Genomic DNA, 57,671 nt, shown 5'->3' with positions numbered 1-57,671 from the left:
ATGAGCAGGTCAGTCTGGATGAATCCCGGTCTTTCTCCGAATGGTTGAATGTTTTGCGTCATCAACCGGTTGTAAAAGGAGAGCAGTATCAGGAAGAAGAAATGCCGGAAGAGAAGAAAGATAAAAAAATGGCATTAATCGACAGTTTTTTGCAGCAAGGTGACAGGCGACGGATAAAAATTTCGGAGGAGGAGCAAAAGAAAGAAAATCCAAAGGATTTTTCATTGAGAAGTCTTCAGGAAAGCAATGATTTAATGACGGAAACACTGGCAAATATCTATATTCGTCAGAAACATTTTTTGAAGGCAATTGACATATTCAAGCAATTGAGTTTGAAATATCCCGAAAAAAACATTTACTTTGCACGTCGAATCAAAGAGTTGGAAGAAGAAATTAATAATCAGTAATAAGTTAAAGATATGTATGCATTTGTATCGGTTTTGGTGATTCTGGCCAGTATTCTGTTGATCTTAATTGTTTTGGTACAGAATTCCAAAGGAGGCGGTTTGGCCTCAAATTTTCAAGCCTCCAATCAGGTAATGGGCGTTCGTAAAACAACCGATTTTCTGGAAAAGGCTACCTGGACGCTGGCTATAGCGCTGCTCTTTTTTACTTTTGTTTCGGTAATGGTATTACCCAGAGAGCAGTTGGGGCGCCAATCTGTAATAGATGAGCAGATGCAAAATTTTGTTCCGCCTACTCCAACAGGAACACCTGCTTTTCCTATTCCTGATGAGGACGCTGATAATGTTCAGGATTTTGACCTGGATATTGAAGAATAAGTATCTAATAATAGAAAGAAAGTGTCAGAGTGTCAGTTTTACTGACACTCTTTTTTTTGCTGTCAGACTCCCCTTTTTTATACATCTAAGATTGTGTAACGTGTAGAAAATTAGTGTTTAAGCCCTTGTTTTTATGATGATAGCAGATGGGCAAAGTTTCTGGGAGTGTTAAAAGATATAAAACCCATAAGTGCAATAATGACAGTGAAACCGGCTCGTGAGAGCCGGTTTTTGCTTTGGCATGTTTTGTGAAACAAGAGATGCCGTAAATACAATAAAAATGTTTAACGATTAAATATTATTAGAAATGTCAACTTTAAAAGGAAAAATTCTGGCCGGTAAGGTTTTAGTAAAACCTCAGGCAGCTGAAGAAAAAACTTCAAGTGGTATTATCATTCCCGACTCTGCAAAGGAGAAGCCGTTAAAAGGTGAAGTGGTGCTTGTGGGCGCTGCAAAAAAAGACGAAGCGATGGAAGTTAAAGCGGGTGATCAGGTATTGTACGGAAAGTATGCAGGTACTGAGTTAAACATCGATGGCGAAGACTTTCTTTTGATTTCGCAAAGTGACATTTTATACATTGCTTAAGTTAAATCAAATAACATTAAAGACGAATAAAAATGGCTAAAGAAATTAAATTTGATATAGAAGCCCGTGAACTCCTAAAAACAGGCGTTGACGCATTGGCGAATGCAGTAAAAGTGACATTGGGACCCAAAGGTCGTAACGTTGTAATCGACAAAAAATTTGGCTCACCAATGATTACCAAAGATGGTGTAACGGTTGCCAAAGAGATCGATTTGGATGACATCTATGCCAACATGGGTGCTCAAATGGTAAAAGAGGTAGCTTCTAAAACAGGTGACGATGCCGGAGACGGAACCACCACTGCTACTGTATTGGCTCAATCTATTATTAACGTTGGTCTTAAAAACGTTACTGCCGGTGCCAATCCAATGGAGCTTAAAAGAGGAATTGATATCGCAGTTGAAAAAGTGGTTGAGAGCATTAGAGCTCAGGCACACGAAATTGGCGACGACAATAGCAAAATTGAGCAGGTAGCCAGAATTTCTGCCAATAATGAAGAGAAAATAGGCCGCCTGATTGCTGAAGCAATGGAAAAAGTTGGACGCGAAGGTGTTATTACTGTTGAGGAAGCCAAGGGAACCGAAACAACCGTTGAGGTGGTTGAAGGTATGCAATTCGATCGTGGTTATATTTCTCCATATTTTGTTACCAATACTGAGAAAATGGAAGCAGAATTAGAGAATCCATATATTCTGATTCACGACAAAAAAATTAGTACGATGAAGGACATGTTGCCTGTACTTGAGCAAACTGCTCAGTCTGGTCGTCCTTTGTTAATTATTGCTGAAGATGTTGATGGAGAAGCATTGGCTACTTTGGTAGTTAACCGTTTGAGAGGATCATTAAAGGTGGCAGCTGTTAAAGCTCCAGGATTTGGCGACCGTCGCAAAGAGATGTTGCAGGATCTTGCAGTGCTTACTGGTGGAACCGTTATATCAGAAGAGGTTGGATTGAAGCTAGAGAATACCACTCTTGAAATGTTGGGTACCGCTGAAAAAATTACCATCGATAAAGAAAACACAACCATTGTAAATGGTAGTGGTGATAAAGATGCCATTGACGCCCGTGCTTCACAAATCAAAGCTCAGATTGCTAACACTACTTCTGACTATGATCGTGAGAAACTACAGGAGCGTTTGGCGAAAATCGCAGGTGGAGTTGCCGTTCTTTACATTGGTGCTGCCTCTGAGGTTGAAATGAAAGAGAAAAAAGACCGCGTGGATGATGCATTAAGCGCAACCCGCGCTGCTGTGGAAGAAGGAATTGTTCCTGGTGGTGGAGTTGCTTATATCCGTGCCATTGCTTCTTTGGAAAACCTTAAAGGTGAAACCGAAGATGAAACAACTGGTATCGAAATTATTAAACGTGCCATCGAAGAGCCATTGCGTCAGATCGTTTTCAACGCTGGAAAAGAGGGTGCAGTAGTAGTACAAAAAGTTCGCGAAGGAAAAGATGATTTCGGATACAATGCCCGAGTGGACGAGTATCAGAACTTCTATAAAACAGGAGTTATTGATCCTGCTAAAGTAACACGTGTAGCTTTGGAAAATGCGGCTTCAATTGCAGGTATGTTCCTGACTACCGAGTGTGTTTTGGTAGAGAAGAAAGAAGACAACCCAGCACCTGCAATGCCAGGTGGTATGGGAGGTGGAATGCCAGGAATGATGTAATAAACCGCATCATACATTTCTCCAATATATATTCAAGGGACTGTCCGTTAGACAGTCCCTTTTTTGGTTCATCAGTTTTATTGAAATTTCGTTGGAAATCAATATATTTGCAGCACTTTAAATTTTTATAAAATTTAAAGGGGGAGGTTTGATAATCAAGTTATTTGATACGAGGAAGAAACCATTTTTTACAGATGAAGAACATTCGAAATTTTTGCATAATAGCCCATATTGATCATGGGAAGAGTACTTTGGCAGATCGTCTGCTCGAATTTACAAAGACTGTTTCAGGGAAGGATTTGCTAGAGCAAACCCTTGACAGCATGGATTTGGAAAGGGAGCGTGGTATTACCATAAAAAGTAAGGCCATACAAATGAAGTACGAGCATAACAATGAAAACTATACATTTAATTTAATCGATACTCCGGGGCACGTTGACTTTGCTTATGAAGTTTCCCGTGCTATCGCTGCATGCGAAGGAGCTTTGCTTATTGTTGATGCAACTCAGGGTATTCAGGCTCAAACCATCAGTAATTTATACCAGGCGGTTGATCATGATTTGACCATTATTCCCATTCTGAATAAAATGGATATGCCCAACGCCATGCCAGAGGAGGTGGAAGATCAGATTATTGACCTCATTGGCTGCGACAGAAGCGAAATCATTCATGCAAGCGGTAAAACAGGGATGGGGATTGAGAATATACTCGAAACCATTGTGCATGCAGTACCGGCTCCTAAAGGTGAACCTGAGGCTCCTTTACAGGGACTGATTTTTGATTCGGTTTTTAATTCCTTCAGAGGAATCATTGCTTATTTCAAGGTGGTAAATGGTTCAATCAAAAAGGGAGATCTCGTAAAATTTGTTAATACAGGAAAAGAATATTATGCCGATGAGGTTGGAATTTTAGGTTTAGACCTGGTTCCTCGCGGCGAGTTAAAAACTGGTGATGTTGGGTACATCATATCCGGAATAAAAACCAGTAAAGAGGTAAAAGTGGGTGATACCATCACCCACGTAAAACGTCCATGTGATAAAGCCATCGCCGGATTTGAAGAGGTGAAACCCATGGTGTTTGCCGGAGTTTATCCCATCGATACCGAAGATTATGAAGACTTGCGTGCTTCCATTGAAAAGCTTCAGTTAAACGATGCCTCATTGACCTTTCAACCCGAATCATCTGCTGCTTTGGGCTTCGGATTTCGTTGTGGTTTCCTGGGCTTGCTCCACATGGAAATTGTTCAGGAACGATTGGACAGGGAGTTTAACATGGATGTGATAACCACGGTACCAAACGTTCCATACCTGGCCTATACCAAAAAAGGTGAAAAGATCGAGGTACATAACCCATCCGGACTTCCGGATCCCGGACTCATAGAATATGTGGAAGAGCCTTACATTAGTGCGCAAATCATTAGCCACTCCGATTATATTGGAAACCTAATGAGTCTTTGTCTTGGAAAAAGAGGGGAGTTGGTTAAGCAACACTACCTCACCACCGACCGCGTGGAGCTGGTTTTTGACATGCCATTGGCCGAAATTGTATTTGATTTTTACGATAAGCTAAAAAGTATATCCAAGGGGTACGCATCCTTTGATTATCATACAACAGGTTTTCGATTATCGAAACTGGTAAAACTGGATATTCTGCTTAACGGTGAAAACGTGGATGCCCTTTCGGCTCTTACGCATTTCGACAATGCCTATGGAATGGGTAAACGGATGTGTGAGAAATTGAAGGAGCTCATTCCTCGCCAACAATTTGATGTGGCAATACAAGCCGCGATTGGTTCTAAAATTATTTCAAGAGAAACAGTGAAGGCTTTGCGTAAAGACGTTACAGCAAAGTGTTACGGAGGTGATATCTCCCGTAAACGTAAACTTCTGGAGAAACAGAAAAAAGGGAAAAAACGTATGAAGCAGGTGGGTAACGTGGAAGTTCCGCAAAAAGCGTTTCTGGCTGTTTTAAAACTTGATTAAAGGATTTTTGGTGCATCGTGTGGTTCGTTTTAGCCACAGAGATCTCAGAGGATAGTTCAAAGGGCTCAAAGATTTTCTTTGCGCCCTTTTTTGTGTAAACTGCCGTGCGTTTAATTCCACAACTCCAGTGGCAATTTTATTAGCTGCATTTAATTCTTGTATGCCTTATATGGTTTAAAAAGAAAATCTTCGTGTCTTCTTTTTGCACTTTGTGGTTAAAAATACTACGTAATACGAATTGCACATTTGCGGCTTTGGTGCTTCCCAGCTATCCACATATGCCACCTCCTGCGTCTATAATATTTTTCTCGTTTTATTCTTCCCTTATAAGCCGTGTTTGGTAAAAAAACTTATGTGCCTTATGTGGTTAAAAAGTATACCAGTATTGAACTTTTTTGTGTTCGCTATGTTTAATTATTAAACAGACTAAATAAAAACAAGATTGTTTAATCAATAAAAAAAATAGAATTATGGCTTTCGAATTACCAAAACTCGACTACGATTACAAATCATTGGAACCGCACATTGATGCAGCTACAATGGAGATACACCATAGCAAGCACCATGCTGCGTACGTAAACAACCTGAATGCGGCCATCGACGGAACAGCAGAAGCCGGAAAAACTTTGGAAGAGCTATTTAAAGGCATATCCAAGTTGAGCCCCGCCGTTAGAAACAATGGCGGAGGACATTACAATCACTCTCTATTCTGGAAAGTGATCGGTGCCAATGGAGGTGGACAGCCTGCAGGCGACTTGTTGGCTGCCATTGAAAAAGATTTTGGCTCATTTGACAAGTTCAAAGAGGAGTTCTCAAAGGCTGGTGCAACCCGCTTTGGATCAGGTTGGGCCTGGCTTGTGAAGGATGCTTCCGGTAAACTGGTTGTCACTTCATCCCCAAATCAGGATAACCCTTTAATGGATGTTGCCGAAGTAAAAGGTACGCCCATTTTAGGAATGGATGTATGGGAACATGCTTATTATCTTAAATATCAAAACCGTCGTCCCGACTATATCCAGGCATTCTGGAACGTGGTGAACTGGGACGAGGTGGCAAGCCGTTTCAAAGGCTGATACAAGTAGAATTAAGACATTAGAAACAAGAGACTCTCTGGAAAGGAAATTAGTTCATGTGTTGTAGATGTGTGGACTTGAGATGACTACCGAATCATGGCTGATGGTGTAGGCAGAACTAATAACTCCCTTTTCAGGGAGTTTTTTGTGCACAATAGCATATGTCGATTTCTTGTCCGATTTCTTTGAATTCTCCGGTTTTTGGTTAAATTTGTTACAAAACGTAACAAATAACCAAAAACTATCAGCCATGACATTTAAATTGCCCGAATTGCCTTACACGCTTGATGCTTTAGAACCTGTCATCTCAAAAAAGACATTGGAATTTCACTATGGTAAGCATCATCAAACTTACGTTGACAAACTAAACGGCCTGATTAAAGGTACTGAATTTGAAAATGCAGACATTGAAACCATCGTAAAGTCATCACAAGGAGGGATTTTTAACAATGCTGCACAAGTTTGGAATCACACATTTTATTTTTCGTCGTTTTCACCTAAAGGTGGAGGAGAACCTTCCGGAGAATTGGCGAGTGCCCTTAATAGTGCTTTTGGATCTTTCGAGCACTTCAAAGTAAAATTTGCCGATGCGGCAGCAACACTATTTGGTAGTGGTTGGGCCTGGCTTGTTAAAAACAAGGAAGGGAAACTTGAAATTGTGCAGGAGAGCAATGCCGGAAATCCTATGTGTAAAGGATTAACTCCTCTTTTGACATGCGATGTATGGGAACATGCCTATTATCTCGATTATCAGAATAAACGACCGGAATACATTGAGAAATTATGGGATTTAATAGATTGGAAAGTGATCGAAAGTCGCTTTTAATTTTCAAAAATGTATCAACAGGTTAAACTCCTAAATCATTTATGTTATGAGTAATTTAAAAGATCTTGTTTTACGAAGCCGCAGTTGTCGCCGGTTTTTTGAGAATGAGCCTGTATCCAGAGAGGTTTTGATGGAGTTGATTGATTTGGCGCGATTATCGCCATCTGCACGCAATGCTCAAACAATTAAATATATTATATCCAACACACCGGAAAAAAATCAACTAATTTTTCCACATTTAGCCTGGGCAGGATATCTTAAGGATTGGGATGGCCCCGAAAAGGGTGAACGTCCACCCGCTTACCTGATGATGTTGAGTGATACCCGGATTTCTGACAACTATTTTTGCGATGAAGGTATTGCAGCGCAGTCCATTCTATTGGGGGCAACAGAAAAAGGGCTTGCAGGCTGTATTGTAGGTTCTATTGAGCGTTTAAAACTTCAAAAGGATTTAAAAATACCAAAGCATTTTAAAATAATTCAGGTTGTCGCTTTGGGTAAACCGAAGGAGAAGGTTGTAATTGAAACATCTAAAGATGGCGATATTAAATATTATCGAGATGAAAATGGAATTCATTATGTCCCCAAAAGGCCGTTGGATGAACTCATATTAGAGTTGTGATTAAGAACATTGCAATATTTTCAGATAAAAAATCCGCAATATTGCGGATTTTTTAATTTTAATTGGTTGCTAAATTAATTATTTGTCTTTTTAATGTGAAGATTGTTAGTGTAATATCTGTTGTGTGTTTTTTCTGGCCTGCATGAATAAAAATATAGCATTTTGTTGTGATCAAAACGCTTTAATGTTTGTTTAAAGATATATGCTGGTTTGTAAAACAAATTAATTGAATATTTTTGCACCTTGATATCACTTAGTGATGGTTTTTCAGAAGGCACATCTTAAAGCACTGCCACTTAGGATATTTTGACAGTAGGGATGTAAACATTTTAAAAAGGAATGTCATGGAATTTACTTTGAATGGAGATAATGGATATATCAAGAAGGAGTCGTATGACGATGAGACCACGCAACGATTATCTGAAGTATATAAGGAGTCGTTAGAACTATTGGGAGAAGATACTTCTCGTGAAGGGTTGGAGAAAACTCCACTACGGGTAGCAAAGGCCATGCAGTTTTTAACTCAGGGTTATAATATGTCGCCGGAAGATATTATTCGCTCGGCAATGTTTCGTGAAGATTATCAACAGATGGTGGTTGTAAAGGATATAGAGCTTTACTCTTTATGTGAGCATCACCTTCTTCCTTTTTTTGGAAAAGCTCATGTTGCATACATCCCGCGTCATCATATCACCGGTTTGAGTAAAGTGGCCCGGGTAGTAGAAGCCTTTGCCCGCAGGTTGCAGGTGCAGGAACGGCTTACCACTCAAATAAAGGAGTGCATTGATAGCACGCTTAACCCCCTTGGAGTTGCAGTGGTGATTGAAGCGCAGCACATGTGTATGCAGATGCGTGGTGTACAAAAACAACACTCAGTAACTACCACCAGTGATTTTACCGGAGCATTTTTGAAAAATATGGCAACCAGGGGAGAATTTTTCAATATAATTGGTTCAAAATTGCATTAATCATGCAGAAGAGGGTCGTAATAAAGGCTTAATGTATCCACCATCATGGTAGTGAAAATACCAAAAGCTCCATTGCTAATATTTCCAGGAGTATTGGCAGGAGGCCCTCCAAATAAAGGGCTACTTATAGTATTTTCCCTCTGTAGTGCTACTATAAAGTTATAGAATTCTTCTGTAATGGAGTTCATAGCCAAGATTATCTTATCTCCTTCGTTCATTATGTTTCTTGCAGGATCGGCGCTGATTGATTGCACCCACAATCCATTAACATATTTTCCACGAAAGAATGTGTTATTTGTAACTGTCCAGTCTTTGGGCCTTGAGGTAAATAAATAGTCGTTTTTTTTCAGTCTAAACATATAGTAATTGCTAAGGTTTGGAGAATCTTGAAACCATGCTAGGACTTGCCAAACATCAAGAATTTCATGAAGTTGCATCTGTATGGAGTCTAAACTAATATTATTGGGCATGGTGCTGGAAGCAGTGTAATACTCAGGATGGTCTCCTTTTTCTGCATTAGTAGTAATATGAAGCGTATATGTTGTTCCCGGCTGCAGATTCAGGTTATATGGTTCAGTAAAGTAATATCCAGGATGCTCAATGGATTCCCTTAATTCAATCATTAAATCCTTATAGCCAATTGAAACTTGGGCCCCAGTTACGGGCTCAGGCTCATTTTCGTTGAAATAGGCCATTGATTTTGATAGGAATACAATCTGTAACTCGTCCTCATTTGTAATGATTGCATCAACCACCAAACGTTCAGGAGCAGTTTTGAGTTCCAGATCTATAACTTCGGTACAACCCCACAGGAATGATATGAACAGTGTGATAAAAATGATGTTGATATGTTGCATGTTACTAGAATTTAATGGTATAGGCAATGGATGGGATTATTGAGAACAGATAGGTCATTTCAGCATATCTATAACCTGGTTTCACATATTCATCGCCTGTAAAGTTAATGAGCCAGGCATTTTTTCTGCCGTAAAGGTTATATACTGAAAAGTTCCATTCACTTTGCCATGGTCTGTCTGGTTGCTTTCTGTTTCGTAAAGTAACCGATATATCCATCCGATGATAATCAGGCATCCGTTCAGCATTTCTGTCAGAGTAAATGGGCACCACCCCGCTCTGAAAACTATATCGCCCAACTGGCATGGTTACAGGAGCACCAGTAAAGTAAACCCAGTTTCCTGATATGTTAAGTCTTTCATTTAGGTTATACATCAAAACAATTGAAAAATCATGAGTGCGGTCATATGGTGATAAATACCAATTTCCACTATTTATCCACTGGCTATACCTCTCCGCCCTGGAAAATGTATATGATAACCATCCTGAAACTTGAGTTCCTGAATACCGACTCATCCACTCAATTCCACGAGAGCGTGCTTTCCCCGGTCGCACTTCGGCTTCAAGGGCTTCGTTAACAAGCAAATCAGGATGATCCTTAAAGTCAATAGCATTTTTGTTGTGTTTTATATAAACCTCCAACGAATGATTCCATATCCCCGACAAATTTGAATAAAAAAATCCGGTAGAGAACTGATGTCCTATTTGGGGTTTAATATTGGGAGAACTTGTGAACCATACATCCAGAGGAGTGGATGATGAGGAGTTGGTTGCAAGATGAAGGTATTGGCGGCTGTTTGTGTAGCTCCCTTTTAGTGTTAAATTTGGAGATATTAAATACGAAATTCCTAACCGGGGCTCCAGACCTGAATATGAGTTAAATATTTTTCCACCTGTGTGTATTAGTGTATCTAAAACTCTAAACTCGTCATCCAAACTAAAGGTTTGCCCACCTCCGATGTTTTGAAATAATGAATATCTTAAACCATACCTTAGGGATATATAATCGCTGATTTGATGCGAATGACTGATGTATAAGGCATTTTCTAATGAATTTGAGTCAGGAACCCGAAGATCGGTAATAAATGCCTCCTCATTGGGACTGGTAATAATGGCTGGTTTAATATTCCGAAAGGTTGATTGTATTCCAAAACTCCACTGACTTTCAGAAGATGCGTAATAAGTGAAATCGTATTTTAAACTATAATCATTTAATTTAGATTTCCATGTAATCCTCTGGAATTCATCGCCCGAACTTCCCAGGAAGTAGTCATACCTACTGGTTATTAACGAGAGGTTTCCAAACAAGCGAGGGTTAAATACTCTGCTCCATCGGAGTGAGGCAGCTTTGTTCCCAAAATTCATTTTCGCAAGATCATTTGAAAAAACATCTCTTCCGAGGTATGTGCTCAAAAAGATGCGGTTGTTGTCATCGGCAATATAGTTGAGTTTAAGGTTCAGATCATAGAAGTATAGGCTGTTGTCTTTGATCTCTTCATCGTTGGCAAGGGGTAGAAACATGTCAAGGTATGTTCTCCTCGCACTTGTAAGAAATGATGCTTTATTTTCAATGACAGGGCCTTCCAGCATCAATCTGCTTGAAATGATACCAATGCCGGCGATGCCGGCCATTTGGTTCATGTTCCCGTCTCTGCTTCGAACATCTACCAGTGAGGCTATTCTCCCTCCTGCATAGGCAGGAAGATCCCCCTTATAAGTGGTTACTTCTTTTATTGCATCATTATTAAATATGGAGAAAAATCCCAGAAGGTGTCCCGCGTTATAAACAGTCGCTTCATCAAGTAATATCAGATTTTGATCCGGATCGCCGCCCCGCACAGATAAGGAAGTTGAACCTTCGCTTGTTGCTGATATGCCAGGCAATAGCTGGAGAGTTTTCAATGGATCTGACTCACCAAAAATAACGGGGGTTGAGTTGATGGTTAAAGCATCCAGAGTTTCAGTTCCCATAATAGGATTTCGTCTTAGGTCATCACGGGTTGATGAAAGTATTTCAATTTCTCCAATCTGCTCAGTACGCGGTGTCAAGGCCGGATTGATTCTTATATCCCTGATTATATCGATCTCCTTTTCCAGAGATTCGTAACCCACAAACGCAATTTGAATGTTGTGATTTCCAGCAGGAACTGATAACGAAAAGTATCCGTATGCATTGGTTGAAGTGCCTGTAGAGATCTCTTTTATAAGGATGGTTGCGCCGGGAAGGACTTCACCTGTTAAAACATCTTTTACATAACCGCTGATTACAGGATGCCTGGCATCATGTTGTGCATTTATGCACAACATGTTGGCTAACAGAATTATTATGAAACGAAACTTCAGCATTAAGGTGGTTCTTGTTTTAACCCGGCTGTTGTTGATAAAAATCCACACAATGAATAAACATCTGATGATGGTTATTTATTATCAAATATCAGTAAATTCAAAGTTTAGCGCAAATTATACTTAGAAAACCAAAGGGTTTTTCCTATTTGCACGATATTTGTTAAATGTGCATTAAACTTATACATTTGCTTTAGTTAGATGTTTTGATATTTTTATTTATTCACTTAATAAAATTCACAATGAAACGAATATTGATATTTTTGCCTGCAGTGTTTTTATTATTCACTGTGGCCGAAGCACAAAGCCGTTTTGAGTTGGGATTAAAGGCAGGATATAATTCAACCTCTTTTAATACCGGGAAGGTTGATCGATTAGGCGATTACACCTTTCAGGATGCCAAGGATGATTTCAGGAGTGGTTTTATGATTGGTGCTTATTCAAGAATAGGTTTGTTTGGCAATTTGTCTCTCCAGCCCGAGTTGTATTACGCTCGGAAAAGTGGCTCAACTGAATTTATTGGCGCATCTAATGGTGTTTTTAACGAGAAAGTAACGTACTACAGTTGGGATTTACCCATACTTGCTCACTTAAGAGTTCTTGATTTAAAAGTAGCCAATGTATATGGAGTCGTTGGTCCTGTGGCCTCTTTTCAGGCAAGTGAACGATCTTCAGTTTCAGGAGATCTTGCTTCTGTGTGGTCTGGAGATCGTTTGAATGATGTCAACTGGAATTTTCAGGCCGGTTTGGGTGCTCAGGTTTGGAAATTTAGTCTCGATGCACGTTATGAGTGGGGATTGAATGATGTATCCCGCAGTGAACTGGACCGAAAGAGTCGGACATTGATGTTCACGTTGGGATACAGACTTTTTGGATTTTGACAATAACTTATTTGGGGTAAAGCATTGCTGCTTTACCCTCTTTTCCATCAATATTGAGAACAAGCGGTGAGCTTGTTCTCACATGTCGAATATGTGATGTCTCTTTTACTGCTTTTTGCTCATTTAGCCATTCCAGATTCATTTTTCCTTGCCCCAAATGAGTGTTTAAATATATATAGGCAACGCGCAATGAAGTAAGGTTTTGAAAGAAGTGCGTACCCTGGCTGGGTTCAACATGGTAATTCTCCAATCCCATTTCTACAATGGCTCTTGCCCCGCATATTTGTGGCCATTTTACAGGAACACCAAGCCACGGATCCTGTGATCCCCAACGACCTGGGCCAACAAGGAGGTAGGGTCGATTGCTTTTTTGAAGCAGATCATTTATAGACTCAATTTCACTGGCAATGGCAGAATTGTTGGCCGGCTTAAAAACTTCAGGTTTAATATATACAATGTCTCTTATTTCATTTATGGTACCATTGCCAAGCGCTGATTCACTATATAAAAATGTATTTTCCGAATCTTCAACTGTAATGGCGGGACCCAGCGAGGTTCTGCTGTCAACAATAGGTCTGATTTGAAGCAGGTAGAAAACCGACGGCATATCGTCAGGTGTTTGTAAATCTACGGCAAACTCAATTTCAACAGGTTGGTTCATCTCTTTTTGACCTGTTTCAAGAATTTCCTTTACAATTTGAGCTAAAGGGAACACGTCATATTTAAGTATGTTGGCAAATGTAACAAGAGGGTATCCTTCGCCCATGGTGCCATCCCGCACCACATAATTCTGCATGTCCAGCAAAGAACCAATCCAGCGCATTGAGCCATCTTTAAGGGCGGCACTCAGATCATGTTTGCGTATGTTGATACCATCGTCAACAACAGGAGAGAATGTGCTTGCATCCAGATCCAGGGCATAGAAGGTTTTTTGAGTTTCCCGAATGGTCATGTCCGGAGAGGAAAGCTGGATGACTTTTTGTGGATACTTTGGCGAAAATCGCAAAGAAGTACCTCCGTCAACAATATGTTTTCCCAAACCAAGTGCTACATTCACAATTCCTTCTTCGGATTTTTCCGGTGGGATGGGATAGAAATTGACTGATCTGGCAACACCTGAGAAAGTAGGGTAGAACCTGTTTTCATGCTCCTGTCCAACGATCTCCTGAAGCACAATTCCCATGCGCTCTTCATCTATGAGATTTAGCGTACTGGCCATGTATGCCTTGCTCGACTTAAAATAAACCGATGCATAAACACATTTAATGGCATCACCAATTTGTTTTGCCATTTCCTCACAATCCTGATTGTGAGCAATCATGTATGTTGAGTATATACCTGCAAATGGTTGGTGATGGCTGTCCTCCAAAATGCTTGATGAACGAACTGCTATGGGCTTTCGCACCACCTGTGCAAGTTTAAGCAGGCTTTTCTCTACTCCAGCGGGCAGCTTGGCAGCCACAAATTCTTTTAATATATCTTCATCAGGCACTTCCGATAACCCGATAGGGTAGAGATTGTTGTTTTCCATAAAGGCTTCAAAAATATCTACTCCCAACACTACAGTCCTGGGTATTGAAATGAGGACATCTTCAAAACTTTTAAAAACCGGGTATTTTTTAATCAGTGTACTCAAAAAGGCAAGCCCTCTGGCTTTACCTCCCAAAGAACCTTCACCAATGCGTGCAAAATTGACGTATTCATCAAACCTATCGCTGTCGAAAGAGGCAATGATGCCTCTTCCTTTATACATTCTGAAATGCGCAATGATATGAAACAGGTCATTTTTGATTTGATCAATATCTGAGTCATCATTAACTTTAAGATCTTTAACTACATCGGCAATGGAAAAAAGTGCACGGGCAGTCAGCCATTTAGAAACATGATCCCTTTTGAAGTGGTAGTGAAGGGATTCGTTCGGAATGCTTAACAATTTATCCTGCAACTCACGCAAATCACTGACCCTGTTAACTTCTTCACCGGTAGCAGGGTTGATAAATATAAAATCACCAAATGCCAGATAATTGTTAAGGAAATCTTTAAGCTCCTGTAAAAGAAACTTTGAGTGCTTATGAATGAACCCGACTTTAACCTCCTTTGCCGTTTGTGTGATGCTTTGATCAGACGACTGAAGCAGAAACGGCATGTATGGATTCTCTTTTTTTACAAGTTTTGCCAATGCAACTCCTGCCTCTGAATCTTTCACTCCATCGTGTTTAAAAGATACATCGGAGATGATGCCGAGCATATTTTTGTTATACTTTTTATAAATAGAGGCGGCTTCTTCAAAAGTTCGTGCCAGAAGGATTTTTGGGCGTCCTCGCATTCTCATCATCTTTTGATGGGCGTTTAGCCCTTCTGTCATAAATTTGCGTGATTGCTTAAAGAGGATTTTGTATATCAGCGGCAGATAACTTGAGTAAAATCGCACGGAATCCTCTACCAGCAGAATGGTTTGCACTCCTATTTCGGGTACGTCATAAGGCGCATTCATATTATCCTCAATCAGCTTTATAATAGCTAAGAGCAGATCAGTGTTTCCCAACCAGCAGAAAACGTAATCGATGGCACTGGTGTCTTCTTTGCTGAGGTACAAAGACACCTCCCTTGAAAAGGGTGTAAGAACAACAATTGGGATGTTTGAATAGCTGTCTTTGATCTTTTTTGAGAGAGAAAATGGATCCATACCACCAACACTCAACATGGTAATAACAAGATCAATCTTTGTCGTTTGAAGTGTCTCAAAAGCTTCCTCTGCTGAAGCTACATGTATGAATTGGGGCGGATGCCTTAAACTAAGGGATACATATTCATTGAAAATCTGTTCGTCAATCCGGCCATCTTCCTCAAGCATAAAAGCATCGTAAGAACTGCATATGAGCAAAACTCGATGGATGCGTTTTTGCATTAACTGGTCGAAGGCGGTGTCTTCAAACTGGTTCTGAACGTTATAGTATTTTTGTTCTATGCTCATGATTTTGATTTGATTGGAGATGATTGTGAAAAGGGGATTCTGTTCAGGGTTCAGAGTTTTAATATAGATGATTTTTTGATTTAAAACAAGAACGGTCAATCCGCTATGCGAATTGACCGTTCTTGTTTATTAATATAGTGTGCCTATTTAAAATCTATGATTTTAAAAATTATAGGCCAGATCATCACCTTGTCTTGCGGAGTAATTAATCCTCAAGGCTTGTGCTCTTCTTAATGCTTGTTTAATGTCGGTAATGATACCCATTGGACAATCATAGTCAGCTTTAATGGAAACAGTCATAAGAGGTCTTTCGTGTTCTCTCATGGCTTCTCTTTCCTGCGCAATAAATGATTGTATATCCTCAGGAGTTGCAAACTGATCATTTAACTGAATGCGTGGCTCAGTTCCGTGACTCCTTTGATACTGCCGCATAGGTACTCCAACATAAATGTAAGTCACCAGAGATTTTCTCTCAAGTCTACTTAATTCAGTGGCTTCGGGTAATCTTGTAATCACCTTCATTTCCACCTCTTTCATAGTAGTACTTACCATGAAGAAGAACAGCAACATAAAAACGATGTCGGGTAACGAAGCTGTGTTAATCGCTCCTGATCCACCTTTCTTTTTCTTTTTAAATTTTGCCATCTAGTTTCTTCCTCCAAAATTACGTGGTTCTGCTTCAGATATTCTTTGTGGGTATATCTGTCGTACTGCGGACTGCTCGTCAGAAGTCAGATCTCTGTAGGGTCTGTTGAACTGACGTCTGCTAATCTCATCACGGAGTTCAGTATAAGCTGCCTGAAGTTCATTTTGCACCGCCAAATACATTTGATATTGCGTACCCCGGTCATTTTGGAGAGAGATTACCGCATTGGTTGTTACGGGAACTGTTCCAAAAAAAGGTACGTCTACCATTTCTTTAGCTGGCAAATGATCCAGGTTCAAAGGGTTTTCAATGAACTCTTTTGCTGCATCTCTTAGTTGGCTCAAAGCCATTGGTTGTCTTTCAACCAAAAGCTGGTTTTGAGCATTTATGAGCACCTCAAATACATTTCGCTCCCTGATTGGTGGCGGGGGCTCCTGGTCATCCAGTACCGGTGGGGGTAACATTCTGGTCAACCCTGTATCTGTATCCATGGTGGTGGTCATAAGGAAGAAGATCAGCAGCAGGAAAGCAATGTCTGCCATTGAACCTGCGTTAACTTCCTGTATATCTCTTTTAGCCATAGAAAATAATTCTTTTTCTGTTGTTATACCATTGGTAATGGTATAGGTTTGTTACCATTGTTAGCGAAACAGCCTCGATACTTCTGTATACAGAATGGCTGCAATTGCTATACCAAACAAAAAGTACATTGAGTATAGAAATGTATCTGCCAACATTAGCATGGAAGGTACATTATCAGGTCCGTCATAGCCAGGTAAAACCAAAGCTGTGGCGTCTCCAAGACTATATGCAACCAGCACGATGATGGCCAGTCCTACAATAGAAATCAAGGAGCGAATTGCACTTTTAGGACGCAGAACCAAAGCTATGATTTCAGCAATGATAGAGATAGCTGCTGCAAATATTACGAGAGCAATGGCCCAATTTAATATACTTTCTGTGTAAACAGGTGTTTTGTAAGCTGCTCCTTCAATCTCTCCGCCGAAATAGAATAACCCGGCCAATGCGATTGTAACAGCCAACAATACATATAAAACAATGTTTAATATCTTTGAAAGCTTAGTCATAATTTGGTCTTATTTTTTGGTGTTATATTTTACCAGGATATCCAATAGAGAGATAGAAGCGTCTTCCATGGTGTTTACAATTCCATCAATTTTTGAAACGATGTAGTTGTAGAATACCTGAAGAATAATCGCAACAATCAAACCAGATACTGTGGTAATCAAAGCAACCTTAATACCTCCAGCAACCGCAGATGCAGAAATGTCACCCATTGCCTGAATGTTATCAAATGCATCGATCATACCGATTACTGTTCCCATAAACCCAAGCATAGGAGCAATGGCGATAAACAGAGAAATCCAGGTCATTCCTTTTTCCAAAAGTCCCATTTGAACTGATCCGTAAGAAATAACTGATTTTTCAATCACTTCAATGCCTTCATCGTAACGATCAAGTCCCTGATAAAAAATTGAAGCGACAGGACCTCTGGTGTTACGGCAAACTTCTTTTGCTGCCTCAACGCCACCTTCCTGAAGGGCATTCTCAACATCCTGAAGTAATTTCTTTGTGTTGGTAGATGCCAGGTTCAGATAAATGATACGCTCGATACAGATAGCCAAACCGAAGATAAGAGCTAGTAACACAAAACTCATGAATATGGCACCACCTTCAATGAATTTAGCTTTAATTTCTTTGTGGATGCCACGATCCTCAGCCTCTTCCAACCCTTCCTCTGCAACTGTTACCGGAGCTGCCTGAGCTGCTTGGTTTACAACTTCGGTTCCTACTGTTTCTTCTTCCTGAGCAAAAATGGCTGATGAACTTAAAAAGTTAAGCATCCCAACAACTGCCAAAAACGCAATTAGCTTTTTCATAATGTGTTCTTAATTTGAAATTTGTATTGGTTTGTTAATACTCAATGATCATATTTATTTTAAAACATTGAAAACAAAAATAATTGTATCTGTTACGAAAAACAAATATTTGCCATCAGAATTTAAAATATTTAACGCCTAGAGGGTGCTTATATTATCTTTAATGGCGAATAGCTGTTTTTAAACACGCTATAACGTAAACAAACGTTAAAATATGCTGATTGTTAATGAGTTCAACTTGCTCTTTTGCCGCTCGTTGTAACCCTTTTGTTATTGTTTTGACTCACTATTATTTATTATGAATTCGGAATCTTAAATTTTTTTGTTGATTTTAGAATTGCCAAACCGGGTGCAAATTACAAAAAAAATATAAAATAGCGCTTGATTAAAGTGTTATTTCACCCTTAAGGTTTTTATTCAGGTTCTTTTTTACCTCTTCGGGTGAATTGCTGTTGGCTAATAGATACATCATCTTAGTTACAGCTGATTCGGTGGTCATATCGTGTCCACTGATAACACCGAGCCCGGAAAGATGCATGCCTGTTTCATACCGCCACATTTCCACGCTGCCTGCAAGGCATTGTGTAACGTTAAGAATGATTAGCCCTTTACGGACAGCATTTTCTAAGGCATCAAGAAACCATTTATGGGTTGGTGCATTCCCGGAGCCGTATGTTTCCAGTATTACAGCTTTTATTCCTTCCGCCTGAAGAAGAGCGTTTAAAACCCAGGGGGTAATTCCCGGAAATATTTTTATTAGCGCAATAGAAGTGTTCATCTTTTTTGATGCATAGAATTGGCCTTCTTCTGTGGCGTATCGGATATAGGGATAGTTATATTTTATATGAACCCCAACTTCTGCCAAAGCAGGATAATTATCTGATCTGAATGGATGAAAATGCTCTGCATTATATTTGGTCGTTCGATTCCCCCTAAAAAGTTTATCCTGAAAATATATGGCCACTTCGGGAACCATTGCACGTCCGTTTTTTTGAGCTGATGCAATCTCTATTGCCGTTAGAAGATTTTCTTTGCCATCTGTACGAATGGCTCCCAACGGGAGCTGGCTGCCGGTAAGTATCACCGGCTTGTTTAGGTTGTGCAGGAGAAAACTGAGCGCGCTTGCCGTATAGGCCATGGTGTCGGTACCATGAAGTACAACAAAACCTTCATATTCATGGTATTTTTCTTCTATTATTGAGGCCAGTTGAATCCAGATTTCCGGACGCATCATGGTGCTGTCCACAGCTGGACTAAAGGAGGTGCTTTCTACTAAAAAATCGAATTTATTGAGCTCGGGAACGCGTTGATAGATGTTATCAAAATCGAAGGGAACCAGGTAATTCGTCGTGGTGTCTTTAACCATTCCAATTGTTCCACCGGTGTATATGATTAGGAGTTTTTGTCTCACTTTTAAAATGATTAGGTTTTGATTTCAATCGATTTTGCCGAAAAGATCTATTGCATTTTTTGTTGTTGTCTCTTTCAATGTTTCTATAGAAACATTGAAAATTTCTGATAGTTTATTGATTACATTTGTCAAATATGCCGGTTCGTTCCTTTTCCCTCTATATGGTACAGGAGCCAGATATGGCGCATCGGTTTCAAGAACCAGTTTTTCGTACCCAATCTCAACCAGTATCTCAGGGAGATTTGATTTTTTGAAAGTTACGACTCCGTTTATCCCAAGATAAAATCCCGGCATGGAGAGGATGTGTTTGGCATCTTCGAGTGACCCTGAAAAACTATGAAAAATGCCTTTAAGTTGAGGGTCATATGCTTTATCGAAAACGGAAAATATTTCCGGAAATGCATCTCTCGTGTGAATAACAACCGGTAAATTCAGCTCTCTAGACCAATTGATTTGCCTGTTCAGAGCATCTTCCTGTTCCTTTCTGAATGTGGTGTCCCAATACAGATCCATCCCTATTTCACCAACACCTGAATATGGCCTTTGGTTAAGATGCTTTTCAATCTGTTTTAATTGTTCTTTATAATCTTCTTTTACTGATGTTGGATGCAGTCCCATCATGGCTTTGCAAAAACCCGAATATTTTTCTTCCGTTTCATGCATTCTTTGTATGCTGGCTACATCTATGTTTGGCAAAAAGATGCCGGATACTCCGGCATCTTTTGCTCTTTGTATGATTTCGTCTCTGTCCTGGTCAAACTCTTTCGCGTAAATGTGAGAATGTGTGTCTATCATTTCAGTGTTCAATTATCAGTTTTCAGTAGCCAGAGCTCAGTTTTTAAGATCACACCAATCCTTGTGCCATCATGGCTTCGGCCACTTTTACGAAGCCACCGATGTTGGCTCCTTTTATATAGTTGATTTTGCCTGTGTGTTGTTGGCCAAATTTAACACATGTATTGTGAATATTGGTCATGATTTGGTTTAATTTCTCATCTACTTCTTCGCGAGTCCAATCTATTCTCATGCTGTTTTGGGTCATTTCAAGTCCGGAAACGGCCACGCCTCCAGCGTTAACTGCCTTCCCCGGGCCAAACAGGATTTCTTTGGCAGCCAGAGTGGCCGCTTCGGCGGTGCAACCCATGTTGGAGGCTTCTGCAATGAGTTGACAACCATTACTTATAAGAGTTTTTGCGTCTTCTTCATTGAGTTCGTTTTGGATAGCGCATGGAATGGCAATATCAACTTTTTGCTCCCATGGTTTTTTCATCTCGAAAAACTGGGCGCCATATTTCTCTGCGTAGGGTTTAACCACATCCATATTGGAGTTCCTTAACCAAAGCAGATAATCAATTTTTTCGCCACTGATGCCGTCTTTATCATAAATATATCCATCGGGGCCAGAAATGGTTACTACTTTAGCACCCAGTTCCACGGCTTTTGTGGCTGCTCCCCATGCCACATTCCCGAAACCGGAGAGGGCGATGGTTTTGTTTTTTAGACTTTCATTTTGCAATGCGAGCATTTCCCGAACAAAGTAGATGGCTCCAAAACCGGTAGCTTCCGGTCGGATGAGGCTTCCTCCATATTCTCTTCCTTTGCCGGTGAAAACACCTGTAAATTCATTTTTCAGTTTTTTATACATGCCATATAAGTACCCTATTTCCCGGCTGCCAACGCCGATGTCGCCGGCTGGTACATCGGTGTTTGGACCGATATGACGATATAATTCGCTCATGAATGATTGACAAAACCGCATGATTTCAGCATCTGATTTACCTCTTGTGTTAAAATCGGAACCACCCTTCCCTCCACCCATAGGAAGAGAAGTCAAACTGTTTTTAAAGGTTTGCTCAAAACCCAAAAACTTCAGACTGCTGAGCGAAACACTGCTGTGAAATCTTAAACCTCCTTTGTAAGGACCTATGGCAGAGTTGTATTCAACTCTGAATCCCCTGTTTACATGGACGTCACCGTTGTCGTCCATCCACGGAACCCGGAAAATAATGACTCTTTCCGGTTCTATCATCCTTTCAAGTATTCTGGCCTTTTTATAACGGGGGTTTTCCTGATAGAATTCCCATATGGTTTCAACGACTTCCTGAACTGCCTGAAGAAATTCTTCTTCTCCCGGATTATTCATCCTGACAGTGTTCATAAACTCCTTAAGCTTGCTGTCCATGGTGTAAGTTTTAAAATGTGGTTTACTCAAAAATAAGATTTTTTTTGAACAATGCTGTTAAATTGTAAGAGGAATTTAGGGTTAGCATGATGAGTGTAATGCATTGTATAATAGGTGGTAGAGTGCATGATTTGAGGTGGTTTGATAAAAATCATATTATGAGATTCAAGTATTTGCTTATAATTCGTAAACAGATGTAATGGGTGACAAGGTGATTTGTTTGAATTTTGAATTCGATGTAAATAACTATTTTTGCCTGAAAACTGTGAAACGTGAACAAACAGATTTACCGGCTAGCCATACCAAATATATTTACAAATTTAACGGTTCCTTTGCTAGGGATGGTTGATATGTATCTGATGGGACATCAGGAATCGGTTCATTTTATGGGTGGAGTAGCTCTGGGAAGTGTTATCTTTAATTTCGTATACTGGGGATTCGCATTTTTAAGAATGGGAATGAGTGGGGTGGCAGCACAAACCTTTGGCCGTAATGATAGGGAAGAGATGGCGCTTGTGCTTGAGAGGGGAATGCTGATTGCCATAGCAGGAAGCTTTTTGCTATTAACTTTGCAGGTTCCGTTGGCCAATTTTAGTTTTTGGTTGCTTGAAGGAAGTCAAGAGGTTAAGGAGATTGCCAGAGGGTATTATTTTGTGAGAATTTGGGCTGCTCCTGCAGCCATCGCTCTGATGGTTTTGTATGGCTGGTTTTTGGGGATGCAGAATGCCATTTATCCCATGCTGATTGCGGTTACAGTTAACCTGTTGAACGTGGTTTCGAGTTTCATCTTTGTGAATCATTTAAACATGCAGGCCGAGGGTGTGGCACTGGGTTCGGTGGTGGGACAGTATTCCGGATTGTTGCTTGCCATTTTTCTGTTTTATAGAAAGTATCGTTCGTTATCGTCCTGTTTTACTCTTAAATTGATACCACTGATTCGTAATCTTAAACATTTCCTGAATGTAAGTGGTGATATTTTTATCAGAATGCTAAGCATCATAGCAGTATTTACTTTTTTTACATCGCGTTCTGCAGGAATTGGAGATGTTGTGTTGGCTGTAAACAGTGCTTTATTGCAATATTTATTTCTTTTTGCCTATTTTCTGGATGGTTTTGCCTATGCCGGCGAAGCTCTTATTGGGAAGTTTTTTGGGGCACGAGATAAAATCCGGTTGCAGAGGACTGTTGTCCTTCTGTTCCGATGGGGAATTGGGTTTGCCATCCTTTTTTCATTGTTGTATGCAGTCATGGGGAAGATGCTTTTGGGGGTATTTACTGATCAGGCAGAGGTGATTGAGGCCGGATCCAGTTATCTAATTTGGGTGGTAATAATACCTTTGGTCAGTTTCGGGTCTTTTATTTGGGATGGCGTTTTTATTGGTATTACCGCATCCAGAGCCATGCGAAACAGTGTATTTCTTTCTGCTCTGTTGTTTTTCTTTGCACCGTTTTACCTACTGTTCCCTTATTTGGAGAATCATGCCATATGGGTGGGAATGGTTTTATTCATGTTATCCCGAAGTGTGATGTTGACTATTCTGTATCCTAAAGCCATCAGAAAACGTTTTGGTTGATGCCACGTGGTGGCATTAACCTCTCACGAAAAGTGCTTTTATAATTTGTCCAACCATTTTTGGATTCTCTTTTAATCTTCGGGTAGAATATCCAAACCAATCTTTCCCGAACGGAACATAAACGCGCAGCGGATGGCCTTTCTCAACAATTTCTTTGCCCAATTCAGGGGTAACGCCGTAGAGCATCTGAAACTCATACAGGTCTTCGTTGAATCCGTATTTATTGATGATGTTTAACGCACCGGTGATAAGATGTTTATCGTGTGTGGCAATTCCCACAAAGATGTTGCTGGTGAGCAAGAATTCAAGATTTTTAAGGAATTGAGCATTGATTTGTTCATGTTTTTTAAAGGCAATGGTTTCCGGTTCATTGTAAATACCTTTGCAGAGTCTGATGTTAACCGGGGTTTCTTCGGTATGCCACATCAGCATATTCTTCAGGTCTGCATCTGTTCTTCTCATGTATGCCTGGATAGCTATCCCTACATTGTGCGGAAACTCTTCGTGGATCCTTTTATAGAGTTTTATTTCCCTATCCACGCATTTTGAATCTTCCATATCTATGCGTACCCTTCGACTATTGGCCGCTGCTCTTATTACGACCTCTCTTACCAGGGCGTAGCATGCCTCTTCATTAATGAGTAATCCAAAACTGCTTGGTTTTAGAGAGAGAGAAACATTGACCTGCTGCCGGCCAAACCGGTCGATAATGGCCATGTATGTCTCTTTTTGGGCACGGGCTTGTTCCAAGGTGGTGACAAACTCACCCAAAAAGTCGATGGTGACCGCTATTCCTATGGCATCCAGATCATAAGTTGTTTTTACCACATCTTCAATGTTTTCACCTGCAATATATCTTTTGGAAAACATCCAGATGAATTTTTTCGGCAAGAATGGCAAAATGGATGCAATTAGTTTTTGAATCATACGTTATTAATTATGTCAACACCTTGTGGTTGTATTAATCACTCTCTACTCCAAAATTCTACAGTTAAATTCCATTTTATTTGGTTATAAAAAAATGATGAAACTCATTTTTGTTTTTTGCGTTTGACATTTTACGGTTAAAGTGCGAACTTATAATATATTACATATTGCTGCGCAATGGCATTGTAATACGTGGGATGTGATAATGCCTTCATTGGTGTGAATCTGGTTGTGGCTCACCGGTGTTTTCCGGATGAGATTAGGTTGATGAATTGAACAATGAATGTTGATGGTTAGAAGATGGTGGTGAAAAGGTTAGCCGGTTTTTTGGTTTGGGTTTTTCTGTTTCTCTCAAAAATGGGAGTTGAAGCTCAATTGTGTGATTTTGGATCAAGAGGTAATTTGATTTTGCAGGATAAGCCTTGTGCGCCAGTTGTTGCCACCTGGCAAATTCATTACATAGGACTTGACTATACCGGAACAGATGTTAAAATTTATGTGGATTGGGATGATGGCAGTCCACCTCAAATAATTGATGCCATTTATAGCGCTCATGATAATTCATGGGGGATTACTGCGGTGCATACTTATCCCAAAGGAGGTGATGAGTGTAACTATGCTCCCCGAACAATGCTGATGGTTGCCGGACAACTCTGTACCAGTTCTATCCAAACTCAAATTGTTACAGTATGGGATACCGACGATGAAAACGGAGGGGAGATTCAGATTAATCCCGAAGTCTTCCCTATTTGTATAGGGAATGACGGAACAGTTACCTTCATGGATGTGAGTCAGTGGAATTGTGTACCACCCATTGAGGAAGACAGAAAAAACGAACGCCGCCGATGGATTCAATGGGTTTATGGAACCGGTGGCACTGATATTTATACTGCGACGGTGGATGGCACTGTTCGAACTTATCCATTCGAAGGACCGGTAGAAGAAACTACACAACCCATTGAAGCTCCCATGCCTCCCATGAATCAAAGTTTGGAAATATACATCCCCGATTATTACGAAGTGGGTGATTTTTTTGAGGTGACCATTCGCAACTGGAACCAGTGTAATCCTTACGATCAAGGTTTCGATCCGGTTGAAACCACCGCCATCGCTTTAATTGTTGATTTGCCCGATGGTACTGTAGGCGCCATTGGTCCATTTTGTGATAATGATCCACGGGTACTGCTTCACCCGGCAACAACAGGCGGAACCTGGAGTGGGCCGGGAATGATTAATCCCAACTCCCGCTGGTTTTATCCCTCCGAAGCCGGGCCGGGTTTACATACCATTGAGTATTTTGTGACGGATGTAAATGGGTGTTCAGCATCAGGGAACGTGCAGATAGAGGTTCGAGAATCCCCTGTTATCGATCTAATTGCCGGTGATGCATTTTACCTTTGTCCCGGTTTGGAACAATATCTGGATGTAGAAATAGCTGGTGGTACGCCGCCATTAGATATTAACTGGACAGGTGATACCGATCCGTTAAGCAATACCACAATTGCCGATCCTGTTTTTTTTACCACAGATATTGGGAGTTATAATCTTTCGGTAACTGTCTCAGATGAATATAATTGTGGAGCAACTGAGAGTATTCTTATAGAAATTGAGCCGGTAGAGATAGAATTTAACCCGCCAGTTGTGGAAGCCTGCCAGGGAGTGCCGATGAGCTTGAATCCCATTACTACTGGCGGTTCAAGAGTTTATGTCCTTCACGAGTGGGAAGGAGACCATTTGGATCTGCTTTCAGGAACAGACGTGCCAAATCCTGAGTTTTTATCTAACGAGACAGGAACTTTTGAATATCTGTATAGGGTAACTGATGACAGAGATTGCAGCAGCGAAGCAACCATCACAATTATTGTAAATGAACAGCCGGTTGTTAGTGCCGGCTCTGATGATGAAGTATGTGAATTGGTTTATGAATTGGGAGGTTCTGTGGAACCTGCGAATGCTTCAGGGGTATGGTCATTGGTTTCGGGAGCCGGTGATGTCACTTTTACCAATGTTGCTGATGCACAGACATCCGTAACCGTAACGGAATCCGGGACATACGAGTTTCGTTGGTTAGTAGATTTGGATGGATGTGTTGCCAGCGATATTGTAACGATTATATTTTCGGAGGTTCCTTCGCCTGGCATTATGGATGATGCTTCTGTTTGTGGAACAGAAATAGTTCTTGAAGCATTTCCTGATGAAGGAACAGGTTATTGGTCTTTGCAATCGGGAGAGGGAAGTGTTGCCTTTGATGATGAGAACATGTCGGAAACCAGAGCTGTTGTTTCTGACGCCGGGGTATACATATTTAGATGGACTGAAGCCACTGCCGCAAATTGCGGAGGCTTTGCTGAAGTGGAGATTGAATTTATGCCACAGGCTGTGGCTTTGGTAGATCCTCTGCCGGAAAGGGGTTGTTCTCCTTACCAAGTTACATTTTATAATCAATCCACCGATGCCGACGAATATCATTGGGAATTAGGTGGGGGAGCTGTTTCTACCGAAACGGAACCTTCTTTTATTTATGAAAATCTTACTGGTGACATTCGAACTTATTCCATCACTTTAACTGCAACAAACGTTTACAATTGCAACGATAGCTATACTTTTCCCATCGAGGTAGCTCCATCTCCGCGGGCAAGAGCTTCTGCTTTACCTAATGCCGGATGTGCTCCTTTGCAGGTTCAGTTTACGAATACTTCTATCGGGGCCGATAGTTACCAATGGGTTTTTGAGGAGGAAGCTGCCAATTCCGAAGAAGCTACTCCGGAATACTTATTTGGAAACGAGGAGAGTTTTGTCAGGTTATATCCGGTCTGGATGTTTGCCGAGAACAATTTTGGCTGCATCGATTCGGTGGAAATCCCGATAACGGTCTATCCGGTTCCGGTTTTATCGCTCAGTGCAACCCCATTGGAAGGATGTTCTCCTCTTGAAGTTGTATTTTCGGCGACATCGGGAGCTGTAAGTTATGATTGGGATTTTGGTGATGGCAACACCGGTAGTCCTGGTCGTGAAGTTGTCCATACATATGTTAATGAAGGTGATGAACCGGTCGTATTTACTCCCCGTGTTACCGGTATTAACGCGTTTTCTTGCGAGTCAACAGCTTTTGCAGAAGTAACAGTTTTCCCTTCTCCCAATGCAAATTTTTTAGTTTCTCCTATTGAAATGCAAATGCCGGATAGAGAGGTCTCAATTGAAAATCTTACGGAAGGAGCCAATTGGGATTATCATTGGGAATTTGGTGATGGAAACGTTTTTGATGGCGCTCATCCTGGTCAGCATCAGTATGGTGTTTCGGGAAATTACACGATTGTTCTTACTGCATACAGTGAATGGTGTAGCGATGTGTTTGCCCAGAATCTATTGATACATCCTATGCTTCCCGTGATTGACTATGGCGACCCAGTAAGCGGATGTCCTCCGCTTACTGTTGAATTCAGAAACAATACAGTCGATGCCAATACTTTTTTATGGGAGTTTGGCGATGGCCGAATGTCGCAAGAAGCTGAGCCGGTTCATGTTTTTCGAACGCCTGGAGCTTATAATGTCAGGTTAACTGCAACCGGACCTGGAGGAGTCAGCGAAGCGGAAGATTTACAAATTATCGTGTTTGAAAACCCTGTAGCTATGTTCGAGGTTGTTCCCCGTTTGCTTTATATTCCCGATGATTCTCCGGCTTTTATAAACAGGTCAATTGGTGCAACATCATACTTGTGGGACTTTGGCGATGGGGTAACCTCTACAGATTTTTCACCCACTCATCAGTACAGCGGAGTAGGCGTTTATGATGTCACGCTTCAGGTTTCCAATAATGATGGTTGTACGGATCAGTATGTTTTCAGAGAAGCCTTAACGGTGGAACAGGGAGGCGATTTGGCTTTTCCAAATGCGTTCACTCCCAATCCATCGGGGCCATCTGGCGGGAGATATGAGTTGGGAGACAGGAGAAATCATGTGTTTTATCCAACTACACAAAAGGGAATTATTGAGTATCAGTTACAGATATATACACGTTGGGGTGAGCTTATTTTTGAAAGTAATGATATAGACATTGGTTGGGATGGTTATCAGCAAAACAGGTTGGCTCCTCAAGGAGTCTATATTTATAGGGTTCGTTATAAAACGGCTGATGGAAAGATGAGGGTGAGAGCGGGCGATGTTACACTGATAAGATAATGATTTTTGAATGAGGATTTGTTGGATAAATAGAATAAAGTACCTGTTTTTGGTATCTGTTTTGGCTTGTGGAGTGAGCCTGAAGGCTCAGGATTTGCATTTTTCTCAGTTTTACGCCGCTCCATTATATTTAAGTCCATCGTTGGCCGGAGCTACGGATGGAGGACGGTTGGTTATGAATTATCGCAACCAGTGGCCGGGAATCACCAAAGCTTTTTCAACTTCTGCCGTTTCGTTTGATAATTTCTTTAACCAGTTTAATAGTGGTGTGGGAATTCAGATTATTCAGGATCGGGCAGGTAGTGCCAACCTCACGTTTACTCACGTGGCTTTGCAATACAGCTACAATTTGCAGTTGAACAATCAGTGGCATTTTGTTCCGGGGCTTCAGTTTGCCTATGGCAGCCGGGCGTTGGATTTTAGTAAACTTGTGTTTGGTGATGAGCAGATAGGCAGTGGTGCGTCGGGTTCATGGGAAAGATTGTCAAATGAGCGCATGGATTTTGTGGATTTTGCAGCTTCAGGGTTGGTATATAACCCATATCTCTGGGTTGGTTTAACCATTGACCATTTAACGCAGCCAACAGAATCCTTTCTGGGTGAGGAGGTACGCTTAAATCGAAAATATGTATTGTTTGGAGGAGCCAATATCTGGACTCAGCAGCGGCGAAGGACAAATCAGGAACGAGCTTTTGCAACCAGTTTCCGATACCAGCATCAACATGGGTTTAATCAACTTGATGCAGGTGTTTACTGGTTTAATAACCCAATAGAACTAGGGATTTGGTATCGTGGATTACCAGTTTTTTCGAAAGTTGACAATCGCATAAATCATGACGCTCTAATCGTTTTGATGAGCTATAAATATGGACCTTTCAGAGTTGGATACAGTTACGATATTACCATATCAGGTTTGGGGCTTCAAAGTGCCGGGGCTCACGAGTTATCGCTAATTTATGAGTTTAATCAACAGATGCGTTTGGGAGGTCGTCGTCCGGCGGTTCCTTGCAGCGAAAGTGCTAATCCATTGTTTAATGAGGCTCAGAAATACCGACGTAACAACAGGCGTTTATTTAGGTAATAAAAAACGCTCATTGACTATGGTCAATGAGCGTTTTAAAATTTACTTGATTTCAATCATTCTTGCCGGTTTTGGTTTTACCTCTTCGCGTTTGTGAAGTTTGATTCGCAGGATTCCATCCTTATATGCGGCATCAATTTTTGATTCATCCACTTCGTTGCGCGGAATGGCGAATGAGCGACGGAAGCCTGTGTAACAGAATTCTCGGCGGGTGTATCCTCTTTCTGATTCTTCTTTGTTTTCGTCGCGCTCACACGAAATGGTTAGCACATTGTTGTTTACCTCTACTTTAAAGTCGTCTTTGTTCAGACCCGGAGCCGCTACTTCAATTTCATATTCGTCCTGTGTTTCGCGAACATTTACTGATGGTACTGAACGTCTGCCTGAAGATGCTGGTGAGTTAAAGAAATCACCACCAAAGAAATCATCAAAAATATTTGAAATGTCAGGCATTTGGTTGTTGAATCTTCTTACAATAGTCATAGCTTAATCCTCCTAAATATTTTAGTTAAACATTTATTTTTTATTGATTCTGATAGAAGGATTGCAAACCAAATGCCAGTTGCATAAACCGGTCATATTGACATTTTTACGAACCGAAAAATGTCAATATGGCACAAGGTGTGATCTTGTTGTGACATAATGGCAGGCCACCTTGTTGTCCGTTACCATTAAACCTTGGATTGAGATATTTATTTGCGCTTTTTGCCAGAAGAAAGCGCAAAAAAACCTTTTAGCTAATTTGAAATTGGCTAAAAGGTGAAAATTCAATATTATAAAATCTTTGTTTGTTTATTCTGATGGAGTAGTTTTATCTCCGTTATCCTGTTTGTCTTCGCTTGTTGGATTCTCTTTTTCAGTGGGTTTCGGAGCAGGTGCCGGTTTTTCTACCTTGGGTTCAAATTTTACTTTAATGGCATTTAGTCCTTTAGGCCCTTTTTCCGTTTCAAAAATCACCTTGTCGCGTTCACGAACTCTGTCAAGCAGCCCATTTAAATGAACAAAAACGCTTTCCTGGGTTTCAAGGTCTTTAATAAAACCATATCCTTTGGAGTCATTAAAGTAGGTTACTATCCCATGACGAATCAAATCTTCCGGATCAGGATCCTTTTGACGGGATACACTTATTTCGATGTCTTCAATCTTTACTTCTTTTTTCTTTTTCCCCGGATCGGGAGGCGTAGAGGTGATGTTTCCATTCTCATCAACATAGGCAATCATATCATCAAGACCCTGCTTTTGGCGGTTCTCTTTTTTCTTTTCCTTGTCCTGTTTCTTTTTTTGTTTCTTCTTTTCTCTTTCTTTTTTTCCAAAAGTTTCCTGTGATCTTGCCATAAATAATGATTAATTTTAATATTAGAGGACAAAGTTAAGATAAAAAGCGGAACATGCAATGGTCTGTAATTGATTATTGATTTGAAGAACTTTAATCACGTTTAGGTGTTCTTATCTTATGGTTGAGATGATTGATTCTAAAATTGAGTCATCTTGCCGGACGAAATTATGTTTATCTGATATCTGTTATTTTATGAGTAAGAGTAATTTTCAGGAAATGCCATTTGAGGCATTTCTGAATGAGTTAAAAGCGGCCATGAAAAATGTTTTTCATGTGCGTGGCGACATTGATCAAATGGCTTTGAAGAGAGGAATGCCACCATTTGTCATGCGGGAGATTATGAATGTCAATCCGCTTTCAGTCGGAATACCTGTCGAGTACGGCGGTCGTGGATGTAAAATGGAAGAGAATATTAGCCTGCTGGCAGCTGCATCCTATGAATCACTTGCACTTTCGTTGACCTTTGGCATAAATTCAGCGTTGTTTCTTCAACCTGTAGCTAAATATGCCAACGAAGAGTCAAAAAAACATGTTTTTGATCGATTTATCAATAATCAAAACATGGGTGGTTTAATGATTACAGAACCTGACTTTGGTAGTGATGCACTAAACATGCAATCCTCTTTTTCAGAGAATGATGGAAATTATCATATACAGGGAACAAAACACTGGGCAGGATTAACAGGTTGGGCTGATTTTTGGCTACTTACCGCCAGAGAAATGTCGCCCGAAGGAAAACTTAAACGGGATATTGATTTTTTTATTTGTGATGTGAATGAACCCAATCAGCAAATAAAAGTAGATGAGGTATACGAAAATCTTGGATTGTACCAGATTCCTTATGGACGAAACATACTGGATGTACAGATACCTTCATCACGGCGGTTGATTCCTGAAACCACCGGGGTAAAGATGATGTTGGATTTGCTTCACCGAAGCCGGATGCAATTCCCGGGAATGGCCATGGGTTTTATTCATCGGTTAATGGATGAATCCATTGCACATGCAAGGGATCGACAAATAGGAGGCAGAAATCTTCTCAGCTACGATCAGGTGCAGCAACGTCTGGCCAGGTTACAGGCATATTTTACCATCACCTCGGCCATGTGCCACAACAGCAGCAAAGTAGCCGGAATAGAAAATGATTTAAGTCTGAACGGACTTGAAGCCAATTCAGTTAAAAGTGTGGTTACGGATATGATGCAGGAAGCGGCTCAATCGGCCACTCAATTGGTGGGTGCACAGGCTTACAAAATAAATCACATTGCCGGTAGAGGTATTACCGACAGCCGGCCATTTCAAATTTTTGAAGGTTCAAATGATATTTTGTACGCGCAAATTTCAGAAGGATTGGTTAAACTGATGAAAAAGGCCAAAGAATTTAATCTCTTTAATAGTTTGAAATCAAATTCTTTAACATCAAATGCTTCAGAACGTTTAAAATCCATTCTGGATTTTAAGATTGAGACCTCTTTACCACAGCGAAAAATGGTAGAATTGGGTCAGGTTGTGGGACGAGTTGTTTGCATGGAACAGGTTCTTAAATTAGGAGCAAAAGGTTTTAATGGTCAGCTCATTGAAAATGCTGTCAAGGTTCTGGAGCAGGAAATCGAAATGCTGATGTCTGGATACCACCATACCGGACAAGTTAATGCAATTGAGGTATATAATAATGAAAGCAACTGGCGAGAGTTTCTCTGATTTTTAATTTTTTGTGCCGGTAAGGTGAATGCTGTAAACAAAAGTTCTATTTTTGTGTATTCACTTTACCATGCCCAAAAATGATATTAGAACTTATTAAGCTTGAGTTTAAGCAGTTATTTCGGTCTTCCAATCTTGCAAAGAATATTCTTGTCAACATCTTTGCAGGTTTTTCAATGATGTTTGTTTTATTTTGGCTTTTTCTTATAGGAGGAGCTCTGCCCAGCGTAATTCAGTCTCTTACAGGAAGTGATGATGTTTTTTATGTGGTGAACACCTATGTGGTTCACTTTTTCCTGATGGAGTTGTTGCTTCGTTACTTTTTTCAAAAAGTTCCCGGTGCCAATATTTCTCCTTTCATTCACTTGCCTGTTCCAAAGTCCCTGCTTACTTTTTGGTTACTTCTAAAGTCTCTGATGTCTCCAATGAGCCTTTTGGTTTTGGTCATGTTTTTACCATTTGCACGCCAGGCAGTGATTCCGTTTTACGGAAGCACATCAGGTTTTTTATGGTTAGGCACATTGCTGGCCATAAGTTTCACTCTGCATTGGCTGGTAATTCTTCTAAAGCTCAAAACTGAAAGGGGATTCAAAGGGTTTTTAATTTTTATGGCGTTGGTTGCATTGACGCTTGCTCTGGATCACTTTGGTTATCTCGTTTTCCTGACCCGATTGCAGCCATTTTTTGAGTTTGCTGCAAGTAGCATCATTCCCTTTTTCGGACTGTTGCTTGTTATGTTGTTTTTCTTTCTTCTTGTATTTAGAAGTTTTAAACTGCACACCCATCTTGAAGATGATGTAAAGAAAGCCGGGTACAATTTTTATAACTATACTCCGGGAATCTTATCCCGATTTGGTTTCCTGGGTGATATTGCCATACTTGAATGGCAATTGATTTTGAGACATAAAAAGGGTAGAACCTTTCTGTTTACCAGTGTTTTGTTTTTGCTGTATGGTTTTATCTTTTATAATAACCCGCAATATTTTAATGAAGATGGTTCCATAAGCGCTGTCCTTATCTTACCGGCCATTTTTATTACGGGTATGTTTGGGATGAATTTTGGTCAGTTATTTTTAAGCTGGAACAGTTCCCATTTCGACTTTTATATGAATAAACCTGATGGTATTTCCCATTTAATAAGGGGCAAATACCTACTTTATATGCTGGCCATATCATTTATGCTGATTCTGTCACTTCCTTATGCTTATTTCGGATGGCAAATAGTATATCTTCATCTGGCCGCTTTTTTATACAATGTGGGTGTTAATCTGAATATCACTGTTTGGCTTGCCTTATGGCAACCCAAACCCGTCAACCTAAATGCTGGTGGTACTTGGAATATGGAAGGTATGGGATGTGCACAGTTTCTACTTGCAGTTCCTGTGATGGGAATTCCTTTGATTATTGTCGCTGGATTATCTTTCTTTTTTAGTCAGGTAGTTGCATTTTCCGTAATTGGGGGAATAGGTCTGGCAGGTTTAATCCTGTTTCCATATTTTTCAGGTCTTGCTGTAAAAAAAGTTATTGAAAACCGATATAGTATTTCTTCTACATTCAGAAAAGAGTCATGATAGAAATTATCAACTTAAAAAAGCAATACCACTCAGAAGTGGTATTGAATATTGACAAGCTTCAAATACAACCAGGAGAGTGTTTCGGACTGGTAGGGAATAATGGTGCTGGAAAAACCACTCTGTTTCGTCTGATTTTGGATATGATAAAAGCCTCAGAAGGCACTGTTACAATCAATGGTGAAAATGTGAGTTCAGGAGAAGAGTGGAAGAAGAGAACCGGCTCTTATCTGGATGAGTATATGTTGTTGGGTTATTTAACTCCCGATGAGTACTTTGAGGTTTTGAGAAAGTTTTATCGTCTGTCTAAAGAAGATGTTCGCATACATTTGGACAGGTTTTCTGATTTTTTTAACGGTGAAATTATAGGCACCTCGAAATACATCAGAGATTTATCAAAAGGGAACATCAAAAAGACGGGGCTTGCAGCTGCTTTGTTTGGTAATCCGGAATTAGTGTTGCTTGACGAACCATTTGAGAACCTCGACCCAACCTCCCAAGCGCGACTGAAACGAATCATTCGCAGGGAGCAGGAGGAGTTCGGACGCACATTTCTGATTTCAAGTCACGATTTGAACCATGTAACTGAAATTTGCAGCCGTATTGTTTTGCTGGAAAAAGGGCTGGTAATCCGGGACATGAAATCTGACGAACAGATGGCGGTTGAACTTGAGAATTACTTCAACCAGTAATTTCAAATCCTATTTTTTTGAGGTCTTCCCAAAAAGCCGGATAAGATTTTGTAACCACTGTCGGGTCGGCAATTTTAAACGATTTGTGCTTTAATGCGGCCGGAGCAAAGGCCATCGCCATGCGATGGTCTTTATAAGTGGCAACTTCAATATCTGTATCTGCTTCTTTTTTATCACCTTTCCACACCAGATTGTCTTTGTTGTTGGTATTCAATATAAATCCGAATTTTCCTAATTCGTTTACCAGTGCCTGAATGCGGTCGGTCTCCTTTATCTTTAGCGTATGCAGTCCGGTTAAATTAAAAGGGATGTTTAAAAACGCACAGGTTACAGCAAAAGTTTGTGCCAGGTCGGGTTCCTTGGTAAAGTCGTGAGAAAATTTACCGGCAGATTCTCCTGTATTTGTCAGCGTCAGTCCTTTCGCCGAAAATTTACTGTGAACCCCCAGTTTTTTAAACAACTCCGCTACCGCGGAGTCTCCTTGCCAGCTGTACCTGTCAAGTCCTTTCAGCGTGACAGCAGCGCCGGGGTTGGACAGCGCAATGATTTCAAACCAGTAGGAGGCTGCGCTCCAGTCTGATTCAACTTTGGCTTCAACGGGTTTGTAATTGGCAACTGGCACTGTAATGATATTATCTTTCCAGTGGCATTTTACGCCATACATCTCCATCAGCTTAAGGGTAAGATGGATGTAAGGGCGTGAAGTAATCTCTCCGGTTAATCGGAGTTTAAGGCCATTTTCCATGGCAGGTCCAATCATTAACAAAGCAGAAATATACTGGCTGCTGATATCGCCGGGTAGTTCCAATTCACCGCCGGTCAGCGAACTCCCAAATATCCTTAAAGGAGGATATCCCTCCTTTTCCATGTACTCAATTTTGCCGCCAAGCTGATTTAGGGCGTCCACCAAAACAGCAATGGGGCGTTGTTTCATGCGTGTGCTGCCGGTAATGGTCCATTCGCCCACAATTTTTGAAAGATATGCGGTTAGAAACCGCATGGTGGTGCCTGCTGCACCAATGTCAAAATGGTTGGAGTTGGAATTGAATACCTGCAACATGGCTTTAGTGTCGTCACTATCCGACAGGTTCTTTATAGGGTGCGGACTGTAACTCAAAGCATTTAAAATTAACAAGCGGTTACTAATGCTTTTTGAAGCAGGGAGTTCTACGGTAAATTTATTTAGCTGCTTTGGTGCTTGTATGGTGATGGACATGTTGCTTTCTTTTATTTATCAAATCTATCTGTCTTTTATTGTCATGCAAATCCTTGAATCTCTGAATATGACTCTTTGCCATCGCATCTCTGCGTTTATTCCTGGTGGCTCAGGTAATAATTTAAAGCTTCAATTATTTCATCTTTCTCACAATGTGTATTGATGGCGATGTCGCCCACAGCTCTTAAAAGTGTAAAATTAATGCGTCCGGCCTGATTCTTTTTATCGTGGGTCATGGTATCATACAAATAGTCAAAATCGGTTTTTGAATAAGAAAAACTGCCATAAATCTTTTGGGTATATGAAGCCAGCTCTTCAACCAACTTTATTGAAAAACCCAGTTTGATGTGAGCCAGGTACAATTCTGCCACCATTCCCCAGGCCACAGCATACCCATGTAAAACAGGCCGATTGTTTTTGAGAGCAAAACTCTCAAAAGCATGACCAATGGTATGTCCAAGATTCAGCGCCTTGCGGATGTTTTTCTCAAATGGGTCGGCAGTTACCACCTCGTCTTTAATTTTGATGGACTCCGCAACAAGATTTGACAACTCTTCCATATCGGGATTGAGGATATCAAAATCGAGGGTTCTTTGCAGTAAAGCCTCATTTTTCAAATAGGCGTGTTTTATCATCTCCGCAAAACCGGAAATTAAGTTGGGTTGGTCAAGGGTTTTTAACAGCGTGGTGTCCACCAAAACATGTTTGGCTTGCATAAATGAACCAATTTCATTTTTATACCCCATAAAGTTGATACCGGTTTTACCTCCAACGGAAGCATCCACCTGAGCCAACAATGTGGTTGGAATATTGATGAAAGCAATGCCTCTTTTAAAGGTGGCTGCGGCAAAACCTCCCAAATCGCAAGGCATTCCGCCTCCAAGGTTAATCAGCAAGGCATGGCGGTTGGCGCCGCCTTCCACCAGTTTTTGCCATACAGAAATCAGTGTTTCGGTGTTTTTATATTCGTCGCCGGAGCCTGTAATGATGCAACGTTCTTCAGAAATGCCCCCAATCCGGCTTATTTGAGGGAAACAATGTCGATGAGTATTTTTGTCGGTAAGGACAAAAATCTTTTCATTTTTATATGGCTCAATCAGTTGCTCCAGATCGTCAGGCAGATTGTCGGCCAGGTAAACATCGGTTTCTTGTGTATGTAGTGATTGCATAATGCTATGTAAAACATGAATTCTAATATTCTCAAAAGGGTGACTAACATAAAGTTTGAATTTGTCCCGTTTTGTCCGTTCAACTCTTTCTCTAAAACGGTAAGTTGGTATTTCATCATAAAAGATAAAATAGCTGTAGGTCAATATTAAAAAGACCTTGCAAACTTTTATAAAATGTAGTCAGCAACAAAAATAATACTTTTAAATGAGAGTTATTGTGTTTTGGCGGTTGACCAATGCTTTTTGTATGTTGCAATAGTAAGTCATTAAAAAAATGGATTTTTTTTTGGATGTTATTTGTTTTAACAATATTTTTAAAAGTAAATTTGTCTTTTAATATTTTATGTAAATACGATTGTTGTGGTAGTTTTATGATTGTTTTTTATTTGTTTACAATTAAATGTTTGCCACAACTTAACTAAAACAACTTCTTATGAGAAAAAATCTAATCAGGTTTAATTCATTACTTCTTTTGCTGGTAGTAATGTTATTAAGTTGTAGTAAAACTCCATCTCCATCTGGAGAATTACAGCCTTTTCACCTTTCTGCTGTCAGTTTGCTCGAGAGTCCTTTTACGCATGCCAGTTTTATGAACGAAGGCTATGTAATGGCGCATGATGTTGATCGATTGCTGGCACCATTTTTAATTGATGCCGGACTTGAACCCCGGGCACCCCGTTATGGCAACTGGGAAAGCGATGGTCTTGACGGGCATACCGGAGGTCATTTTCTAACCTCATTTGCACTAATGTATGCCTCTACCGGAAACGAAGAAGCAAAACGTCGGCTGGATTATATGGTTGATGAATTGGAGCGTTGTCAAATAGCTAATGGTAATGGCTATGTTGGTGGAATTCCAGGAGGTATGGCCATGTGGGAGGAGATCAAATCCGGTCATATCAATGCTGGTAATTTTTCTTTAAATGGGAAATGGGTTCCATGGTACAATATCCATAAACTATATGCCGGACTTCGGGATGCTTACCTTCTTGGCGAAAATGAGAAAGCACTCGACATGCTTATTGACCTCACAGACTGGTGTGTTGATTTGGTTAGTGGTTTATCTGATGAACAGGTTCAACAGATGTTGATATCAGAGCATGGAGGAGTGAATGAAGTATTTGCAGATGTCTATGCTATTACCGGTGAAGAAAAATACCTGGAATTATCTCGCAGGTTTGCACATCGTGTGCTTCTCGATCCTTTAATTGCAGGTGAAGACCAACTAACAGGAATGCATGCAAATACTCAGATACCTAAAGTGATTGGATTTATGCGCACCGCCCAGCTTGCAGGTGATAGAGAGTGGGAGGAAGCCTCTGCTTTTTTCTGGGAAACCGTGGTAAACAACCGAACAGTAGCCATGGGAGGCAACTCAACTTACGAGCATTTTCATCCCAAAGATGACTTTTCATCTATGATTGACTCACGTGAAGGTCCTGAGACCTGTAATACGTATAACATGATGAAGTTGTCGCAGCAACTCTATTTTAGTCGTAACGATCTGAAATATATCGATTATTACGAGAGATCTCTATATAACCATATTCTTGCTTCGATACATCCTGAGCATGGTGGATTGGTATATTTTACCCCCATGCGCCCCATGCATTATCGGGTTTATTCAAACCCCGAGCACACTTTTTGGTGCTGTGTAGGTTCCGGAATAGAAAATCATGCGAAATACGGAGAGTTAATTTATGCACATGATGACAAAAATGTATATGTGAATTTGTATATCCCATCTAAACTAAACTGGAAGGGAAAAGGGATTAAATTATCGCAGCAAACAACTTTCCCAGAATCGGAGAGTACCACGATAACAATTGATGAAAACAATTCCGGTGAGTTTGGAGTTTTTATACGTCATCCTCAATGGGTTAAACCAGGAAGCTTAACCGTTAAAGTGAATGGGCGCAGAATTAGAGGAAACAGTTCGCCCGGAGACTATTTTGCAGTGAGCCGCAACTGGAACCCTGGTGATGAAATAGTGATTGAACTGCCAATGTTCACTTATGGAGAAGAGATGCCGGACGGCTCACCCTTTTTGGCTCTTTTGCATGGGCCGATTGTTTTGACGGCTTCAACAGGAACGAGGGATTTAGATGGATTGGTAGCAGATGACAGCAGAATGGGACATATAGCACACGGAGCTTTATATTCCCGAGAAAACGCGCCAATGTTATTATTGGATGATGAAAACTGGACAGAAAAAGTTAAATCATCCGATAGTCCACTGACTTTTACAGCTCCTGAACTGATATATCCCAGAGAGTTTTCCGATCTGGAATTGATCCCTTTTTATAAGCTTCACGATGCCCGATACATGGTTTACTGGCAAACAGCAACATCTGAAGAGATTGAGAAGATTAGGGTTGAATTGCAAGAGCGAGAGCGGGTATTGATGGCTCTGGAAGCACAAACCATAGACCATGTTGAAACGGGGCAACAGCAACCCGAATCGGACAGAGGCTTTCAGGGAGAGCAGACAGAGGCTGGTGTCCATCAAAACCGACATTGGAGACATGCATCCGGATGGTTTTCCTATTATTTGAACGATAGGCAAGCAGAAGCTAAAACTTTAAGAGTAACTTACTATGGATTAGACAGAGACAGGGATTTTGATATCATACTTAATGGGGAGGTCATAGCCACAGTAAATCTGGATGGATCTCAGGGGGATAGTTTTTTTGATGTGGATTATCAAATTCCGTCACATATTGCTGAAAAACAACAAAATGGAAGGCATTTGCTTATGTTCAGAGCACATGAAGGTTCTATCGCCGGCGGAATTTTCTATGTCAGGTTGATGAGATAGTTCTCGCTATTCCCTGAAATTGTTGAAAAAATAGATTTAACCACATGGTTCACAAGGGATATGCTCAGGTTGTAAAGTTTGCTGTGTTGATGTTTTGCTCTTTGTGATCTCTGCGAGATGCTTTGTGTACTCTGTGGTTTCATCTTTACAACTTTTTGACAGCATCATTTTCCTCTAATCGAATAATCATAACCTTGTATGTACTCCTGCTGTTTCTTGGATAATGAAAAATATTCAATCAACAGTCACCTTCATTAAATTCATTTATTGTGATGTTTCATTCGTTTCGCATCAGGAATAAAACAGTAAAATTAAAAGGGTAGTTGTTATTTCGTTAAATATTTTGTTTTTTGTGGTAACAAAAAACAATTTTACAGATATTTGCCATCGCAAATATCGTTTTAATAAATCGACGAAAGATAAATCTCCCTTCAAAAATGAACAACAAAAAAACATCGAGCAGGTATATTCAGTTATTTGCAGGTTCCTGGTTAATTGCCCTCACCTTATTCGTGCTTTCCTTTGTGTTAAAAGTGGATGTGCTTCCTATATACCAATATATACTTGGTTTTGCTATTCTTGGTATTGCCGTTGTGTTTGGGAGCGGAGGTTTTTACTACATTGAAATAGAATCAGAGAAGGATGTTTTCCGCATTAAGTATTTTAACTTGATGCCTGTTGGCAGAGAATTTAATGCCATGGAGATTCCTTTAGGGCGGTTTCATAAATATGAGGTAAAATCAAAGTTTTGGGGTATGTTCCATTATCTCTACCTTTTTGAAGAGACAGGGCGTGGATTAGCTAAATATCCTGCTATTGGGTTTACTGCATTGCGAAAAGACGAACGATCTATTATTATAGAATTTTTAGATAAAATCAGCAGATAAATAATCAGCCTTAACCGTGAATTCCCAAATACACTACCAAATAGCCATCAGCCTTATAAAAGGAATAGGGCCAAAATTGGCACGCAATTTAATTGCTTACCTTGGATCCATTGAAGCCATTTTAGATTCCAAAAGCCGATTTGAAAAAATCCCGGGAATTGGAACCGTTATGGCTCAAAAACTTCGTGAAACCGACTTTGTTTCCATCCTGAAACAGGCTGAAAAAGAGATGACCTTTGTGGAAAAAGAGGGTCTAAAAACACTCTTTTTTACCGATGAAGACTATCCCCGTCGATTGAGTTTTTGTGAAGACGCTCCCCTGATGCTTTATTATCGTGGCAATGCTTCGTTGGATGCCACTCGTATGATCAGTGTGGTTGGTACCAGAAGGCCATCGGATAATGGGATGACCAACTGCGAAAAACTGATTCAGGAATTGGCTGTTCGTCATCCGGGAACTGTTATTGTGAGCGGACTGGCATATGGAATTGACATTTGTGCTCACCGTGCAGCGTTGAGAAATAACCTTCCAACCATTGCTGTTTTAGCTCACGGACTGGACAGAATCTATCCGGGAACTCACCATCACACAGCGCGCGAAATAGCCGAAAGAGGGGGATTGCTCACTGAATTTATGACAGAAACCAATCCCGACAGACCAAATTTTGTAAAGCGCAATCGCATTGTGGCTGGTTTGTGCGATGCAGTTGTTGTAGTTGAGTCCGCCCGAAAAGGGGGTGCGTTGATTACCGCAGGCATTGCAAATAGTTACAGCAGAGATGTGCTGGCATTTCCGGGGCGGGTGAACGATGAAGCTTCGGGTGGATGCAATAAACTCATTAAGACCAACATTGCTGCGCTTATTGAGGATGTCGACGATCTGGAATATGCCCTTGGATGGGAAAGTAAATCGGGTGGTTCGTCCGTTGTTCAGGGGTCTTTGTTTGCTTCGGCCGAAACGCCTGACGAAAAGGCCATAATGGAGGTGCTTTTGGCTGAGAAAGAGATGAATTTGAATTTATTGGGATTGCAACTCGGAATGCCCATCGGAAGACTTTCTGCTACATTGCTGGATATGGAATTTAAAGGATTGGTGAAGAGCCGGCCTGGAGGTGTTTTTAAATTATTATAGGAGTGTTAAACTAAAGCCTCAAACAAAATTTCCACGGGATGTAGTGAATCTCTATCTGTTCCATCTTTTATCTGATGTCTGCATGAGTGCCCGGATGCGGCCAATAAGGTGGTTTTCGGGGTTTTTCTTACCTCAGGAAACAGTGTTAGTTCGCCTATTTTTAGTGATAAGTGATGGTTTTTCTCTTCATAGCCAAATCCCCCGGCCATACCGCAACACCCTGAAGGAATCTCTTCGGCATGGTAATTTTCAGGAAACGAAAGGATATCGCGTATAACGGAGGTGTTCATCAGTGCTTTTTGATGGCAATGGGCATGAAAACGAATATGGCGTTCCTCGTTAGTGAAACTTCTATTTTTTATCCTTCCTGCTTGCATTTCACGAAGAATAAACTCTTCAATGGATAGTGTGTTTTGTGCAATCTCACGGGCAAAATTACGCTGTTCGGACGATGCCAAATCAGGATATTCATCCCTGAAGGTGAGGATGGCTGCCGGCTCTATTCCAACCAGAGGCATCTTGTCAGAAATTTTGCCATAAAGTTTGGAAAGATTATTATTCACAATGCTTTTTGCTTTATGCAAAAAACCTTTGCTTATTTGTGTACGTCCGGTCTCTTTAATTGGAGCCAAAACAACGTCATAACCTAAACGGTGCAGTAAAAGCACCGTTTTAACACCAATTTCACTGTCGTAGAAATTGGTGAATTCATCTGCCAGCAGCATGACTTTCCCATTTGGCCGTTCATCTGTTACTACTCCTTTTTTCTTAAACCAGACATCGAATCTCTGTTGACTGAAAGAGGGAAGTGTGCGATGTGGGCTAATTCCGGCAAAATGATTCAGGCGGGGTTTTAACCATTCAGATTTTATTAAAGGGTTCAGGAATCTTCGCCAGGGAAATAAGAAGCGATTAACCATTGGTAGATTTGCCATAACGCGGGAGGTTAAGGAAACACCCTCCGTATCGGCGATGTGTTGCAAAAACTCGGCTTTCAATTTTGCCATATCCACACTCGATGGACACTCACTTTTACAGGCCTTGCAACTGAGGCATAAGTCTAAAACCTCTTTTATGTCTTGATATGTGAGAGTTTCCGAACCATTCTGTCCCTGAAGAAAAGACCTGAGAATATTTGCTCTGCCTCGGGTTGAGTGTTGCTCATCGCGGGTTCCCATGTAGCTGGGACACATGGTTCCTCCGGCAGTGGCGCTTTTTACACAGTCGCCTGAACCGCTACAACGTTCAACTGCACCCAAAAGTCCGGCTTCTTCCGCCCAATGAAAATGAGTTTTCCCGAATTTGTTATTCACTTGCTGATATCGAAAAGCCTGATCCATGGGTGGAGTTCCGGTGATTTTTCCCGGATTGAAAATTCCTTCCGGGTCAAAAAGGTTTTTCACCCGTTTCATGAGTTCGTAATTCTCTTCCCCTACCATCAAAGGAATGAACTCGCCTCGCAAACGCCCATCGCCATGTTCTCCGCTTAAAGCTCCACGGTATTTTTTTGCAATTTTGGCGGTATCTTCTGCAATTTGCCTGAATAATTTTATGTCTTCACTGTTTTTCAGGTTAAGAACCGGGCGAATGTGCAGCTCGCCTGAACCAACATGAGCGTGATAAACGCATTTTTTTCCATAGCCGGCAAGCATTTTGTCAATATCTTCAACATAAGCGGGTAAGTCATCAACCCGAACCGCAGTGTCTTCAATGAGGGTGACTGGTCTGGCGTCTCCCTTCATATTTGAAAGAACGCCTAAACCTGCTTTTCGTAATGCCCATACACGATTGATATCTTTTCCTGTAACCATTGGCCATGCATAGCCCATGTTCTTTTGCCTGAAAACACGTAACGTGTTTTCAGCTTTTTGTAACATTTCTTCTTCCGAATGACCTGAAAATTCTATTAAAAGCAAAGCAGCCGGGTCTCCTTCGACAAAAAAACGATTGCTTCGCTGTAATGGATTATCCAGAGTCAGATCCAAAATGTTTTTATCCATTAATTCAACAGCATCAGGTGCATGATTGTGAACCAGCTCTATGTTTGCTAACAGTGCATCATTTAAGTTGTAAAAATGCGCGCACAAAAGTAGTTTGTGTGGAGGAGGTAAAGGAACCAAAGATAATTTTACAGATGTAATAAAGATAAGAGTTCCTTCAGAACCGGCGACCAACTTCGAAAGATTAAAGGGTTCTCCATCCTGATTAAATGGAACAGTATCCAAAAGCATATCCAGCGCATAACCGGAGTTGCGGCGTTTTACATCGGGATGGGGAAATTCTTTGCGAATTTGTTTTCGAACGGGATTGTCGGTATAAATTTCCCGCATCAGGCGATAAATTTCGCCTTCCAGGGTCTCTTCGCGGCACTTTTTATCAAACTCCCATTTTTGTAATGGACGAAAAGTGACTTCTTCGCCATTGGCTAAGAATCCGGTAACTTCAATGATATGGTCCCGGGTGCTGCCATAAATCATGGAGTGCGAGCCGCAGGAGTTGTTGGCAACCATTCCACCCAATGTACATCGGTTGGAAGTGGAGGTTTCAGGGCCAAAAAAAAGTCCGTATTCTGTTGCCTTTCTGTTTAAATCATCCAGAACAACACCCGGCTCTACTGTAACCCAATTTTCATCGGCGTTGACTTCAATGATGCGGTTCATGTGGTGGGAGATATCCACCACCATGCCATTACCTACCACCTGACCGGCCAAGGAGGTGCCGGCTCCCCTCGGAATGAGAGGGATGTTGTGTTTGCTTGCACAACGCACAATCATGGATACATCTGTGGCATCACGGGGCAGAACCACAGCCATTGGCAGTTCTTTGTACACCGATGCATCGGTAGCGTATAAAGTGCGCGACAAGGTGTCGGTGAGCACTTCTCCTTTCAAAAGATTATCGAGTTCCCCAAAGGGGGGATACGGGTCATCCATGGAAAATGAAAGTGTTGGTTCAGAGCTCAAAAATAGCAAATAATATAGAAATGAGAACTTTTTAACAGCTACTTAAAGTTAAAAGTGTAATTTTGCAATTGAATTTGGTTTTCCGAATTGCTTTCGCATTCGGAATGAAAAGGGAATCCGGTTAAAATCCGGAGCTGTACCCGCAGCTGTAAGTTCTGTAAAAAGGTTTTTGAGATTCTTTGCCACTGGGAAATCAGTGATCAGTGTTCAGTTTTCTATAACAACTGCCAACTGCCAATTGCTAACTCTTAACTGATAACTGATAACTGCTAACTGAACATTGAAATACCGGGAAGGCATCAAAAACAGGAACAAGCCAGAAGACCTGCCATAAGCAAATCGAATGATGAATCTGAACTTCGGGAAAAAAGTTTAAGAGGCTGATTTACGCTATTCTTTTTCTCTTGAAGACTAAAATTGTTTTCAAATGAGTGCATTTGTTTCATGGAGTGGAGGAAAAGATTGCATGTATGCCATGCATCGCTTTCTACTTCAATCTGAACTTCCGGTAAGCCATTTGGTAAATATGTGCGACGAAACCGGATTGAAATCCGGTTCTCATGGCCTCGATTCAGCTCTGATTAAGGCTCAGGCTGAGCAGCTAAATGTTGAACTGGTGCAGAAACCTACATCAAAATCCCAATACAGAGCCAATTTTATTGAAACCATATCAAAATTAAAAAATGAAGGGGTTACTACCGGGATTTTTGGGGATATATATCTGGAGGCGCATCGGGAGTGGATAGAAGAAGTATGCACCGAAATTGGCGTAACACCTGTGTTCCCACTTTGGGGGATGGATACATCGGAATTGCCGGATTTGTTTGTGGCCGATGGATACAAATCGATGGTGGTAGCTGTTCGAAAGGAAAAACTGGGAGAAGAATGGCTTGGACGAATCATTGATGAGAAATTTGTGGAGGATATAAAATCTTTGACAGAAATTGACCCCTGTGCTGAACAGGGAGAATATCATACTTTTGTTTTGGACGGTCCGCTATTTAATAAAGCGGTCGAATACAATATAAACGAAAAATGGGAGGATGAGTGCCATCTCTATTTGGAGTTAAAAGCTATTACAGCGTAAGTCGGAAAAGGTGTTCCTCTCACAGAACGATTGTAATCAGGGAGGTTAAGCTGTTTCTGCGACAAATAAATTGATTAATCGCCGCACAAATGCGGCGAATATAAAGAAGTTAAAAATGAAGAAGACAACAATACTATCAATATTCGTGCTGATATTCAGTGGTTTGTTAGCGCAAACTCCGCAACGGATAGTTTCTCTGGCGCCATCGCTTACGAAAAGCCTTTACTATCTGGAGGCCGCCGATTTAGTGATCGGACACACCACCTATTGCCATATTGCAAAGGATGATGACAAGGAAATTGTGGCGTCGGCTGTTTCGGTAAATGTTGAAAAGGTGGTGACATTGCGTCCTGATTTGGTTTTGGCTACCACCATTACAAATCCCGAAACCATAGAGATTATAAAACGAGCCGGTATTCGTACCGAGATTTTTCCCACGGCAAGCTCTTTTGATGAGATTTGCGAACAGTTTGCTCAACTGGGTGAAATGATTGGAAAAAGTGATGTGGCTGAAAAGGTGATTTCTGAATCCCGACAGATTGTTGAAGAAACTCGTCAAGCCTTTAAGGGACATGAATCTCTGAAGTTTTTCTTCCAGATTGGTGCACGCCCGCTCTTTTCGGTATTGGATAATACTTTTATGGACGATTATATAACTTACTCGGGTGGAAGAAACATTGCTTCGGGCTTAAATACCGGCACACTTTCAAGAGAGTTTGTTTTGGTTAACAATCCCGATGTTATTATTATTGCTACCATGGGAATTGTTGGTGAAGAGGAGATGCAGATATGGGAAAAATATCCAACGCTGAGTGCGGTAAAGAGTGGCAGGGTGTTTTTTGTTGAATCGGATATGGCGTGTACGCCAAATCCGCCTGATTTTGCTAAAACCATGCAAATCATTCGCCAAAAACTGATTGAATAGATGTTACAAAACCGGACAATATTCTGGATGGGGTTTACCCTGGTTATTCTGCTGCTGGTGTTAGCTGCAGCTTTGCTTTCTCTCACCACCGGAGAGGCTTCAATATCTTTGAGAGATATCATCCCGGTTTTAAAGGAAAAGGAGGGAATGGAATATTTCATTCTCACAGAAATCCGAATGCCGCGTATTATTCTGGCTTTCGCGGTGGGAGGGGCTCTGAGCCTTTCCGGTGCTATTCTACAAGGGATTTTCAGAAACCCCCTGGTGGAACCCTATACATTGGGGATTTCCGGTGGTGCTGCCTTTGGCGTGGCATTGGCAATTGTTACAGGTGTACACTTCACCATTGGCATGTTTATGTTGCCATTATCGGGGTTTGTGGGAGCCATGTCCACCATTTTACTGGTGAGTTTACTGGGCTTTCTTCGGGGTGGCACAGATATCAATAAAATGCTGCTGATTGGGGTGATGATAAGTTTTGTAGCATCTTCTTCAATGATGTTTCTCATGTCGGTTACAACGGCAGAAAATCTGCATGGCATCATTTTTTGGATTATGGGTTCATTGGATGAACCCAACCGTTTGTTGATAAAAATTACATTTTACTCATCTCTGGCGGGACTGGTCATCAGTTATCTGTTTGCCCGGCCGTTAAACGCTCTGTTACTGGGAGAAGATAAAGCCGGGCATTTAGGCATCAACAGCCGGCACACCATTCGTATTCTATTTTTAGTGGCATCACTTTTAACAGGTATTTGCGTTTCGGTGGCTGGTGTAATAGGTTTTGTTGGATTGGTCATTCCTCATCTGATTCGGTTAATAGCCGGATCCGATTACCGCTTTCTTCTCATAGGAAGTTTCCTGGGCGGCAGTTTCTTTTTAATTCTCAGCGATGTAATTGCCCGTACCATCATTTCTCCCAATGAATTGCCAATTGGCGTGATTACCGGTATGGCCGGAGGTGTACTATTTATTATTGTGTTAAACAAATTTAGAAACCGCAAACAATATGGTGCCTGATTACCTGAAAATAGATAAGTTGAGTTGCGGATATGGCCGTAGTTTCAACCTCAAAGATGTCTCAGTTTCATTGAAGCAGGGCGTTTTCGCAGGCATCATTGGCCCCAATGGCAGCGGAAAAACAACTCTTTTTAAAGGAATCTCGGGAGTTTTAAAAGCAAAATCGGGAAATATTTTGCTTAATGATGTGGATTTGGGGAATCTGAAATTGAGCGAAAAGGCTCGAAAGGTCGCCGTGGTTTCACAGTTTCCCGATGCTGCTGACATAACTGTTGAAGACTACGTTTTGCTTGGGCGACTGCCTTTCCGGCAGCCGTTTCAGTTTTTTGAGTCGGCACGCGACAGGGTAATTGCCAGAAAATATATGCAGCTGACCGGTGTTTTTCCACACGCAAAAAAGCTGATGACACAACTCAGTGGCGGAGAGCAACAACTTGCAGCCATTGCACAGGCTTTGACTCAGGAACCGGAGCTTTTGCTTATGGACGAGCCCACTTCTCACCTGGATATTACACATCAGGTTCAAATTCTGAACCTGATTCAGCGTCTCAACCGTGAAACCAATCTCACCGTTTTGATGATTATTCATGACCTCAACCTTGCCGCTGAATATTGTGATTTTCTTATCATGATGAACAATGGCGATGTTCATATCATGGGAGCACCGCTTGATGTGTTAAACTACAAGAATATTGAAGAAGTATATAATACGGTTGTGGTGACTCAAAACAATCCTTTATCAGGCAAGCCTGCCATTTTTTTGGTTTCGGAAAAAGTGTTGAAAGAGGTACAGGAGCGGTACAGGCAGAAAGGTAATTGATTAATGGGGCATTTTTTTAGAAGTAATTTATTCTATTGTTATAATTCATCGCAAAAGATTTCATATTTTTAGAAACACCTATTTATTCATAAACCTATTTTGTGCAAAATAAAAATGCGTATGAATTCTAAATTCACAACCAGAAAGCGAAAATCTTAGCTCATGCAAGTTTGATACTGCCAATGAATTAACATAAATATTAAAGATGAAACTAAAATTTACAGGAATACTGTTTCTTTTTGCAACAATTTTTCAATTGTCATCAGCATCAGGATGGGATCTGCTCAGTTCTCAAGATGCAAGATTTGTACATTTAACAACCATTGGATCTGTTTGGCTGGCGGTGGAATACCATGGCACCGGGGGTGGTACCATTTTATTATCATCCAGAGATCAGGGTAATACCTGGGATCCAGTTCCCGGGATGACAGATGTTGGAGTGCTGTGCGAACATGATGGGAAGATTGTATTAACAGGAAGGTACAATAACACTTTCGCCCTTTATGAATCGACAGATACGGCCACTACCTGGAAAAGGCTGTTATATCCTGCCATCAATCCGCCCAGGGATTTCCTGATGAATGATACCGCCATGTTTGCCTATACACATAAAAGTGGCAGCACGCTCAGTCCGGTTTACAGATCTTTGGATGGCGGCAATACCTGGGAGCCATTGCCTTTCGATCTTGGAGATCGTCCACACTACATTGGCTTCATGTTTCCGAAAGCTTTTGTTGAACATGAAGGAGATATTGGCGTATTTGTGGGTAATGTCGGGTTTTATCGGTCGCAAGATGGAGGCAATACCTGGGTTCAGCAGAATGATGGGTTACCCATTAATCCTGACAACAGCGAAGTTGATGAAATCCCCGATCATGCGCCGTTACACAGTTTACCCTTTGGCATGTTTATGTCGTATAAAAACGAGTTGTATAAGTATAATGAGGGAGAGTGGATTCAGCAGGATTTTGTTTCCTATTATTATGCCAGTGCAAATCCCCCATTTCAAGAAGATGGTTGGAGAGAAGAAGGGGAAGGGAATTTTAGGCCGGTTATCCACGCATACCGTGCACCATATCTCTTTGCCACTAACGGAGGAACCACCGGAGGCACGCTGGGAAACATTTATTACTCTCTCAACGAAGGGGAAAAATGGTTCCGGTTTTCCGATTCGGATTTCACCAGTGTATTTGGAAGTTCGATTCTGATCGACGGGAACTATGTTCATGCCGGATTTGTTAACGGTTTTGCAAAGAGAAGCTTGTCAGAAGCCATCAACCATAAAATAAAAAAGGAGGAGGAAGAGGTTTTTGAGCCCATGTCTCCTGCCGAAATTAATCAACTGCTGGCACATTTGTGTCCTGAAGGGATGAGAGATTTGTTGAATCGATTCGGAATGGATTCCCGGGAACTCACAGGCAGTGAAATAAAGAAATTCCTGAGAGATCAGCTCAAGGGGGTTTCATCTGACTTGTTTATCAACAGTCAGCCATCTGCATGCAACGACAGAGGGATGCCGGGCTGGTATGTCAATCCAGGCGACCTGAGACTATTCGTCCGTGATGCAATTTTTCGAAAAGGAGGGCCCGGACCCACAACAGCCATTGCAATTAACTACCTGCCCGACGACAGGATGAATGGGATTTTTGGAAAACACTGGCGTTTTGAGTATGAAATTTCCCTTGAAGAATTTGAACAACAGGTGGTTGTTACAACGGGTTCCGGTGGCAGATACTTTTTCAATTCAGATGAACCCATTCATAAAGGAACGGATCCATTCCTGATACCATGTTCGAACAATGAACCTGTCACATTGCACTGGACCGGAACTGCATGGAAACTTGAAAAAGGGATAGCCCATCAATTTATCAACTTCGTTGAAGGGGACAATGGGTCATACGTGGCACAATCAATAGAAGATGACCTGGGAAATTCACTGACAATCGGGTATGATGAAAATTTCCGGATTGTTACCATCACCGATGCCGTTGGGCGCATTTTTCAGATAGATTACCAAAACGACCTCTGCAGCAGTATTTTATCACCCGATGGACGAATGGCTCTATTTGAATATGAAGATAACAAACTGATCTCAGCCATTGACTTCAATCTTCTGGAGTCGGCCTATGAATATGATCAGCATGGAAACATCACTCAAATTGATGTGGGTGGAAGAGCAACACAATTTTCATACAGTTATAGCACCAATGAAAAGGGACAGATTGAATCCGTTACCGACCCTGAAAACAGAGAAATCCGATATTTCTCTACACGGATAGACGAAGAGGCCCTCCTGACTAACGTGATCAGCCCTGATGGAAAAACCACATCATACATCATCGACAATTACCACCGTCTGGTATCGGTTGTTGACGACACCGGAAATGAGAAAAAAGTAACGTATAATGAAAACGGGCAAATCGAATCATTAATATGGGCTGATGGCAGCCGGGTGGCTTTTGAGTATGACCCGCATGGCAATGTGGCAAGAAAGAGCGACCGTAATGGGGTGGTAACCAACTACCAATACAACGAAAATCGGCATCTGACTTCTGTCCTTGATGAGAAAAATGAGGGAATTGTCTATAATTACAATAATCAAAACAGGGTGTCGGCTATTTCAATATTTAAAAATGGAAATAAAGATTTAACATATTTGAGATATGAATATAACCAGCATGGTCAGATTACATCTATGAAGGAATACCATGGATGGACTCATCAATTGCGGTATGATGGCTTTGGAAATCTCATCGAATACACAAATCCGTTGAATGACGTAATGTCCATAACATATGACGATTATGGCCTTTCACCGACAACAAAAACCGATTTTAATGGCAACACCTATGCCATGGAGTATGATGGCAATGGCCGGTTAATCAGTATGACAATGCCTGATGGCAGCCAAAAGGAAATCCTTTACGATTGTTGTGCCCAGACGGGTTATACCGACGAAAACGGACAGGTGTTCTCGGTCTTCAGGGATCAAACCAACCGGATTGTGCAAACCATTTCACCGGAGGGCAATACTTCACACATTCACTACAACAACAATGGTTTAATTTCTGAATACAGCAACAATTATGGCAGTAAAAAGAGACTGCAATATACCGACAGAAATTTCCTGGAGAACATTTTGGATGAAGAGGGGATCATACGGTTTAGCTACAATCGTGATGGGAACCTGGTATCTGTTATTGATAAAAAAGGGAACCGCACCAGATTTGATTATAACAACAACGGGCAATTAAAAAGCATTACTGATGCCAAAGGACACGCATCATCTTTCAGCTGGAGTCAGGAAGGATTACTGAATTCCTTCACCAATGCACGGGGCCAGGTAATCGAATATACTTATGACCATTGGCTTCGTGTAGGGACCAAAGCTTTAAACGGAAAGATGCATGTTGGATATGACTATTACCTGAATGGGAATATTTCGGCATACATAGACTTACTGGGAGAGGACAATTGGGATGAGACTGTTTGGGAACGCAACAGTCTGGGAATGGTAAAAAATATTTTTTATTCTACCCCCGACAACTTAAATGTTGGTTTTGATCATGATGCCAATGGAAATGTCATAAGCACGGATTACCTGCAAGAATTAACTGTAGCGAATACTCCTGACCCGTTAAACAGGATCGCAAAAATAGAGTGGAATGGTCATCAGGTCACATTCATTTACGATAACAATGGCAACCTGTTAAAGGAAGAAAGGAGCAACGGAACATTTACCGAATACAGCTACAACAACGACAACAGGCTTATCAGTATTGAACACTCCAATACAGAAGGCCTGTTTTGCAGTGAATCGGTAACTCTGGAACAAAACATTGTTGTTTCCGTGGATGCGCTATTGATTCCTGAAATAACAGGACAACCCGAGAATATGTACAGCTTATCATCCAACGAATTGAACCAGCTTGAGGGGAACATGTTCAATCAAATGGAATTTGTTTATGATGAAGATGGCAATCTTGTTGAATTTGTGCATCAGGATATTTCAAAATTTACGGCTGAATATTCACATGACAACCGGATTACCCGGTTTATTACCCCCGGTAAGGTCATCGATCTTATTTATGATGGAATGAATTATCCGCGGCAAATCACCACCAATGGGGTAAAATCCTATCTTCTATACGACCACAAAGGACGATTGTTATTTGAAACAGACGCAAATGGTCAGGTTGAAACCATGTATATTTACAGGGGCAAAAGGCTCATTGCAAAAATGAATAGTGAAGGCAATGTCTATTTTTACCACTATAATCGTCATGGAAATACCCTGGCCATTACAGATGAAAATGGAAGCATCGTAAATTCCTACGCCTACTCGGCTCACGGTTATGTGATTGGTGAAGAAGAATCTGTTCCCAACAGATTCAAATTTCTGGGGGCTTTTGGAGCCATTCATCTTGATGAACACCATACCTTAACCGGAGCAAGAGTATATAACAACCAGCAGGGTAGGTTTATCCAGCGGGATCCACTGGGGATACTCACAGGAACCAATCCCTATTTGTATGCTTCCAATAATCCCATTGCCGGGATTGACCCTTTGGGGTTCGACACACAGGAGGCCACCATCAACACCACGGCTTTTGATTTACCATCCGACAACGATTTCGGCGGGGTTGCTGGCGGAACCGCTAATCCCTATGCCGAAAACCTGCCCTATCGCATCAATGGATGGGACATTGCTTTTGAAACAGGCAGTAACACCCTAAGAGGTATTTCAGATCACCCCATTTCCGATTTTTTACCCCCGGGAGTTGGTGAAGCCGTTGGCTCCTACAAAGCCATTGAAAATATTTCGGATGGAGAATATGGTAAAGCCTTATGGCAATTTGTTCCTTTTAATAACTCCCTTGAATGGATCGGTAATCAAATTAAAAATAATGTAAAACCCGTTAATCCATTCGGGACGTCACGCTTGGGTGTATTTCCTCAATTACCTAATATGACTCCTTACTCCTGTGATTTATAAACCAAAGTTTAATACAGATGAAAAAAATAATCAAACATATTGGGTTGGCGGTATTTTTAATTTCGTCAGCAATCACGGCTCAAACCAGGATCACCTACGAGTATGACCGGCAGGGCAGGGTCGTGACCGAAGAAGTCGAAAACCAATACAAAGTCACCTTCAGTTACGATGTCGAAGGGAACCTCAGCCACAAACACACTCAGGTGTATACCTATATCAATGAGGTTTTGACAGAATATTGGATTCAGAGCAGTTTTTTCCTTCACCCCAATCCTGTTGAGGATGCTTTTGTTATTGAATCCGTTCAGGGGGAAATGATCAAAAGGGTATTTATAACTGACATTAACGGAAGAGTCTGCTTTAAAATGAATTGCAATAGTAATCAGGCAGAGGTTGACATTTTCAGCTTCTTGCCTGGCATATATTTTGTGACCATTGTATCAGAAAACAAGTCAGAAATATTCAAGGTTCTCAAAAAATAATCCTAAAATTCCATCTAGCCTGTTTTATTGACTTACGTCGAACTTCGTTTCATGAATTGGCGCTATGAGATGATCAAATACCAATAGCTATGGACAACCGCAAAGGAAATTGATGAAGGTAATAATTGATTATTTTAAAGTCAATTTTATTGAGGACGTATGGATTTAGCAGGTAGTTGAGCATCGTTATAGATAATTCGTGAATAATACAGGCTAAGTTAGGTTTTCCGAAACATCGATAGATTGTGTTGCGTTTATTGCAGCAGATTTGATTTGCACGAAAACTTAATATTATTGCGAAAGGGAATTCTTTTTTTATACATCTTTGAGGCTGTAGTTTATAGTTCCAATGAAATTAGTATCCCATAGTTATCTTTAACCGGACAGTTTCGAGCAAATGTCTTAATATTACTGATTGTATGCTGTGCGAGGTGTTTTCTCAGGTGCTTTTTCCGGATTGGGTTATAGCGGAAAATAAACAAGCGGAACGGACTCAAAATTGGCAACTTGATTATTTTTATAGAGTTCATGATTCAACTGATCTTTAAAGAGTATCCGGATTATTGTCATCATGATTGTTGGTTGGATAAAAAGTTCCATTTCTGTTAAAAATTAACGAAATTACATTTTTTAACCATAAAAAAGCAGGCCATGAAGCAAACTGTAAGAACCGCTCAAACCCTACTAAATGAGAGGGGTTTATACAATGGAAGTATTGACGGTATTGCCGGCCCAATTACATTGGCCGGAATGGCTGGTGTTGAAGGTTTAAATCAGCGGTGGCCAAAAAACCGACAAATAATAGGGTTTATTCAAATTGCTGCTTCCGAATGCGGAATAGACGCAGGGCCAATAGATGGTTTATGGGGACCCAGAACCCAAGCTGCCTATGACGAGTTAATCTATCTGATCGAAAATGGGAAGCCACAGCCAGCATGGCGACCCGACGAGATTGTAGTGCCAAACCCAAACAGATGGCCGGTGCAGCATTCCAATGAATTTATGGAGTTTTTTGGGGAAAGAGGAACCAGCCTTAAAACCATCGATTTGCCCTATGAAATGAAACTGGCCTGGCAATTAAGAACCAAAGTGCGCCGAACTACTTGTCACGAAAAAGTGGCTGATAGCTTGATTTCTGTGTTGCAAAAAGTCAAGGAGATTTATGGCGAAAGGGAAATTCAACGCTTAAAGCTTAATTATTTTGGAGGTTGTTTCAATAACAGACCAATAAGGAATGGTTCTCTTTGGTCAATGCATGCCTGGGCCATAGCCCTCGATTTTGACCCCGATAGGAATCAACTTAGATGGGGTCGGGACAAAGCCTCTTTTGCCCATCCCGATTATGATCATTGGTGGAGATGTTGGGAAGATGAAGGATGGATCAGTTTAGGTCGGAAACGCAATTTCGATTGGATGCATGTTCAGGCTGCACGTTTGCCTGAATAGAGATCGTTTATCAATAAACATTCGGTTCTTTCGGCATCCAACAAAAAGAAAAAATCGGGACTGCCTGGTTTCAAAATTTTCTACGATTATGGGTCATGTTGAACTTGTCTTTTCTTATAATTACTAATAGCTTGGTGGCCGTACGTGTTTAAGATATATGAATATCATGATTTAGTGCTAATCTGTGAAAAACTCAAACCCTCGACTAATCAAAAGGGCTTCTTGCACTAGGGAAATCGGGGAATGCCTCTTTTCTATTGGTTTTAAAAATTTCTGAGTAATCCTCCTCAAATTGCGATGCCGCCCATGGCGTGTTGGGATCGGGAGGGCCTCCTTCCGACAGCATCATGATTGAGATCTGGTGGTCTATTGAAATAAATTCAATGGTCGGCTTTTTATATTTTTTGCGTTTTTTCATAAACTAAAATACCATCTACTAAATAGGTGAATAAACTTTTAGCGAATCACAACTTTTCCAACAAAGTGATTGCCATTTGTTTTCGTGATGTTTATGATATATATGCCCGGATTGTAATTTCCCAAAGAACGAATGCCTGTGTTGTAATTGTCATTTACAAATATCAATCGTCCCGATAAATCCGTAACAGTGACCCATTTTACAGGCTTCTCTTCCTTTATTTTTAAAAACAATTGTCGTTTCTCAACGAAATACTCCAGGCCATCCTGAAGGTCATTCTCCTTCATTGGGCTCTCTTCTGCCGTAATGACATCGTTCTTAAACACAAGAAGAAACCTGTTCTCATTAAGCATTTTTTTGTCTGCATAAAACTCATATGACCCATCACTTCCATTAAGCACCAACTCATCGGTATCCAAATCGAACAGAGACACATTTCTGTTTGTTAATTGGCTGTTAATTGCAATAGAATAGTGACCTGCCTTTTGAACATTAAAACCAAGTGGCACAGCCAGGTTGTTTTCATAGAAAAGTGCATTAATCGCATTTCTTTTAGTGTCATTCAAACTGAATACCTCTATGGCGTTAGGGCTGTTGGCAAATCGCTTCTCAGAGCTGTAGGCATTAATGTTTGCAATACCATCATCGATAAAGGCAATAATTGCTTCGTCAGTAGAAAGATCAGAAGATGCTGAAATTCTTATGAGGTCTTGAACCGGATTTGCAGATGAATTTTTAAGATAGGATGTGGTGTTGGCAGTTAGCGCACCGGGTGTGAGCATCAGTGAAGCACTTTCCTCTCCTTCCTTTACCTTTACAAAAAATGAATGGTTAGAGGGAATTAATGAGGTGACACCGTTTGTGCCTAGCTCCGTAAGTCCGTTGTAAACCCCATATACATCATCGGGCATCAACCACATCCAGAACGAATGTTCTATGTCGTCTTCCGCTGTGATGCCTAACTCATTCCAGTCTAATGATGCTGTAAAAGGATTTCCAATCATATTCCATCCTAATCCGCTTTCTGAGCGGGAAAGGGATGCCCCTACCTCGGTGGTGTTGATTGCTCCCGAAATAGACAACGGACTGTCAGTACTTCTGCAAATATAGCCCTGTCCGGGAACCAGCACTTCTTCCGATCCCACTTCATCCCATTGACCAGTTGCATTGTCCCACCTGTATATTCGGTTGTTAATCCCAATGGAACTTGCTGATGCACCCGAAACTGGAACTGCCAGGGAGTAGGTGTGGTCATCGTTGTTAATGACCTGTTGTATTTCAACACTGCCAGGTGCGATTGTTAAAGTTCCTCCGGGGAGATACGTTGCATTAATGCCGGGAGAAGACTCCAGAAGTAAGCGCCCGCTTACTTCAATTATAGAACCTGGTTCCTGCTTTAAAGTCCCGCCAGCCTCTATTTTTAATTCGCTTAAAACCTCTGTTGTTATACCATTTGGGACAGTTGTTTCTGATTCGTCTTTTATTGTTAAGTTGTAGAATGAATTGTTGCTTTTAATTTCAGACGTTCC

At 41.0% G+C, this 57,671-nt stretch carries 44 protein-coding genes and 1 riboswitch (2 of these 45 cut by a window edge); of the genes, 26 read left to right on the top strand and 18 right to left on the bottom strand.

Features of this window, described 5'->3' with window-relative positions; translation table 11 throughout:
• The 9 genes from B5X70_RS03450 to folE all read left to right on the top strand — a co-directional run.
• Nucleotides 1-407, top strand: partial view of a hypothetical protein gene (locus B5X70_RS03450; RefSeq protein WP_143255017.1) — the 3' portion only. Its footprint begins 529 nt before the window's first position; only the last 407 of its 936 coding nucleotides appear in the window; its start codon lies beyond the left edge, outside the window; the stop codon is at nucleotides 405-407.
• 12 nt (nucleotides 408-419) lie between these two features.
• Nucleotides 420-782: a preprotein translocase subunit SecG gene (gene secG / locus B5X70_RS03445; RefSeq protein WP_079556477.1), complete on the top strand. Its 363-nt coding sequence runs from the start codon at nucleotides 420-422 to the stop codon at nucleotides 780-782.
• Nucleotides 783-1,089: 307 nt separating this feature from the next.
• Complete coding sequence (locus tag B5X70_RS03440) at nucleotides 1,090-1,368, top strand: co-chaperone GroES (RefSeq protein ID WP_079556476.1); 279 nt, start codon at nucleotides 1,090-1,092, stop codon at nucleotides 1,366-1,368.
• 32 nt (nucleotides 1,369-1,400) lie between these two features.
• A complete protein-coding gene (gene groL, locus B5X70_RS03435) occupies nucleotides 1,401-3,038 on the top strand; it encodes a chaperonin GroEL (protein WP_079556475.1) in 1,638 nt (545 codons plus the stop codon).
• A 194-nt stretch (nucleotides 3,039-3,232) separates the two neighbouring features.
• Nucleotides 3,233-5,020: a translation elongation factor 4 gene (lepA, locus tag B5X70_RS03430; RefSeq protein ID WP_079556474.1), complete on the top strand. Its 1,788-nt coding sequence runs from the start codon at nucleotides 3,233-3,235 to the stop codon at nucleotides 5,018-5,020.
• A gap of 470 nt (nucleotides 5,021-5,490) precedes the next feature.
• Nucleotides 5,491-6,093, top strand: a complete 603-nt coding sequence (locus B5X70_RS03425; RefSeq protein WP_079556473.1) for a superoxide dismutase — start codon at nucleotides 5,491-5,493, stop codon at nucleotides 6,091-6,093.
• 250 nt (nucleotides 6,094-6,343) lie between these two features.
• The gene (locus B5X70_RS03415) at nucleotides 6,344-6,919 is read left to right on the top strand and encodes a superoxide dismutase (protein ID WP_079556471.1); all 576 of its coding nucleotides are present in this window, start codon (nucleotides 6,344-6,346) and stop codon (nucleotides 6,917-6,919) included.
• 46 nt (nucleotides 6,920-6,965) lie between these two features.
• Nucleotides 6,966-7,541, top strand: a complete 576-nt coding sequence (locus B5X70_RS03410; protein WP_079556470.1) for a nitroreductase family protein — start codon at nucleotides 6,966-6,968, stop codon at nucleotides 7,539-7,541.
• 344 nt (nucleotides 7,542-7,885) lie between these two features.
• On the top strand, nucleotides 7,886-8,509 hold the full coding sequence (gene folE, locus B5X70_RS03405; protein WP_079556469.1) for a GTP cyclohydrolase I FolE: 624 nt from the start codon (nucleotides 7,886-7,888) through the stop codon (nucleotides 8,507-8,509).
• Here folE and B5X70_RS03400 read toward each other — a convergent pair.
• Together B5X70_RS03400 and B5X70_RS03395 are read right to left on the bottom strand one after the other, a co-directional pair.
• Entirely contained in the window at nucleotides 8,506-9,366 is an 861-nt protein-coding gene (locus B5X70_RS03400) for a DUF4249 domain-containing protein (protein ID WP_079556468.1), read from the bottom strand. The two genes, folE and B5X70_RS03400, sit on opposite strands and share 4 nt — an antisense overlap.
• Nucleotides 9,367-9,370: 4 nt before the next feature.
• Nucleotides 9,371-11,710, bottom strand: coding sequence for a TonB-dependent receptor (locus B5X70_RS03395; RefSeq protein ID WP_079556467.1), 2,340 nt, complete (start codon nucleotides 11,708-11,710; stop codon nucleotides 9,371-9,373).
• 239 nt (nucleotides 11,711-11,949) lie between these two features.
• Here B5X70_RS03395 and B5X70_RS03390 point away from each other — a divergent pair, with 239 nt between their 5' ends.
• Entirely contained in the window at nucleotides 11,950-12,588 is a 639-nt protein-coding gene (locus tag B5X70_RS03390) for a porin family protein (RefSeq protein WP_079556466.1), read from the top strand.
• 7 nt (nucleotides 12,589-12,595) lie between these two features.
• Here the strand turns inward: B5X70_RS03390 and B5X70_RS03385 are convergent, their stop codons facing one another.
• From B5X70_RS03385 to gdhA, 8 genes are all read right to left on the bottom strand, one after another.
• Nucleotides 12,596-15,562, bottom strand: a complete 2,967-nt coding sequence (locus B5X70_RS03385; protein ID WP_079556501.1) for a PEP/pyruvate-binding domain-containing protein — start codon at nucleotides 15,560-15,562, stop codon at nucleotides 12,596-12,598.
• A gap of 162 nt (nucleotides 15,563-15,724) precedes the next feature.
• Nucleotides 15,725-16,207, bottom strand: coding sequence for an ExbD/TolR family protein (locus tag B5X70_RS03380; protein WP_079556465.1), 483 nt, complete (start codon nucleotides 16,205-16,207; stop codon nucleotides 15,725-15,727).
• Nucleotides 16,208-16,789: an ExbD/TolR family protein gene (locus B5X70_RS03375; protein ID WP_079556464.1), complete on the bottom strand. Its 582-nt coding sequence runs from the start codon at nucleotides 16,787-16,789 to the stop codon at nucleotides 16,208-16,210. It lies immediately after the preceding gene.
• A gap of 60 nt (nucleotides 16,790-16,849) precedes the next feature.
• On the bottom strand, nucleotides 16,850-17,296 hold the full coding sequence (locus B5X70_RS03370) for a hypothetical protein (protein WP_079556463.1): 447 nt from the start codon (nucleotides 17,294-17,296) through the stop codon (nucleotides 16,850-16,852).
• Between the two features lie 9 nt (nucleotides 17,297-17,305).
• Nucleotides 17,306-18,109 carry a MotA/TolQ/ExbB proton channel family protein gene (locus B5X70_RS03365; protein ID WP_079556462.1) on the bottom strand — a complete coding sequence of 268 codons (804 nt, stop codon included), beginning with the start codon at nucleotides 18,107-18,109 and terminating at the stop codon, nucleotides 17,306-17,308.
• 385 nt (nucleotides 18,110-18,494) lie between these two features.
• Complete coding sequence (locus B5X70_RS03360) at nucleotides 18,495-19,520, bottom strand: asparaginase (RefSeq protein WP_088328633.1); 1,026 nt, start codon at nucleotides 19,518-19,520, stop codon at nucleotides 18,495-18,497.
• A gap of 24 nt (nucleotides 19,521-19,544) precedes the next feature.
• Entirely contained in the window at nucleotides 19,545-20,315 is a 771-nt protein-coding gene (locus B5X70_RS03355) for a TatD family hydrolase (RefSeq protein WP_079556461.1), read from the bottom strand.
• A gap of 49 nt (nucleotides 20,316-20,364) precedes the next feature.
• Complete coding sequence (gdhA, locus tag B5X70_RS03350; RefSeq protein WP_232468285.1) at nucleotides 20,365-21,732, bottom strand: NADP-specific glutamate dehydrogenase; 1,368 nt, start codon at nucleotides 21,730-21,732, stop codon at nucleotides 20,365-20,367.
• Between the two features lie 242 nt (nucleotides 21,733-21,974).
• Between gdhA and B5X70_RS03345 the strand changes: the two genes are divergently transcribed.
• A complete protein-coding gene (locus B5X70_RS03345; protein ID WP_079556459.1) occupies nucleotides 21,975-23,276 on the top strand; it encodes an MATE family efflux transporter in 1,302 nt (433 codons plus the stop codon).
• A 15-nt stretch (nucleotides 23,277-23,291) separates the two neighbouring features.
• Here the strand turns inward: B5X70_RS03345 and B5X70_RS03340 are convergent, their stop codons facing one another.
• Nucleotides 23,292-24,203: a proline dehydrogenase family protein gene (locus B5X70_RS03340; RefSeq protein ID WP_079556458.1), complete on the bottom strand. Its 912-nt coding sequence runs from the start codon at nucleotides 24,201-24,203 to the stop codon at nucleotides 23,292-23,294.
• Nucleotides 24,204-24,509: 306 nt separating this feature from the next.
• On the opposite strand from B5X70_RS03340, the gene B5X70_RS03335 reads away from it, so the two are divergent.
• Complete coding sequence (locus tag B5X70_RS03335; protein WP_232468286.1) at nucleotides 24,510-28,382, top strand: PKD domain-containing protein; 3,873 nt, start codon at nucleotides 24,510-24,512, stop codon at nucleotides 28,380-28,382.
• Between the two features lie 10 nt (nucleotides 28,383-28,392).
• Nucleotides 28,393-29,463: a PorP/SprF family type IX secretion system membrane protein gene (locus B5X70_RS03330; protein WP_079556456.1), complete on the top strand. Its 1,071-nt coding sequence runs from the start codon at nucleotides 28,393-28,395 to the stop codon at nucleotides 29,461-29,463.
• A gap of 42 nt (nucleotides 29,464-29,505) precedes the next feature.
• On the opposite strand, the gene B5X70_RS03325 is transcribed toward B5X70_RS03330, so the two are convergent.
• Complete coding sequence (locus B5X70_RS03325) at nucleotides 29,506-29,946, bottom strand: Hsp20/alpha crystallin family protein (RefSeq protein WP_079556455.1); 441 nt, start codon at nucleotides 29,944-29,946, stop codon at nucleotides 29,506-29,508.
• A 309-nt stretch (nucleotides 29,947-30,255) separates the two neighbouring features.
• Nucleotides 30,256-30,798, bottom strand: coding sequence for a cold-shock protein (locus tag B5X70_RS03320; protein ID WP_079556454.1), 543 nt, complete (start codon nucleotides 30,796-30,798; stop codon nucleotides 30,256-30,258).
• 193 nt (nucleotides 30,799-30,991) lie between these two features.
• Here B5X70_RS03320 and B5X70_RS03315 point away from each other — a divergent pair, with 193 nt between their 5' ends.
• The 3 genes from B5X70_RS03315 to B5X70_RS03305 all read left to right on the top strand — a co-directional run bounded on the left by B5X70_RS03315 (nucleotide 30,992) and on the right by B5X70_RS03305 (nucleotide 34,763).
• The gene (locus B5X70_RS03315) at nucleotides 30,992-32,500 is read left to right on the top strand and encodes an acyl-CoA dehydrogenase family protein (RefSeq protein WP_198314157.1); all 1,509 of its coding nucleotides are present in this window, start codon (nucleotides 30,992-30,994) and stop codon (nucleotides 32,498-32,500) included.
• 80 nt (nucleotides 32,501-32,580) lie between these two features.
• Nucleotides 32,581-34,071 (top strand): DUF5687 family protein, encoded by a 1,491-nt coding sequence (locus tag B5X70_RS03310; protein WP_079556453.1) that lies wholly within the window; start codon nucleotides 32,581-32,583, stop codon nucleotides 34,069-34,071.
• Entirely contained in the window at nucleotides 34,068-34,763 is a 696-nt protein-coding gene (locus tag B5X70_RS03305) for an ABC transporter ATP-binding protein (RefSeq protein ID WP_079556452.1), read from the top strand. The genes B5X70_RS03310 and B5X70_RS03305 overlap by 4 nt, the downstream gene beginning before the upstream one ends.
• On the opposite strand, the gene B5X70_RS03300 is transcribed toward B5X70_RS03305, so the two are convergent.
• Both B5X70_RS03300 and aroB read right to left on the bottom strand, forming a co-directional pair.
• The gene (locus B5X70_RS03300; RefSeq protein ID WP_079556451.1) at nucleotides 34,753-35,979 is read right to left on the bottom strand and encodes a 3-phosphoshikimate 1-carboxyvinyltransferase; all 1,227 of its coding nucleotides are present in this window, start codon (nucleotides 35,977-35,979) and stop codon (nucleotides 34,753-34,755) included. The genes B5X70_RS03305 and B5X70_RS03300 overlap by 11 nt on opposite strands.
• 95 nt (nucleotides 35,980-36,074) lie before the next feature.
• A complete protein-coding gene (aroB, locus tag B5X70_RS03295; protein WP_079556498.1) occupies nucleotides 36,075-37,148 on the bottom strand; it encodes a 3-dehydroquinate synthase in 1,074 nt (357 codons plus the stop codon).
• A gap of 433 nt (nucleotides 37,149-37,581) precedes the next feature.
• On the opposite strand from aroB, the gene B5X70_RS03290 reads away from it, so the two are divergent.
• The 3 genes from B5X70_RS03290 (at nucleotide 37,582) to dprA (ending at nucleotide 41,985) form a co-directional block, all read left to right on the top strand.
• Nucleotides 37,582-39,966, top strand: a complete 2,385-nt coding sequence (locus B5X70_RS03290; RefSeq protein WP_079556450.1) for a glycoside hydrolase family 127 protein — start codon at nucleotides 37,582-37,584, stop codon at nucleotides 39,964-39,966.
• A gap of 437 nt (nucleotides 39,967-40,403) precedes the next feature.
• The gene (locus tag B5X70_RS03285) at nucleotides 40,404-40,853 is read left to right on the top strand and encodes a hypothetical protein (RefSeq protein ID WP_079556449.1); all 450 of its coding nucleotides are present in this window, start codon (nucleotides 40,404-40,406) and stop codon (nucleotides 40,851-40,853) included.
• A gap of 16 nt (nucleotides 40,854-40,869) precedes the next feature.
• Nucleotides 40,870-41,985, top strand: a complete 1,116-nt coding sequence (gene dprA / locus B5X70_RS03280) for a DNA-processing protein DprA (RefSeq protein WP_079556448.1) — start codon at nucleotides 40,870-40,872, stop codon at nucleotides 41,983-41,985.
• Nucleotides 41,986-41,990: 5 nt separating this feature from the next.
• Here dprA and B5X70_RS03275 read toward each other — a convergent pair whose 3' ends face one another.
• Entirely contained in the window at nucleotides 41,991-44,918 is a 2,928-nt protein-coding gene (locus tag B5X70_RS03275) for an FAD-binding and (Fe-S)-binding domain-containing protein (protein ID WP_079556447.1), read from the bottom strand.
• Between the two features lie 88 nt (nucleotides 44,919-45,006).
• A riboswitch (cobalamin riboswitch) is annotated at nucleotides 45,007-45,295 on the top strand.
• 80 nt (nucleotides 45,296-45,375) lie between these two features.
• On the opposite strand from B5X70_RS03275, the gene B5X70_RS03270 reads away from it, so the two are divergent.
• The 7 genes from B5X70_RS03270 (at nucleotide 45,376) to B5X70_RS03240 (ending at nucleotide 55,724) form a co-directional block, all read left to right on the top strand.
• Complete coding sequence (locus tag B5X70_RS03270) at nucleotides 45,376-46,035, top strand: Dph6-related ATP pyrophosphatase (protein WP_079556446.1); 660 nt, start codon at nucleotides 45,376-45,378, stop codon at nucleotides 46,033-46,035.
• A 115-nt stretch (nucleotides 46,036-46,150) separates the two neighbouring features.
• Entirely contained in the window at nucleotides 46,151-46,960 is an 810-nt protein-coding gene (locus B5X70_RS03265; RefSeq protein WP_079556445.1) for an ABC transporter substrate-binding protein, read from the top strand.
• On the top strand, nucleotides 46,961-47,980 hold the full coding sequence (locus B5X70_RS03260; RefSeq protein ID WP_079556444.1) for a FecCD family ABC transporter permease: 1,020 nt from the start codon (nucleotides 46,961-46,963) through the stop codon (nucleotides 47,978-47,980).
• Complete coding sequence (locus tag B5X70_RS03255; RefSeq protein WP_079556443.1) at nucleotides 47,970-48,800, top strand: ABC transporter ATP-binding protein; 831 nt, start codon at nucleotides 47,970-47,972, stop codon at nucleotides 48,798-48,800. The genes B5X70_RS03260 and B5X70_RS03255 overlap by 11 nt, the downstream gene beginning before the upstream one ends.
• A 205-nt stretch (nucleotides 48,801-49,005) precedes the next feature.
• The gene (locus B5X70_RS03250) at nucleotides 49,006-53,796 is read left to right on the top strand and encodes an RHS repeat-associated core domain-containing protein (protein ID WP_079556442.1); all 4,791 of its coding nucleotides are present in this window, start codon (nucleotides 49,006-49,008) and stop codon (nucleotides 53,794-53,796) included.
• A 17-nt stretch (nucleotides 53,797-53,813) separates the two neighbouring features.
• Nucleotides 53,814-54,278 carry a T9SS type A sorting domain-containing protein gene (locus B5X70_RS03245; protein ID WP_079556441.1) on the top strand — a complete coding sequence of 155 codons (465 nt, stop codon included), beginning with the start codon at nucleotides 53,814-53,816 and terminating at the stop codon, nucleotides 54,276-54,278.
• Between the two features lie 651 nt (nucleotides 54,279-54,929).
• Nucleotides 54,930-55,724, top strand: a complete 795-nt coding sequence (locus B5X70_RS03240) for a M15 family metallopeptidase (RefSeq protein WP_079556440.1) — start codon at nucleotides 54,930-54,932, stop codon at nucleotides 55,722-55,724.
• A gap of 205 nt (nucleotides 55,725-55,929) precedes the next feature.
• On the opposite strand, the gene B5X70_RS03235 is transcribed toward B5X70_RS03240, so the two are convergent.
• The gene (locus tag B5X70_RS03235; protein WP_079556439.1) at nucleotides 55,930-56,142 is read right to left on the bottom strand and encodes a hypothetical protein; all 213 of its coding nucleotides are present in this window, start codon (nucleotides 56,140-56,142) and stop codon (nucleotides 55,930-55,932) included.
• Nucleotides 56,143-56,180: 38 nt separating this feature from the next.
• On the bottom strand, nucleotides 56,181-57,671 hold the end of the coding sequence (locus B5X70_RS03230) for a T9SS type A sorting domain-containing protein (RefSeq protein ID WP_079556438.1). Its footprint extends 1,719 nt past the window's final position; the window shows 1,491 of its 3,210 coding nt (coding positions 1,720-3,210); its start codon lies beyond the right edge, outside the window; the stop codon is at nucleotides 56,181-56,183.

This window comes from Alkalitalea saponilacus (genome assembly GCF_900168165.1).
Taxonomy (GTDB): domain Bacteria; phylum Bacteroidota; class Bacteroidia; order Bacteroidales; family Marinilabiliaceae; genus Natronoflexus; species Natronoflexus saponilacus.
Note: the sequence above shows the minus strand (reverse complement) of the source record. Positions and strands in the feature narration are given on the sequence as shown.

Coding starts and splice junctions, on each gene's coding strand:
- B5X70_RS03380 (WP_079556465.1), bottom strand. CDS start 16,207: ATGGCAAAATTTAAAAAGAAAAAGAAAGGTGGATCAGGAGCGATTAAC.
- B5X70_RS03410 (WP_079556470.1), top strand. CDS start 6,966: ATGAGTAATTTAAAAGATCTTGTTTTACGAAGCCGCAGTTGTCGCCGG.
- B5X70_RS03390 (WP_079556466.1), top strand. CDS start 11,950: ATGAAACGAATATTGATATTTTTGCCTGCAGTGTTTTTATTATTCACT.
- B5X70_RS03375 (WP_079556464.1), bottom strand. CDS start 16,789: ATGGCTAAAAGAGATATACAGGAAGTTAACGCAGGTTCAATGGCAGAC.
- folE (WP_079556469.1), top strand. CDS start 7,886: ATGGAATTTACTTTGAATGGAGATAATGGATATATCAAGAAGGAGTCG.
- B5X70_RS03300 (WP_079556451.1), bottom strand. CDS start 35,979: ATGTCCATCACCATACAAGCACCAAAGCAGCTAAATAAATTTACCGTA.
- B5X70_RS03275 (WP_079556447.1), bottom strand. CDS start 44,918: ATGGATGACCCGTATCCCCCCTTTGGGGAACTCGATAATCTTTTGAAA.
- B5X70_RS03355 (WP_079556461.1), bottom strand. CDS start 20,315: ATGATAGACACACATTCTCACATTTACGCGAAAGAGTTTGACCAGGAC.
- B5X70_RS03320 (WP_079556454.1), bottom strand. CDS start 30,798: ATGGCAAGATCACAGGAAACTTTTGGAAAAAAAGAAAGAGAAAAGAAG.
- groL (WP_079556475.1), top strand. CDS start 1,401: ATGGCTAAAGAAATTAAATTTGATATAGAAGCCCGTGAACTCCTAAAA.
- B5X70_RS03440 (WP_079556476.1), top strand. CDS start 1,090: ATGTCAACTTTAAAAGGAAAAATTCTGGCCGGTAAGGTTTTAGTAAAA.
- B5X70_RS03325 (WP_079556455.1), bottom strand. CDS start 29,946: ATGACTATTGTAAGAAGATTCAACAACCAAATGCCTGACATTTCAAAT.
- B5X70_RS03400 (WP_079556468.1), bottom strand. CDS start 9,366: ATGCAACATATCAACATCATTTTTATCACACTGTTCATATCATTCCTG.
- B5X70_RS03260 (WP_079556444.1), top strand. CDS start 46,961: ATGTTACAAAACCGGACAATATTCTGGATGGGGTTTACCCTGGTTATT.
- B5X70_RS03305 (WP_079556452.1), top strand. CDS start 34,068: ATGATAGAAATTATCAACTTAAAAAAGCAATACCACTCAGAAGTGGTA.
- B5X70_RS03235 (WP_079556439.1), bottom strand. CDS start 56,142: ATGAAAAAACGCAAAAAATATAAAAAGCCGACCATTGAATTTATTTCA.
- B5X70_RS03265 (WP_079556445.1), top strand. CDS start 46,151: ATGAAGAAGACAACAATACTATCAATATTCGTGCTGATATTCAGTGGT.
- B5X70_RS03315 (WP_198314157.1), top strand. CDS start 30,992: ATGAGTAAGAGTAATTTTCAGGAAATGCCATTTGAGGCATTTCTGAAT.
- B5X70_RS03395 (WP_079556467.1), bottom strand. CDS start 11,710: ATGCTGAAGTTTCGTTTCATAATAATTCTGTTAGCCAACATGTTGTGC.
- B5X70_RS03425 (WP_079556473.1), top strand. CDS start 5,491: ATGGCTTTCGAATTACCAAAACTCGACTACGATTACAAATCATTGGAA.
- B5X70_RS03290 (WP_079556450.1), top strand. CDS start 37,582: ATGAGAAAAAATCTAATCAGGTTTAATTCATTACTTCTTTTGCTGGTA.
- B5X70_RS03415 (WP_079556471.1), top strand. CDS start 6,344: ATGACATTTAAATTGCCCGAATTGCCTTACACGCTTGATGCTTTAGAA.
- B5X70_RS03340 (WP_079556458.1), bottom strand. CDS start 24,203: ATGATTCAAAAACTAATTGCATCCATTTTGCCATTCTTGCCGAAAAAA.
- lepA (WP_079556474.1), top strand. CDS start 3,233: ATGAAGAACATTCGAAATTTTTGCATAATAGCCCATATTGATCATGGG.
- B5X70_RS03310 (WP_079556453.1), top strand. CDS start 32,581: ATGATATTAGAACTTATTAAGCTTGAGTTTAAGCAGTTATTTCGGTCT.
- B5X70_RS03285 (WP_079556449.1), top strand. CDS start 40,404: ATGAACAACAAAAAAACATCGAGCAGGTATATTCAGTTATTTGCAGGT.
- secG (WP_079556477.1), top strand. CDS start 420: ATGTATGCATTTGTATCGGTTTTGGTGATTCTGGCCAGTATTCTGTTG.
- aroB (WP_079556498.1), bottom strand. CDS start 37,148: ATGCAATCACTACATACACAAGAAACCGATGTTTACCTGGCCGACAAT.
- B5X70_RS03240 (WP_079556440.1), top strand. CDS start 54,930: ATGAAGCAAACTGTAAGAACCGCTCAAACCCTACTAAATGAGAGGGGT.
- B5X70_RS03245 (WP_079556441.1), top strand. CDS start 53,814: ATGAAAAAAATAATCAAACATATTGGGTTGGCGGTATTTTTAATTTCG.
- B5X70_RS03255 (WP_079556443.1), top strand. CDS start 47,970: ATGGTGCCTGATTACCTGAAAATAGATAAGTTGAGTTGCGGATATGGC.
- B5X70_RS03330 (WP_079556456.1), top strand. CDS start 28,393: ATGAGGATTTGTTGGATAAATAGAATAAAGTACCTGTTTTTGGTATCT.
- B5X70_RS03365 (WP_079556462.1), bottom strand. CDS start 18,109: ATGAAAAAGCTAATTGCGTTTTTGGCAGTTGTTGGGATGCTTAACTTT.
- B5X70_RS03370 (WP_079556463.1), bottom strand. CDS start 17,296: ATGACTAAGCTTTCAAAGATATTAAACATTGTTTTATATGTATTGTTG.
- B5X70_RS03385 (WP_079556501.1), bottom strand. CDS start 15,562: ATGAGCATAGAACAAAAATACTATAACGTTCAGAACCAGTTTGAAGAC.
- B5X70_RS03270 (WP_079556446.1), top strand. CDS start 45,376: ATGAGTGCATTTGTTTCATGGAGTGGAGGAAAAGATTGCATGTATGCC.
- B5X70_RS03250 (WP_079556442.1), top strand. CDS start 49,006: ATGAAACTAAAATTTACAGGAATACTGTTTCTTTTTGCAACAATTTTT.